The organism is Pseudomonas sp. SIMBA_041, from assembly GCF_046535095.1.
Taxonomy (GTDB): Bacteria; Pseudomonadota; Gammaproteobacteria; order Pseudomonadales; family Pseudomonadaceae; genus Aquipseudomonas; species Aquipseudomonas mucoides.
Window position 1 is genome coordinate 57,672 of sequence record NZ_JAWRXJ010000003.1, and the last position, 57,671, is coordinate 115,342.

The following is a 57,671-nucleotide window of genomic DNA, read 5'->3' on the forward strand; positions in this document are numbered from 1 at the left end:
TCTGATGAGGGGGATGTTACATTGATAGTGGAGCACGACCAACTTGAAGGTTGGCGGTTGCTTGGGCATAATGGTTTTATTAGCTTTGTGCCTGATTTGATTTACAATAACCCTTATCAAACGATATTTAAATTTCAGCACGATTATAATGGTCGTCAATTTGGTGGGTTTCTTAAAGATGGTGTAGAGCTTGCGGATAGACTTTATTTTGAGGTTAATCCATCTTGGGCTGCGTTCAGTAGTGATGGGATTGATCACGGAAAATTTATCCCGATCATGATGGAGAAGCATAAAGAGTATAAAATTTCAGTGCGTCCGCTCGATCCTGAAGAAAATGGCACGATGGGAAAATTTTATAGTATTCCCGAGTGGGTGGATGTGTATCCTGATCAAGCTAGTGAAAGTGATACCGATGCGCCTCAGATAATTGTAATTGGTGACTATGTAATTCAGGAAATTGGTGGGTTGGGTAAAAGTGAGAGATATATCAGGTTGAAAAATTCGGCTCCAAGAGGGGTTATTCCAGTCGTTTTTAAATTTGCTGACGGGAAAAAAACCGGCGGCATTGTTAACGTGGAAGCTGTCTAGCTATTTAACTGGTGGCGGCCCTATTATACTATGCTGGCATGTATTTATGTGTAAATAAAAAGTTAGGCCTTTGTATTAAGGCCTTTTTTTAGTGTGTGTTTTCAGGCTTTTCAGTTCTACTTGTGATATGCCTGATTGCTCGATCTGTCGCTGTCCCGTTTTATAGAATTTCCTTTCGGCTTCTGGTTTTTTCTATCCGCCCATAGGCCATCAGCGCAATCCATGCTTAACTTCTGCCTCGTCGAATTTTCCACATCAACGTTCAGAAGGACTCCGTTCATGGCTCAAGTCACCCTTAAAGGCAACCCGGTTCAAGTCAACGGCCAACTGCCACAAGCCGGTTCCAAGGCGCCAGCCTTTTCCCTGGTTGCCGGCAATCTGTCCGACGTGACCCTGGCGAGCTTCGCCGGCAAGCGCAAAGTGCTGAACATCTTCCCAAGCGTCGACACCCCGACCTGCGCTACTTCGGTTCGCAAGTTCAACGCCCAGGCCAACGATGTCGCCAACACTGTTGTACTGTGCATCTCCGCTGACCTGCCGTTCGCCCAGGCACGCTTCTGCGGCGCCGAAGGCCTGGAAAACGTGCAAAGCCTGTCGACCCTGCGCGGTGCCGAGTTCATCGAGAACTACGGTGTTGCCATCGCTGACGGTCCGCTCAAAGGCCTGACCGCTCGTGCGGTTGTGGTTCTGGATGAGAACGACAACGTGCTTCACAGCGAGTTGGTCAAGGAAATCGCTGAAGAACCGAACTACGAAGCGGCACTTTCCGTTCTGAAGTAAGCGGCGTCATTACAATTGTTAACGGCCTGGCCCTGTCCAGGCCGTTTTCATTTGTGCTTCAGTGCCTTAGATAAATCTCCTGTTACGTAAGCCGAAGGTAAATTGCCGGTAAAGCCGCTTTGCTTAATAGCCGCCAGTGCTTATCGTTCAGCCTCATGTAAAAGAAGCCCACGCGCCCAATGGTTGATTATTCAATGCGATCCTCCGCTTCCCGTAGTCCTCGTCGCTGGCTGTTCGGCCTGCTTGTCCTGTTGGTCATCGCTGGCGTGTGCTGGAAATTCTGGCCCACCGGTGCTGCTCAAAAGGAGGGCGCAGGGCAGAAAGCCGTGGCCGGTCATACCGGCAGGTCCGGAGGGATGCGCCCAGGGTTCGGCGGGGCGACTGGCCCGGTGCCCGTGCGCGTTGCGCCTGCGGTCAAGGGTGACTTCCCGCTGTATTACAAGGCGCTGGGCACCGTGACTGCGCTAAACACCATCAACGTGCGCAGCCGTGTGGGCGGCGAGTTGACCAAGGTGGCGTTCGAGGAAGGGCAAATGGTCAAGGCCGGCGATTTGCTGGCTGAAATCGACCCGCGTCCGTATCAGAACGCCTTGCTCCAGGCCGAAGGCACGTTGCTGCAGAACCAGGCGCAACTGAAAAACGCTCAGGTCGATGTCGAGCGTTATCGAGGGCTGTTCAAGGAAGACAGTATCGCCAAGCAAACCCTGGACACTGCCGAGGCGTTGGTTGGTCAGTATCTGGGCACCGTCAAGACCAATCAGGCGGCGGTCAACGACGCCAAGCTCAATCTCGAATTCACCAGGATCCGCGCGCCGATTACCGGGCGTGTCGGTTTGCGTCAGCTTGATGTCGGCAACCTGGTCGCCGCCAATGACACCACGGCGCTGGCGATCATCACCCAGACCCAACCGATCAGCGTCGCCTTCACCTTGCCGGAAAACAACCTTGACGTGGTATTGGCCCGCTATCGCACCGGCGCCAAACTGCCCGTCGAAGCCTGGGACCGCAGCGACACCAAACTGCAGGCCACTGGTGTCTTGCAAAGCCTGGACAACCAGATCGACACCACCACCGGCACCCTGAAATTCAAGGCGCGCTACGACAACCGCGATCAGACCCTGTTCCCTAATCAGTTCGTCAACGTCCACTTGCTGGCCGACACCCTCAAGGGGGTGGTGCTCGCACCGTCGGCGGCGATTCAGTTTGGCACCAACGGCACCTTCGCCTATGCGCTGGACGGCGACAAGAAGGTCACGATCCGTCAGTTGAAAGTCGGCGCCAGCGATGGCACGAACACTGTGATCACTGAAGGCCTGGCGCCCGGGGATCGTGTGGTCCTGGAAGGCACCGACCGCTTGAAGGAAGGCAGCGAAGTCGAAGTGGTCAATAGCCCCGAGGACGTGCCTGCTACCCCGACCGGTCACCTGCAAGGCAAATCGGCGGCGGACGCCAATGAGCCGGCCGCTGCCGACAAGGCGAAAAAGGGCGGCGCATGAACATCTCGCGGCTGTTCATCCTTCGTCCGGTCGCCACGACCCTGAGCATGCTGGCCATTGTACTGGCCGGTTTGATCGCCTATCGGTTGCTGCCGGTGTCGGCGTTGCCCCAGGTCGATTACCCGACCATCCGCGTCATGACGCTGTATCCCGGCGCCAGCCCGGATGTCATGACCAGCGCAGTCACTGCGCCACTGGAGCGTCAGTTCGGGCAAATGCCCGGCCTGACCCAGATGGCGTCGACCAGTTCGGGCGGCGCCTCGGTGCTGACCTTGCGGTTCAGCCTCGACATCAACATGGATGTCGCCGAACAGCAGGTGCAAGCCGCGATCAACGCCGCGACCAATTTGCTGCCCAAGGACCTGCCGGCACCGCCGGTGTACAACAAGGTCAACCCGGCGGACACCCCGGTGCTGACCCTGGCCATTACGTCCAAAACCATGCTGTTGCCCAAGCTCAATGACCTGGTCGACACGCGCATGGCCCAGAAAATCGCCCAGATCAGCGGTGTTGGCATGGTCAGCATTGCTGGCGGCCAGCGTCAGGCGGTGCGGATCAAGGTCAATCCCGAGGCCCTCGCGGCCAACGGTCTGAACCTGTCGGACGTGCGCACGCTGATCGGCGCTTCCAACGTCAACCAGCCCAAGGGCAACTTCGACGGCCCGACCCGGGTGTCGATGCTCGATGCCAACGATCAACTGACGTCGCCCAAGGACTACGCCAACCTGATCCTGGCTTATGCCAACGGCGCGCCGTTGCGGCTCAAGGACGTGGCGGAAATCGTCGACGGTGCGGAAAACGAACGCCTGGCGGCATGGGCCAATGAAAACCAGGCCGTGCTGCTGAACATTCAGCGCCAGCCGGGTGCCAACGTGATCGAGGTGGTCGACCGGATCAAGGCGTTACTGCCGAGCATCACTGACAACCTGCCGGCCGGTCTCGACGTCACGGTACTGACCGACCGCACCCAGACCATTCGGGCCTCGGTCAAAGACGTGCAGCACGAGTTGCTGATCGCCATTGCCTTGGTGGTGATGGTGACCTTTCTGTTTCTGCGCCGTGCCAGTGCGACGATCATTCCATCGATTGCCGTGCCGCTGTCGTTGGTCGGTACGTTCGGCGTGATGTACCTCGCCGGGTTTTCGGTCAATAACCTGACCCTGATGGCCCTGACCATCGCCACCGGTTTTGTGGTGGACGATGCGATCGTGATGCTGGAGAACATTTCCAGGTTTATCGAAGAAGGGGACACTCCGTTGAATGCGGCGCTCAAAGGCGCGAAGCAGATCGGTTTCACCCTGATTTCCCTGACCCTGTCGCTGATCGCGGTATTGATCCCGCTGCTGTTCATGGCCGACGTGGTAGGGCGCTTGTTCCGCGAGTTTGCGATCACGCTGGCGGTGGCGATCCTGATTTCGCTGGTCGTGTCCCTGACCCTGACGCCGATGATGTGCGCGCGATTGCTCAAGCGTGAACCGAAGGAAGAAGAGCAGGGGCGTTTCTACCGGGCCAGCGGCGCGGCGATTGACTGGATGATCGCGGCCTACGGGCGCAAATTGCAGTGGGTGCTCAAGCACCAGCCGCTGACATTGCTGGTGGCCATCGGCACGCTGGCGTTGACCGTATTCCTCTACATGGTGGTGCCCAAGGGCTTCTTCCCGGTGCAGGACACGGGGGTGATCCAGGGCATTTCCGAGGCGCCGCAGTCGATTTCCTTCGCGGCGATGAGCGAACGTCAACAGGCGCTGGCCAAGGTAGTCCTCGCCGATCCAGCGGTGGAAAGCCTGTCGTCCTACATCGGTGTCGACGGTGACAACTCGACGCTGAACAGCGGGCGCCTGCTGATCAATCTCAAGTCCCACAGCGACCGTGATCTGAGTGCGACCCAGGTGATTGCCCGCCTGCAACCGCAACTGGACAAGCTGGTCGGCATCCGCCTGTTCATGCAGCCGGTGCAGGACCTGACCATCGAAGACCGTGTCAGCCGCACGCAATATCAGTTCAGCATGTCGTCCCCGGATTCGGAATTGCTCGCCCTGTGGAGCGGTCGTCTTGTCGATGCATTGTCCCACCGGCCAGAACTGACCGACGTTGCCAGCGATTTGCAGGACAAGGGCTTGCAGGTCTATCTGGTGATTGACCGCGATGCCGCTTCACGGGTCGGGGTCTCGGTGTCGAACATTACCGATGCGCTCTACGATGCTTTCGGTCAGCGGCAGATTTCGACCATCTACACCCAGGCCAGCCAGTACCGCGTGGTTCTGCAATCGCAGTCCGGGGAGAAGATCGGTCCGGATGCGCTGAATCAGATTCACGTGAAAACCACGGACGGCGGGCAGGTTCGCCTGTCCAGCCTGGCGCACATCGAAGAGCGTCAGGCGCAACTGGCAATCACCCACATCGGCCAGTTCCCGGCGGTGATGATGTCGTTCAACCTGGCGCCGGGTGTGGCGCTGGGGCATGCGGTCGAGATCATCGACCAGGTGCAGAAAGACATCGGCATGCCGATTGGCGTGCAGACCCAGTTCCAAGGGGCGGCCGAGGCGTTCCAGGCGTCGCTGTCCAGCACCTTGCTGTTGATTCTGGCCGCGGTGGTGACCATGTACATCGTGCTCGGCGTGCTGTACGAGAGCTATATCCACCCGATCACCATTCTCTCGACCTTGCCGTCTGCGGCGGTCGGCGCCTTGCTGGCATTGATCCTGAGCGGCAATGACCTGGGCATGATCGCGATCATCGGCATTATTTTGCTGATCGGTATCGTGAAAAAGAACGCGATCATGATGATCGACTTCGCCCTCGATGCAGAGCGCAATCAGGGCATGGACCCGGAAACCGCGATCTATCAAGCCGCGTTGCTGCGCTTCCGGCCGATTCTGATGACGACGCTGGCAGCGTTGTTTGGCGCGGTGCCGCTGATGCTGGCCACCGGCTCCGGCGCAGAATTGCGTCAGCCGCTGGGTCTGGTGATGGTCGGTGGGTTGCTGGTGAGCCAGGTGCTGACCTTGTTCACCACGCCTGTCATCTATTTGTACTTCGACCGACTCGGCCGGCGCTGGGGCCACAAGTCTGACACCGTGGAAGCGGTAGAACAGCCATGAACCTGTCCGGACCGTTCATCAAGCGCCCGGTCGCAACGATGTTGCTGAGCCTGGCGATCATGCTGCTGGGCGGGGTGAGTTTCGGCCTGTTGCCGGTATCGCCGTTGCCGCAAATGGATTTCCCGGTGATCGTGGTGCAGGCCAGCCTTCCCGGCGCGAGCCCCGAGGTCATGGCCTCGACCGTGGCCACGCCGCTGGAACGATCCTTCGGCGCCATCGCCGGGGTCAACACCATGAGCAGCCGTTCCAGCCAGGGCTCGACCCGGGTGATCCTGCAATTTGACCTCGACCGCGACATCAACGGCGCGGCGCGGGAAGTGCAAGCGGCGATCAACGCCTCGCGCAACCTGCTGCCGAGCGGGATGCGCAGCATGCCGACCTACAAGAAGGTCAACCCCTCCCAGGCGCCGATCATGGTGCTGTCGCTGACGTCGGATGTGCTGGAAAAGGGCCAGCTCTACGATTTGGCCTCGACCATCCTGTCTCAGAGCCTGTCGCAGGTGCAGGGCGTGGGCGAAGTACAGATCGGCGGCAGTTCGTTGCCCGCGGTGCGTATCGAGCTCGAACCGCAAGCCCTCAACCAGTACGGCGTGGCCCTCGACGATGTGCGCAACACCATTGCCAACGCCAACGTGCGCCGGCCGAAGGGCTCGGTCGAAGATGGCGAGCGGTTATGGCAGGTCCAGGCCAACGATCAACTGGAAAAAGCCAAGGATTACGAGTCGCTGATCATCCATTACAACGGCGGTGCAGCCTTGCGCCTCAAGGATGTGGCGAAGGTCAGCGACGGCGTCGAGGACCGCTACAACAGCGGGTTCTTCAACGACGACGCGGCGGTGCTGCTGGTGATCAACCGCCAGGCCGGCGCCAACATCATCGAGACGGTCAATGAAATCAAGGCACAGCTGCCAGCGTTGCAGGCGGTACTGCCGGCCAGCGTCAAGCTGAACCTGGCGATGGACCGCTCGCCGGTGATCAAGGCGACCCTGCATGAAGCGGAAATGACCCTGCTGATCGCCGTGACGCTGGTGATTCTGGTGGTGTTCCTGTTCCTCGGTAATTTCCGTGCCTCGCTGATCCCGACGCTGGCGGTGCCAGTGTCGCTGGTCGGCACCTTTGCGGTGATGTACCTCTACGGATTCTCGCTCAACAACCTGTCGCTGATGGCGCTGATCCTCGCCACCGGGCTGGTGGTCGACGATGCCATCGTGGTGCTGGAGAACATCTCCCGGCACATCGACGAAGGCGTGCCGCCGATGAAGGCCGCGTACCTCGGTGCTCAGGAAGTCGGGTTTACCTTGCTGTCGATGAACGTCTCGCTGGTGGCGGTGTTCCTGTCGATCCTGTTCATGGGCGGGATCATCGAGAGCCTGTTCCGCGAGTTTTCCATCACTCTGGCCGCGTCCATCGTGGTGTCGCTGGTGGTCTCGCTGACCCTGACGCCAATGCTCTGTGCCCGTTGGCTGAAGCCACACACGCCAGGCCAGGAAAACCGATTGCAGCGCTGGAGCCAGCGCGCCAACGAATGGATGGTCGGCAAATACGCCACCAGCCTCGATTGGGTATTGCGTCACCGTCGACTGACCTTGCTCAGCCTGTTGGTGACGATTGGCGTGAACATTGCGCTGTATGTGGTTGTTCCTAAAACATTTCTTCCGCAACAAGACACCGGTCAACTGATTGGTTTTGTGCGCGGTGACGACGGCCTGTCGTTCAACGTAATGCAGCCGAAGATGGAAACCTTCCGCCGTGCCGTACTCAAGGACGACGCGGTGGAAAGCGTCGCCGGGTTCATCGGCGGCACGAACGGCACCAACAATGCCGTCATGATCGTGCGACTCAAACCGATCAAGGAACGCAGCATTTCCGCGCAGAAAGTCATCGAGCGCCTGCGCAAGGAAATGCCCAAGGTTCCCGGCGCACAGCTGATGTTGATGGCGGACCAGGACCTGCAGTTTGGCGGTGGCCGCGAACAAACCTCGTCGCAGTACTCCTACATCCTGCAAAGCGGTGATCTGGGGGCATTGCGCGAGTGGTACCCGAAAGTCGTCACCGCGCTCAAGACGTTGCCGGAATTGACGGCGATCGACGCTCGGGAAGGTCGCGGTGCGCGGCAGGTCACGCTGATCGTCGATCGCGATCAGGCCAAGCGCCTGGGTGTCGACATGAGCATGGTCACGGCTGTACTGAACAACGCCTACAGCCAGCGGCAGATTTCGACGATTTACGACAGCCTCAACCAGTATCAGGTGGTGATGGAGGTCGACCCGAAATACGCCCAGGACCCGGTGACGCTCAAGCAAGTGCAGGTGATCACCGCCGATGGCGCGCGGATTCCGTTGTCGACCATCGCTCACTACGAAAACAGCCTGGAAGACGATCGGGTCAGCCACGAAGGTCAGTTTGCCTCCGAAAGCCTGTCGTTCGACATGGCCGAAGGCGTGACGGTCGAGCAGGGCACCGCTGCCATCGAACGGGCGATTGCCAAAGTCGGTTTGCCTGAAGACGTGATCGCGAAAATGGCCGGCACCGCCGATGCGTTCGCCGCCACCCAGAAGAGCCAGCCCTGGATGATTCTCGGCGCACTGCTGGCGGTTTATCTGGTGTTGGGTGTGCTGTATGAAAGCTACATCCATCCGCTGACCATTCTGTCCACCTTGCCGTCAGCCGGGGTCGGCGCGTTGCTGTCGATCTACGCGCTGGGCGGCGAGTTCAGCCTGATCTCGTTGCTGGGGCTGTTTCTGCTGATCGGCGTGGTGAAGAAAAACGCCATTCTGATGATCGACCTCGCACTGCAACTTGAACGCCATCAAGGCCTGGCACCGTTGGAGTCGATTCGCAGTGCGTGCCTGCAACGTTTGCGTCCGATCCTGATGACCACCCTGGCGGCGATCCTCGGCGCCGTGCCGTTGCTGCTGAGCCGGGCCGAAGGGGCGGAAATGCGCCAGCCACTGGGCTTGACGATTATTGGCGGGCTGATCTTCAGCCAGGTGTTGACCCTTTACACCACCCCGGTGGTTTACCTCTATCTCGACAAACTGCGCCATCGCTTCAATAAATGGCGTGGGGTGCGTACCGATGCTGCTCTGGAAACTCCGCTATGACTGACCGTTCGCTTATCAATCTGGCTGTCCCGCTGGCTGCCGCCCGAGGCTCGCGTCTGCTGAGCCTGGCGCTGTGCGTGGCGATGCTCAGCGCTTGTGCTGTCGGCCCGGACTATCAGCGCCCACCAGCGGCTGCGCCGGTGCAATACAAGGAAGCGGCAGGCTGGCGTCAGGCCAGTCCGAGCGACTCCCTGGCGCGCGGTGCCTGGTGGGAGTTGTATGGCGATCAGCAGCTCAACGGCCTGATCGAGCAACTCAACCGCTCCAACCAGACAGTGGCCCAGTCCGAGGCCCAATACCGTCAGGCCCAGGCGTTGGTGCGCAGTGCGCGCGGGGCGTTTTTTCCGACAGTGGATTTGACCGTCGGCAAAAACCGCTCCAGCCAGGGCACCGGCAGCAGCAGTTCGAGCCTGACCAGCTCCTCCAGCGGTATTCGTGACACCTACACCGCCCAGGCTGGAGTCAGTTGGGAAGCAGACGTGTGGGGCAAACTGCGCCGAGGCCTTGAAGCCGACACCGCCAATGCCCAGGCAAGCTTTGCCGACCTGGCCGCGATGCGCCTGAGCCAACAGTCCGAGCTGGTGCAGAACTACCTGCAATTGCGGGTGATCGACGAACAGAAACGTTTGCTGGAAGCCACGGTCGAGGCCTATCAACGTTCGCTGACCATGACTGAAAACCAATACCGCGCTGGCGTTTCCGGCCGGGACTCCGTGGCGCAGGCGCAAACCCAGCTCAAAGGCACCCAGGCCGACATGGTTGACCTGATCTGGCAGCGTGCCCAGTTCGAGAACGCCATTGCCGTGTTGATCGGGTTGCCTCCCGCCGAGTTCAGCCTGGCAGAAACCACCACCATCCCGACCCTGCCCGAAGTGCCGGTAGGATTGCCTTCGCAATTGCTGGAGCGCCGTCCGGACATTGCCTCCGCCGAGCGCTCGGTGATGGCCGCCAACGCCAACATCGGCGTTGCCAAGGCCGCGTATTACCCGGATTTCACCTTGAGCCTGAACGGCGGGTATAGCAGCAGCACCTATTCCAACTGGATCAGCGTGCCGAACCGCTTCTGGTCGGTCGGGCCGCAACTGGCCATGACCTTGTTTGATGGCGGCCAGCGTTCGGCAGAAGTCGATCGCAGTGAGGCGGCCTACGACGAGACGGTGGCCAAGTACCGCCAGACCGTGCTCGACGGCTTCCGCGAAGTGGAAAACTACCTGGTGCAACTCAAGGTGCTGGAGCAGGAAGCCGGCGTGCGCCAGGAAGCGCTGGAGGCCGCGCGTATCTCGTTGCGCCTGACCCAGAATCAGTACAAGGCCGGTCTGATTGCTTATCTGGATGTGGTGGTGGTTCAAGCCACGGCGTTGAACAACGAACGCAACGTGCTGGATCTTTTGCAGAGCCGGTTGATTGCCAGTGTGCAATTGATCGCTGCGCTGGGCGGCGGTTGGGACGGGGCGTTGCAGGTCAGCGAAAACAAATAACCCCGTAGGGTTGCTGGGCATCAAACAAGCGTTTCATCGGGTTGATGGCCAATTGCTTATTTTGTCAGTGCGTTCTTTTGCGCAATCAGTACAATCGCCCGCATTTGCCCCCCGAGTAAGGACGCTCTACGGCGGGCGCTCGCGAGAAGTCTCATGCTGATCGGTAGCTATTCACCCACCCTGGTTATCATTTCGCTCTGTGTGGCGATTCTTGCGTCCTATACCGCGCTCGACCTGACCGGGCGCATCGCCACGGCCAAAGGTCGGGCGGTGCATCTGTGGACGGCGGGTGGTGCCTTTGCCATGGGCATTGGCGTGTGGTCGATGCACTTCATCGGGATGCTCGCGTTCAATTTGCCGATTGACCTGGGCTACGACCTCACGATCACCGTCCTGTCGCTGCTGACCGCCATTCTCTCTTGCGGATTTGCCCTTTGGCTTGTCAGTCAGCCGAAGTTGCCAGCCTGGCAACTGGCGTTTGGCGCGCTAGCGATGGGCGCCGGGATCAGTGCGATGCACTACACCGGCATGGCTGCCATGCGCATGCAACCGGGCATCGATTACGATCCGACATTGTTTGGCACCTCGTTGCTGATCGCCGTTGGCGCGTCCGGCGCGGCACTCTGGATCGCTTTCCGTCTGCGCCAGTACACGCCTTACGTCGGCCTGATCCGCGCGGGCGCGGCGGTGATCATGGGCATCGCCATCGTCGGCATGCACTACACCGGCATGGCGGCAGCGCGTTTCCCGGACGGCAGTTTCTGTGGGGCGGCCGTCAGCGGCTTGAACGGCAAGGGCCTGGACAATCTGGTGCTGATCACCACGCTGGCGGTGCTGAGCATCGCCTTGCTGACATCGGTGCTGGATGCACGTCTGGAAGCGCGCACCGCGGACTTGGCGCGTTCGCTCACCGAAGCCAACCGCGAACTGACGCAACTGGCTTTGCACGACCCTCTGACCGGTTTGCCCAATCGCGTCTTGCTGGCCGATCGCATCGAACAGGCGATGTCGAAGGTAAAGGAGCAGGGCGGTTGTTTCGCGTTGATGTTCATCGACCTCGACGGCTTCAAGCCGGTCAATGACGCCTTTGGCCACCACATGGGCGATCAGTTGTTGCGCGAAGTCAGCCTGCGTTTGCGCGAAGATTTGCGCAGTCAGGACACGTTGGCGCGCATTGGCGGCGATGAGTTTGTGCTACTGGTGCGGCTTGCCGAGCCGGATGATGCGCTGAGCCTGGCGGCGCGTCAGGTCGGTTTGATTGCTCGCGCGTTCCGGGTGGCTGAACATGACTTGCAGATTTCCGCCAGCGTCGGCATCGCGCTGTACCCGGGCAATGGACAGACCGCCCAAGACCTCCTGATGAACGCTGACGCTGCGATGTATCACGCCAAGGGTGCCGGGAAAAACGGCTACAGCTTTTTCGACGCCTCAATGAACAGCAATGCGCGCAAGCAGCTGCAATTGCTGCAGGATTTGCGCAATGCGCTCGAACAGAAACAGTTCAGTCTCTATTACCAGCCCAAGTTCGACGCGATGGATGGTCGGCCAGTGGGCGCCGAAGCACTGCTGCGTTGGGCGCATCCGACGCGTGGCATGATCCTGCCGGACACGTTTATCGACCTGGCGGAAAAAACCGGATTGATCATTCCGATCGGCGAGTGGGTGCTCAACGAAGCCTGCCGTCAGATGCGCGAATGGTATGTGCTGGGCTACACCGACTGGCGGATCGCGGTGAACCTCTCGGCGTTGCAGTTCTGCCATGCCGGGCTGGTTCAAAGCGTCGCCAGGGCCCTGAGCGCCCATCAACTGCCGGCCAATAGACTGACCCTGGAAATCACCGAAACCACCGCCATGAGCGACGCCGATGCGAGCATGACGGTGTTGCAGGAACTCTCGGCCATGGGCGTCGACCTGTCCATCGATGACTTCGGGACGGGCTATTCGAGCCTGATGTACCTCAAGCGCCTGCCGGCCAATGAGTTGAAGATCGACCGCGGTTTCGTCCGCGACCTCGAACACGACAGCGACGACGCGGCGATTGTCTCCGCGATCGTCGCACTCGGGCAGGCGCTGGGCTTGCGGATCGTTGCCGAAGGCGTCGAAACCGGCGTGCAGCAAGACTTCCTGACCAAGCTGGGATGTGATTCGTTGCAGGGCTATCTGCTGGGGCACCCGCTGCCGGCGGACCGCTTCATGGTCGACATCCTGCGCGCAGAACAACTGACCACCGCCTGAACCCGTGCGGCCTGTAGCGGCTGACGAGCAGCGTCCGGCAGCGAAGCTGTCGTGAATTCAGGCGGCGCGGTGTTTCAGACAGATCGCGTGCGTAGGGTTCACGACTGCTGCGCAGCCGGACGCAGCCTCGCGTTGCTCGTCAGCTGCTACGGTCGGGTGGTCGGTCGGGGCGGGCAGTCGGCGGTGTGGAGGTGTTGGTCGTATCTGTTGATGTGAGCCCATGCAAAAGCCGGCAATGGCGGTTATTCTTGATCCCGACTGCTTATGTTGGATTGGGGGAACGCTTACATGGACAAAGTCATCGTCGTCACCGGTGGCGGCCGCGGCATTGGTGCCGCCACTGCCTTGCTGGCCGCCGAACAGGGCTATCGGATTTGTATCAACTACCAGTCTGACGAGTCCGCCGCGCAAAGTGTGCTGGAGCAAGTCCGCGCACTGGGCGCCCAGGCCATTGCGGTGCGCGCTGATGTCAGCATCGAAGATGAAGTGATCGCCATGTTCCGCCGCGTGGACGCCGAACTGGGCCGGGTCACGGCACTGGTGAACAACGCCGGCACCGTCGGGCACAAGTCCCGGGTCGACGAAATGTCCGAGTTCCGCATTCTCAAAATTCTCAAGACCAACGTCCTGGCGCCGATCCTCTGCGCCAAGCACGCGATCCTGCGCATGTCGCCAAAACACGGCGGGCAGGGTGGCAGCATCGTCAACGTGTCGTCGGTGGCCTCGCGTTTGGGCTCGCCCAACGAGTACGTGGATTACGCCGCGTCAAAAGGTGCGCTGGACAGCTTCACCATTGGTCTGTCCAAGGAAGTGGCGGGTGAGGGCATTCGCGTCAACGCCGTGCGGCCGGGGTTAATCTTCACCGACTTCCATGCGCTGAGCGGGGATCCGGACCGGGTCAGCAAGCTTGAGTCGGCGATTCCGATGGCTCGCGGTGGTAGGCCGGATGAAGTGGCGGAGGCGATTGTGTGGTTGCTGTCCGATAAAGCTTCTTATGCGACCGGGACTTTTGTTGATCTTGGCGGTGGGCGTTAATCCATAGCTTTTGTATTGCCTTTACTGGCCTCATCGCGAGCAAGCTGGCTCCCACAGGTTTTGTGGACACTGAAAATCCACTGTGGGAGCGAGCGAGCTTGCTCGCGACAGTCAAGACAACGTCAAAACGTCAGAACGACCGCACAATCCTTCCCAGTGTTTCCATCGCCTTCTCCGAATCCTCGGTCCACGGACTGCCATAGTTCAGCCGAATACAATTCCTGAACCGCTGCGTCGGCGAAAAGATCGGCCCCGGCGCGATGCTGATGCCTTGTGCCAAGGCCATCTGGAACAATTTCAGCGAATCCATCTGCGGCGGCAATTCCAGCCACAAGAAGTAGCCGCCGGCCGGCTGACTGACGCGGGTCTGGGCCGGGAAGTAGCGGGCGATGGCGGCGAGCATGGCGCTTTGCTGTTCTTCCAGTGCATAACGCAATTTACGCAAATGCCGGTCGTAACCGCCGTGTTGCAGGTAATCGGCGATGGCGGCCTGCGCCGGCATCGAAGCGCAGAGTGAGGTCATGAGTTTCAGACGTTCAATCTTCTGCGCAAAACGCCCGGCCGCGACCCAACCGATGCGGTAGCCGGGGGCCAGACTTTTGGCGAACGAGCCGCAGTGCATCACCCACCCTTCGGTATCAAACGCCTTGGCCGGTTTCGGCGCCTGTTGCCCGTAATACAGCTCGGCGTAGACGTCGTCTTCGATCAGCGGCACTTGATGGCGGCGCAGCAATTCCACCAACTCCTGCTTTTTCGCCTCGGGCATGGTCGCGCCCATCGGGTTCTGGAAACTGGTCATGCACCAGCAGACCTTGATTGGATGACGCTCCAGTGTCTGCGCCAGTACCCCGAGGTCGATGCCGTCCCGAGGATGCACCGGGATTTCCACGGCCTTGAGTTTCAGTCGTTCGAGTATTTGCAGGCAGGCGTAGAACGCGGGCGCTTCAATGGCCACCAGGTCGCCGGGTTCCGTGACCGCTTGCAGGCACAGGTTCAAGGCTTCGAGGGCGCCGTTGGTGATCAGCAACTCTTCCATCGGCAGCATCAGCCCGCCGACCATGTAGCGCAGGGCGATTTGCCGACGCAATTGCGGGTTGCCGGGCGACATGTCGGTGACCACCATGCGCGGGTCCATCTCCCGGGAAGCACTGGCCAGCGAGCGCGACAGGCGCTGCAAAGGGAACAGGGTCGGGCTGGGAAAGGCAGAACCGAACGGGACGGTGTTCGGGTCCTTGATCGAATCGAGCACCGAAAACACCAGTTCGCTGACGTCGACTTCGGTGGACTCGCTGACCTGGCTGCTGATCACCGGCTCCGAGAACGGGCTCGGTGCGTGGACGTTGACGAAGTAGCCGGAGCGCGGGCGGGCGCGGATCAGGCCTCGGCGTTCGAGCAGGTAGTAGGCCTGGAATACCGTGGACGGGCTCACGCCGTAGGTCTGGCTGGCGTAGCGCACCGATGGCACGCGCTGGCCGGGCCCAAGGACGCCGGAGCGGATCAGTTCAGCGATGTCGTCGGCGAATTTTTCGTAGCGTTTCATCGAGTGCCCGAGTTGGAGTGATTCATGTGGTGCACCGTTGTGGCGAGGGGGATTGCCCCCTCGCCACAGGGCACCGCAGTCTAAGGGATCAACGGTTCATCGGCGCAACAAACCGGCTCTTGGCTTCGCTATAAACATCCGGCTCATCGCTGTCTTCAATCTTGAATATGATCGTCTGCGAACTGCTGCTCGGCCGTTCTGTGGTCATCGCCACCGACACAGGCACATCGACAATCTCGCCCGGCGCCAGGCTCAGTTGCGTCTTGCCTTGCAGCTGGAAGCCGTCGCCATCGACCAGACTCAAATGATAGTCCTGACGCAGCTGGGTTTTATTGATGACCTTGAGGCTGTAGATGTTTTCGATCTGCCCCTGACTGTTTTCACGGAACAACCCACGGTCTTTGCTTACGTCCAGCGACACCATCGGCCGTTCCACCAAGGCAAAAGCGAGGGCGCCGATCATCACCAACAGCACCGCCGTGTAACCGATCAGCCGTGGCCGCAGCAGGTGGGTCTTGCCTCCCTGCAATTCATGCTCGGAGGTGTAGCTGATCAGCCCACGGGCATAGCCCATTTTGTCCATGATCGAATCACAGGCGTCGATACACGCGGCACAACCGATGCACTCCATCTGCAAGCCATCACGGATGTCGATGCCGGTCGGGCAGACCTGCACGCACAACTGACAGTCGATGCAATCGCCCAGCCCGACCTCGGCCGGTTTCACTTCACGTTTGCGCGCACCACGGTTTTCGCCACGGGCCGCGTCATAGGAAATGGTCAGGGTGTCCTTGTCGAACATCACACTCTGGAACCGCGCATACGGGCACATGTGCATGCACACCGCTTCGCGCAGCCAGCCGGCGTTGATGTACGTGGCGCCGGTAAAGAACAGCACCCAGAACAGACTGACGCCGCCCATTTGCCAGGTCAGCAGCTCTTCGGCCAACGGCCGGATCGGGGTGAAATAGCCGACGAAGGTCAGGCCGGTGAGCAGGCTGATCGCCAGCCACAGTGTGTGCTTGGCGGAACGCCGCAGCAGTTTGTTCAGGCCCCATGGCGCGGCTTGCAGCTTGATGCGCTGGTTGCGCTCGCCTTCGGTGATTTTCTCGCACCACATGAAGATCCAGGTCCAGGAACTCTGCGGGCAGGTGTAGCCGCACCAGACCCGACCGGCGAACACGGTGATCGCAAACAGGCCGAACGCGGCGATGATCAACAGCGCCGACAGCAGAATGAAATCCTGCGGCCAGAAGGTCGCGCCGAAGATGTGAAATTTGCTCTCGGAAAGGTCCCAGAGCACCGCTTGGCGGTCACCCCAGTTCAACCACACCGTGCCGAAAAACAGCAGAAACAGACAGCCTGCACCGCTCAATCGCAAGGTGCGGAACAGGCCGGTGAAGCTACGGGTGTGGATCAGGTTGTCGCTGGACTTGGCCTTTATCTTCGGTCTCGAAGGCTCAAACGTCTGGACCGCAGGGGGGCTTTCAACTAATCGGACGGGGATTCTATCGCTCATGGTCTGTCGCTCATCAGCCTCCATCAGGCCAGTGCACTATGAGCGTCGATCTGTTTGCATAACAGACTCAGGTGTTGCCATAAAAAGCGGATCAGATGAGCGCTGATCCGCCCTGTGCGACAACTTGAAGCACCTGCCCTGACAGGACGCAGACCTCTATCCCAAGCCTGCGCCGGGGTTGTTGATCGGTGTCAGTCAAATCACCGAATCACTGTCCGTGGCCTTCAAATGCCGGCGACCGTCCACCGCGCCTGCTACGGTCAATGCATCGGCTTCTGCTTCGGTGATGTAAATACGCTGGTCGTTGAGGTCCACCGCTGACATGGATTTTTCCGAGTCAGTGATGATGGTGACGTCGGGACCCAAACGAATTTCCTCGCCGTTTTCGGTGGTAAAGAAGCAGGTCTTGTTTTCGATGCGTACGGTCATGGTGTTGTCCTTTTTTCTGCGGGTACTTAAACGTTAGGGCGCATTCGCCGGCCATCGTTCGGTGCAACTGATTAATGGTCGGCGCGGTCCATCCTCAAACAACCCGCACAAGGACCACAGCATGAACGCCTGGTGGCATGAAGTTTGGGTGACGCTGCAAGGGGAGTTCGCCGACATCGGTGACGCGTCCCAATTGACGCGTATTACTGTGCGCCTGCTGATAGCGGCGGTGCTGGGTGGAATTCTCGGTTTCGAGCGCGAGCACAAAGGCAAGGCCGCCGGGGTGCGCACCCACATGCTGGTAGCGCTGGGGGCGGCGCTGTTTGTGCTGGTGCCGCAGATGTCCGGCGCTCAGGCCGACGCCATGAGCCGTGTGGTGCAGGGCGTCATCGCCGGGATCGGCTTTCTCGGCGCCGGGACTATCCTGAAAAACAACGAGGGTGATGAAGGTCATGTCAAAGGCCTGACCACCGCCGCCGGGTTGTGGATGACCGCCGCCATCGGAGTGTCGGCCGGGCTGGGGCGCGAGGCGACGGCGGTGTTCAGTACGTTTTTGGCATTGACCATTTTTAGCGTGATGCCAAGGATCGTGCGCCTGATCGACAAGGACCGCACCCCGTAAATTGTCATGATCAGGGCTTCACAATCACCGGCGGCAGGGTGCTCGGTGGTTCTTCCCGAGGTGGCGGTTGAGTGCCGGGCGGGTCTTGCTCGGGCACGGGTTGCGGCTCGGTCGGCGGAATCACCGGGCTGTCGATGTTCGGATCAGGTGTTTCGGCAGGGATTGGAATACTCATTGTTCAAGCCTCCAGTGGCACATGGCGTAAGTCGTGCTTAAGTGGATTGACCTCCCGACGCGGGATTTGATTCCCCTTAAATGCCGAGGCAAATCCCTCTGAACTTTTAGTGAAGCCGGTGGCTCCCAACCTAAGTGAATCTATTCAGGGACCATCCGGTACAAGAGCGTCCATGGGGCGTAAAGGAGAGATGCTCGATGACTGCTGAAAAACCGACAGAGCTGAACTACAACCCTCACATGCCGCTGTCGCAGGCGTTGCTGCTACCGCGAATCGCGATTGAAAACACCCACCCGACCCTCGATGGCGGACAGTTCGCCGTCAAGGCCGTGATCGGTCAGGACGTGGTGGTGACCAGCAAAGTGTTTGCCGACGGTCACGACAAACTGGCCGTGCGGGTGCGCTGGCGTGCCGAAGGCGACGAGGTCTGGCAAAGCGCAGTCATGGCGGAGCTGGGCAATAACGGCTGGCAAGGCCAGTTCCGTGTCGTGCGTGAGGGGCGCTACCTGTTTTGCATCGAAGCCTGGATCGATCAGTTCGCCAGCTTCTGTTATGAGCTTGGGAAGAAGCACGCGGCGCGAGTCCCGGTCAGTCTCGAGTTGCAGGAAGGGCGCACGCAGGTCCACCTGGCGGCCGAACGTAGCGACGGCGAGTTGAGCGAACAACTGGCGGCGCTGCACCACGAATTGTCCGGCCTGCTCGAAAACGAGCAGGTGGCGCTGTTTCTGCACCAACGTAGCGCCGACCTGATGGCCCAGGCCGACCATCGTGCTTATCTCAGCCTCAGCCCCGAGTTCCCGCTGGATGTCGAACGGGAACTGGCGCAGTTCGCCAGTTGGTATGAGTTGTTTCCGCGCTCGATCACCGACGATCCGGCCCGTCATGGCACCTTCAATGATGTGCACTCGCGGTTGCCGATGATTCAGGACATGGGCTTCGACGTCCTGTACTTTCCGCCGATCCACCCGATCGGCCGCAGTTATCGCAAAGGCCCGAACAATTCCCTGACCGCCGGCCCCGACGACCCCGGCAGCCCCTATGCGATTGGTGGCGAAGAGGGCGGGCACGAGGCGATTCATTCAGAACTGGGGACCCGCGAAGACTTCCGTCGACTGGTAGCCACGGCGGCGGACTACGGACTGGAAATCGCCCTCGATTTTGCCATTCAGTGCTCACAGGACCACCCCTGGCTGCAGCAGCACCCGGGCTGGTTCAACTGGCGGCCGGACGGCACCATCAAATACGCCGAAAACCCGCCGAAGAAATACCAGGACATCGTCAACGTCGATTTCTATGCGGCCGAGGCGATTCCCAGTCTGTGGGTCGAATTGCGCGACATCGTGGTCGGCTGGGTCGAGGAGGGCGTTAAGATCTTTCGCGTCGACAACCCGCACACCAAGCCGCTGCCGTTCTGGCAATGGCTGATCGCCGATGTACGCGCGTTGTACCCCGAGGTGATTTTTCTCGCGGAAGCCTTTACCACCCCGGCGATGATGGCGCGGCTGGGCAAGGTCGGTTACTCGCAGAGCTACACCTATTTCACCTGGCGCAACACCAAGCATGAGCTGGCGACGTATTTCACCGAGCTCAATGAATCGCCGTGGCGCGAATGCTACCGGCCGAATTTCTTCGTCAACACGCCGGACATCAACCCGTTCTTTTTGCACGAGTCCGGGCGTGCCGGTTTTCTGATCCGTGCGGCGCTGGCGACCATGGGCTCTGGCCTGTGGGGCATGTACTCGGGTTTTGAACTGTGTGAATCGGCGCCGATCCCGGGCAAAGAGGAATACCTGGACTCCGAGAAGTACGAAATTCGCCCAAGGGACTTCAATGCGCCGGGCAACATCATTGCCGAGATCGCGCAGCTCAACCGCATCCGCCGGCAGAACCCGGCATTGCATACGCACCTGGGCCTGAAGGTCTACAACGCGTGGAACGACAACATTCTGTATTTCGGCAAGCGCAGCGCGGACGGCAGCAACTTCATTCTGGTGGCGGTCAGTCTCGATCCGCATAACGTCCAGGAAGCGAATTTCGAATTGCCGCTGTGGGAAATGGGTTTGCCTGACGACGCCATCACCCAGGGCGAAGACTTGATGAACGGGCATCGCTGGACCTGGTATGGCAAGTACCAGTTCATGCGTATCGACCCGGCGTATCAGCCGTTCGGCATTTGGCGAATAACCGTCTAGAACGCAGAACCTGTGGGAGCGAGCCTGCTCGCGAAAGCGGTGATCCAATCGCCAAAGATGGATCGGATGTACCGGCCTCTTCGCGAGCAGGCTCGCTCCCGCAGGTAATCATTGTGTTTGGGCTCAGCGGCTTTTTCGATTTCAACAGGAGTTTCAAATGGCGAAGAAACCCAAGGCAGCCACCTTCATCAAGGACCCGCTCTGGTACAAGGACGCGGTGATCTACCAGGTTCACGTCAAATCATTTTTCGACTCCAACAATGACGGGATCGGCGACTTTCCCGGCCTGATCGCCAAACTCGACTACATTGCCGACCTCGGCGTCAACACCATCTGGCTATTGCCGTTCTACCCCTCGCCACGCCGCGATGATGGCTACGACATCGCCGAGTACCGAGGTGTCCACGCCGACTACGGCACGATGGCCGATGCCAAGCGCTTCATCTCTGAAGCCCATGAACGCGGCCTGCGTGTGATTACCGAACTGGTCATCAACCACACCTCGGACCAGCACGCCTGGTTCCAGCGTGCGCGCAAGGCCAAACCCGGCTCGGCGGCGCGGGACTTTTACGTCTGGTCCGATGACGACCACAAGTACGACGGCACCCGGATCATCTTTCTCGACACCGAGAAATCCAACTGGACCTGGGACCCGGTGGCCGGCCAATACTTCTGGCACCGTTTCTACTCCCACCAGCCGGACCTGAATTTCGATAACCCGCAGGTCATGAAAGCCGTGCTCTCGGTGATGCGCTACTGGCTCGACATGGGCATCGACGGCCTGCGGCTGGACGCCATTCCATACCTGATCGAACGGGACGGCACTAACAACGAAAACCTCCCCGAGACCCACGACGTCCTGAAGCAGATCCGCGCCGAGATCGACGCCAATTACCCGGACCGCATGCTGCTGGCCGAAGCCAATCAATGGCCGGAAGACACGCAACTGTATTTCGGTGAAACCGACGCCCAGGGCTTGAATGGCGACGAATGCCACATGGCCTTTCACTTCCCGTTGATGCCGCGCATGTACATGGCGCTGGCCCAGGAAGATCGCTTCCCGATCACCGACATCCTGCGCCAGACCCCGGAGATCCCGGCCAATTGTCAGTGGGCGATTTTCCTGCGCAACCACGATGAGCTGACCCTGGAAATGGTCACCGACAAGGAGCGCGATTACCTGTGGAATTACTACGCGGCCGACCGTCGGGCGCGAATCAACCTGGGGATTCGCCGTCGACTGGCGCCGCTGGTGGAGCGAGATCGCCGTCGCGTTGAGCTGCTCAATAGCCTGCTACTGTCGATGCCCGGCACGCCAACCCTGTATTACGGCGATGAAATCGGCATGGGCGACAACATCTACCTCGGCGACCGCGATGGCGTGCGCACGCCGATGCAGTGGTCGATTGACCGCAACGGCGGGTTCTCCCGCGCCGACCCGGCGAGCCTGGTGTTGCCACCGATCATGGACCCGCAATACGGCTACCTGTCGGTCAACGTCGAAACCCAGGCTGGCGATCCGCATTCGCTGCTCAACTGGACCCGACGCATGCTCGCGGTGCGCAAACAGTCCAAGGCGTTCGGGCGCGGTACGTTGAAAATGCTTTCGCCGAGCAACCGCCGGATTCTGGCCTACACCCGTGAATTCACTGGCGAGGATGGCAAGCACGAAATCATCCTCTGTGTAGCCAACGTCTCGCGCAGTGCCCAGGCGGCGGAACTCGACCTGTCGGCGTACGTCGGCATGGTGCCGGTGGAGATGCTCGGTGGTAATGCGTTCCCTCCGATTGGACAGTTGAATTTCCTCCTGACCCTGGCGCCATACGGCTTCTATTGGTTCGGGCTCGCGGCGGAAAACCAGATGCCGAGCTGGCACGTGGAACCGGCACAAAGCCTGCCGGACTTCACCACGCTGGTGTTGAAGAAACGCATGGAAGAACTGCTCGAAACGCCGTCTCGCGGCACGCTGGAACAAGGCATTCTGCCGAATTGGCTACAGAACCGCCGCTGGTTTGCCGGCAAGGACGCGGCCATCGAACAGGTCAACCTGGCCTATGGCGTACGCTTCGGCGATCCGCTGCACCCGGTGCTGTTGAGCGAAATCGAAGTCACCAGCGCCGGCCAGACCCACCGCTACCAGTTGCCATTCGGCTTTATTCCCGAAGATCAGGTCGGCGCCGCACTGCCTCAGCAGCTGGCGTTGTCGCGGGTGCGTCGGGGCCGTCAGGTGGGTTTGATTACTGATGCCTTCAGCCTCGAACCCTTTATCCATGCCGTGCTGGCTGGTATGCAGAACGAGACGGTGTTGCCGTCGAGCGCGGGTGACATCCGCTTCGAGCCGACCGTGGAGCTGGCGAAACTCGGACTGACGCAAGAGTCGCCTGTTCGCTATCTGTCGGCCGAGCAATCCAACAGTTCGGTGGTGATCGGCAACAGCCTGGTGCTCAAACTGATCCGCAAACTCGCCTCGGGCGTGCACCCGGAACTGGAAATGAGCGCCTACCTGACCAACGCCGGGTTCCAGAACATCTCGCCACTGCTGGGCTCGGTGGTGCGCCGTGACGAACACGGCGAAGACACCTTGTTGATGATCGCCCAGGGTTATTTGAGCAATCAGGGTGATGCCTGGGAATGGACCCAGAACAACCTTGAACGCGCGCTGCGTGACGAGTTGGCTGATGCGATCTCCGAGCAGGAACAGCACTACAACGCCCTCGGTGAGCTGAGGGATTTTGCCGGCATGCTCGGCCAGCGCCTGGGGGAAATGCACCAGGTGCTGGCAGCGCCGACCCAAGACAAGGACTTCGCGCCGCAGGTGACGACGGCGAAAGAGGCACTGGCCTCGGCCAAGGACGTGGCGGCGCAGCTGGAGCACGCGCTCAAGTTGCTCAAGCAGCATCAAAATCAACTGAACCCGGCGGACCAAGCCTTGGTCAGTCGTTTACTGGACGAGAAAAAAGCCATCCTCAGCCACGTTCAGGAACTGGGCAGGAAAGCCGTCGGTGGCTTGCGCATCCGCGTCCACGGCGACTTGCACCTGGGCCAGGTGTTGGTGATCAAGGGCGATGCCTACCTGATCGATTTCGAGGGTGAGCCGGCGCGGCCGCTGCGTGAACGACGGGGCAAGCACAGCCCGTACAAAGACGTCAGCGGCGTGTTGCGTTCATTCGATTACGCCGCCGCGATGACGATCAATGTGCACAACGTCGACAACACGGCTGAGGCTCAGGGGGCGCGCCATCGGGTCGCCGAGCGTTACCTGATTGAAGCAAAACAGGCATTTGTCGACGCTTATCGGCTGGCGGCAGCTAGTCTTGCTCATGCGTGGCAAGATCCGGAAGGCGAGGACGCCGCGCTGGCGTTGTTCGGTCTGGAGAAGGCGGCCTATGAAGTGGCGTATGAGGCCGAAAATCGACCCACTTGGCTGCCGGTGCCGTTGCACGGTTTGTATGGATTATTAAGTGGGCTTAAACCCTTTTCCGATCTTGGTGGAGAGTAGTCATGAGTTTCTCGAACAAGGAACAGGGTCACGCTAAAGAGGCGTTACTGCCCAGATCGCGGGACATCGACGCGCTGGTGCGCGCCGAGCATCACGACCCCTTTGCAATTCTCGGCCCCCATGGCGATGGCGCCGGTGGGCAATTCATTCGTGCCTATCTGCCGGACGCCTTGAGCGTGCAAGTGTTGGCCAGGGACTCCGGGGAAGAGCTCGGCCACCTTGAAGCCACCCAGACACCGGGGCTGTTTGTCGGGCATTTCGACCGCGCCCAGGCGTACCTGTTGCGCACCCGTTGGGCCGGTGGCGAACAAGTCAGCGAAGACCCTTACAGCTTTGGCCCGCTGCTCGGCGAGATGGATTTGTACCTGTTTGCCGAAGGCAATCACCGCGACCTGAGCAGTTGCCTCGGCGCGCAGTTGAAGACGGTCGACGGCGTCGACGGCGTGCGTTTCGCCGTGTGGGCGCCCAACGCCAAGCGCGTGTCGGTGGTCGGTGATTTCAACAACTGGGACGGTCGTCGCCATCCCATGCGTCTGCGCCATCCGACCGGGGTCTGGGAGCTGTTCATCCCGCGTCTGCGAGCCGGTGAGGCGTACAAATACGAAATCCTCGGCAGCCACGGCATATTGCCGCTCAAGGCTGACCCGATGGCGTTGGCCACTACCTTGCCGCCAGACACGGCCTCGAAAGTCGCTTCGCCGCTGAACATCGACTGGCAGGATCAGGCGTGGATGGCGTCGCGTGGCGAACGTCAGCGACCTACGGCGCCGCTGTCGATCTACGAACTGCATGCCGGTTCCTGGCAATGTGAGCTGGACGATCTGGGCGAGGTCGCCCGCCAGTACACCTGGCACGAGTTGGGTGAGCGGCTGATTCCGTATGTGAAGGACTTGGGCTTCACTCACATCGAACTGATGCCGATCATGGAGCACCCGTTTGGCGGCTCGTGGGGTTATCAACTGCTGTCGCAATTCGCCCCCAGCGCCCGTTACGGTTCGCCGGATGACTTTGCCGCGTTCGTCAACGCCTGCCACCAGGCGGAAATCGGCGTGATTCTCGATTGGGTGCCGGCGCATTTTCCGACCGACACCCACGGCCTGGCGCAATTCGACGGCACGGCGTTGTATGAATACGGCAACCCGCAGGAAGGTTTTCATCAGGACTGGGACACGCTGATCTACAACCTCGGCCGCACCGAAGTGCACGGTTACATGCTGGCTTCAGGGTTGCACTGGCTCAAGCATTTCCACGTCGATGGGCTGCGTGTCGATGCGGTGGCGTCGATGCTCTATCGCGATTACTCGCGCAAGGCTGGAGAATGGGTGCCGAACCGCCACGGCGGTCGTGAAAACCTCGAAGCCATCGACTTCTTGCGTCACCTCAACGACGTGGTGGCGCTCGAGGCGCCGGGTGCGCTGGTCATCGCCGAAGAGTCCACCGCATGGCCGGGTGTCAGCCAAAGCACGCAACAGGGCGGTCTGGGCTTTGCCTACAAATGGAACATGGGCTGGATGCACGATTCGCTGCATTACATCCAGCAGGACCCGGTGTACCGCGCCCATCATCACAACGAATTGAGTTTTGGCCTGGTGTACGCCTGGTCCGAGCGTTTCATCCTGCCGATTTCCCACGATGAAGTGGTCCACGGCAAGCACTCGCTGATCGACAAGATGCCCGGCGACCGCTGGCAGAAGTTTGCCAATTTGCGCGCCTACTTGAGCTTCATGTGGACGCACCCGGGCAAGAAGCTGTTGTTCATGGGCTGCGAATTTGGCCAATGGCGCGAGTGGAACCACGATCAGCAACTCGACTGGTACCTGCTGCAATACCCCGAGCACAAAGGGGTGCAGAAGCTGGTCGGCGACCTCAATCGGCTGTACCGCGAAGAGCCGGCGCTGCATGAGCAGGACGATGCCCCGCAAGGCTTCCAGTGGCTGATCGGAGACGATGCGATCAACAGCGTCTACGCGTGGTTGCGCTGGAGCAAGGAGGGGCGGCCGGTGCTGGTCGTGGCCAACTTTACGCCGGTGCCGCGTGAGGGCTATCGCGTCGGCGTACCGTTTGCCGGGCGCTGGACCGAATTGATCAACAGCGATGCGGCGATGTATGCCGGTTCCAATTATGGCAACAGTGGCGGGGCGTTTACGGAGGAGGAACCGAGCCATGGGCAGGCACTGTCGCTGGTATTGAATCTGCCGCCGCTGGCGGTATTGATCTTGCGGCCTGAGGGCTGATCTGAGACCGAGTCGCTCCCATCGCGGGCAAGCCACGCTCCCACAGGGGTACGCATTCCAACTGTGGGGGCGAGGCTTGCTCGCGAAGGCGTCAGCCCTGACAAAGCCTCTTTTGATGTCTGGCGCTCACCACCGCATCCGCACCCCCAGACTCCCGATCAACCCATTCAAATCATTGTCATCCACATCACTGCTGTAATCCGCACTGACGTAGAAACTCACCGCTGGCGTGACCTTGGCCACCAATCCCAGCCCCACCTCAACCGTGGATGAATTGCGGCTGCTGCTGATCTTGTCGACCTGATCGAGGGTCACGGTATTGCCGGTGTACACGGTGTGCCACAAGTTGGTCCGCACGTAGGGTTCGACGCCCAGGCCATTGATGTCGTAACTCCCTTTCAATCGCGCACCGACCCGGCCGCTCCAGGACGTCAGGTCGCTGGATGACGCGTTCCCTGAGCCGGCATACGGCGTATCCAGTGTGATGCGTTGATTGATCAACTGAGCCTGGGGTTCGACGACCCAGTTCTCACTCAGGCCAATCGGGAAACCGCCTTCCACCGACAACGTCATCGCACTGCCTTCGGTGGCTTGCCGCGCGCCCTGGTCATTTCGGCTGAAGCCGTTGACCCGGCCACCGCTGGCGGTCAAATCCACGTGCCAGCCTTGAGGGCCGGTCAGGCTCCAGTAAGCACCGAGACTCTGGCCTTGAAGGTTGAGGGTATCGTTGTTGGGGTCGGCCAGGGCTGGACTGGTCAGCAAGCCGTTGCTGTTGCCTTGTAATCGGGTGGTGCCGCCGACCAGTCCGACCTGCTGGGTATGACCGCTACCACTCTGTAAGGTGAGGATCGCCGGCCCTTTGAATTCAGTGCTGCCCGTGATCGAAGAGCCCTGTGACAGAAAATCGGTTTGCGCCTGCCGCGACGGCTTGCCGTAGACCTGGTCCCAGGTCGAAGGCGCTTCGTCTTCGATGGTCAGGTGTGAACTTCGACTATCGGACGCGGCGCCGAAGTGACCGGGGTACAGCGAGGTGAAATGCGTGGTTGGCAAGGTGAGGACGGGAACATCCTGGCGATACCATGGAAGGGTTTCTTCCTCCGCGGGTGCCGCCTGGGCCTCGAGGGTCGAGCACAGCAGGATAGAGCTCGAGACAGTGCAAAAAGTGACTTTTATCTCTTGTTGGGTGAATGAAGTCTTCATGGGGGTCTACCTTGCAATCGCATGCGGTATCTCGCTGTGGCGTCTCTCCTACCCCGAATGAGGGGCGGCCGAATGGAGTGAGGGCAAGCCGCTGGGCGCCCGGATTGGCGGGTGTCTGGGGGGATGCCCCCTGATGGTACTTCGGGGGTAGTAAGGTGTAGCTAAGAAGACCGTTGACGGTGCGTCAAGAAAATGCCCGATAAATGGTATGGGTATTTTAGGCGCTGCAAGTGACTGATTTTCGACGCAGATCTAAGCGCTTGTTTGTTCGACAAAACGTCAAGAAAGCCGCTAATCAGAGCTTTTACTCAATTGCTAGAGGTGTACCTCCACCGCCAGCGGCAGGTGATCCGACAGGTGCGTCCAGGGTTTATTGCCGAGGATTCGTGGTTCATGGCTACTGGCATTGCGCAGGTAAATCCGGTCCAGGCGCAGCAACGGAAAACGCGCGGGGTAGGTTTTGGCCGGTCGCCCGTTATGGCGTTCGAACGCTTCGTGCAGGTAGTCGCGACGGGCGAGGGCGGCATTGCCGTGCAACTGCCAGTCGTTGAAATCGCCGGCAATAATCACCGGGGCATCGTCGGGCAGGGAGTCCAGCAGTTGGCAGAGGAGCTGCAACTGCAACTGACGATGACTTTCGAGCAGGCTCAGGTGTACGCAAATCGCATGCACTTCAGCGTGCCCAGGCACCTCCAGCACGCAATGTAACAACCCGCGTCGTTCGGGACCGGTGATTGACACGTCAAGGTTACGGAACTCGCGGATCGGGTATTTCGACAGCAAGGCATTGCCGTGGTGGCCATCCGGGTAGACGGCATTGCGCCCATAGGCGAAATCGCTCCACATGCTGTCGGCGAGGAATTCGTATTGCGAGGTCTGCGGCCAGTTGTAATAACGCGAAGAGTGCCGATCGTGTTCGCCGACCACTTCTTGCAGGAACACAAGATCTGCCGACGTACTGCGCACCGCCTCGCGCAGCTCCGGGAGGATGAAACGCCGGTTGAAGGCGGTGAAGCCCTTGTGCGTATTGACCGTCAGCACCCTCAGGCGATGAATCGCCGGGGACGGCTTGAGGGTGGCCCGCTGCTCGGAATCGCTGGTCACGATGGCTCCTCTGAAATTTGGCTGCTTATGCATGCGACTGATGCAGTGCCGTGCAGTTCAGCGGGATCCTCGCATTACCGCGATTTTGGGTTTTGCGGTGTGTCAGACGAAGACGATTTCATAGGGCAAGCGCATGCGGTCCAGGATCACCCGGGGCAGCAGCGGTGCGATGCCCAAGGCCGGTTCGCCGTCGAGCTGGCTGGCGTAGGCATGGGTGGCGTGGCTTTTGCGCGCGACCGTCCAGGTGTCGAGGCGGACTTTGCGGGCCCGATGCCAGGGCATCAGCCCCTGGTCACGAGCCGGCCAGTGCCAGGCCCACACCGGTATTTCATGGAATGTCGCACCGACCATGCTCGCCGCAGCGGCGCTGGCACGGCCGACGGCGTCGTGGTCGGGCGTGCCGTCTTCGCGCCAGGTGCTGAACACCACGTCGCCGGGACGCAGGTAGCGGGCGATGAAACGGGTCAGTTGCGTCTCGTATTCCGCCAGGACGAAATCAGTGAAGCCCCCCCGAATCCATTTCAGGCTGTGCATCGGCAAGCCGAGCCGGCGCAAGGCCTCGACGCTTTCCTGACCGCGAAACACGCTTAGGCGCTTTTCCGACCATTGTTGTGAGCCCGGTTGAGTGGCACTGCCATCGGTGACCGAGATCAATTGAAGGGGATGACCGAGGGTCGAGAGCAACTGCAACAGGCCGCCGCAGGTGACCACTTCATCGCCGGGATGCGGCGCGATCACCACGGCGCGAGCGCCGGCGGGGACCAGGGTCTGGGTGTTGATGACGGGGATGTTGTCCAGTTGCAGCGCGCTGTTCCAGATTTGTGCTGGCTGGCTGCTGTCGATGATGGAGACGGATTTCATCGGGCTACGTCCTTGTTCTGTTTGATAGCAATGTGCGACTTCTCCGTACCCTGGATCGTCGCGTGCTGAGTATTGCTCAAGTAATCCTATTCGTCGCGTAACGGTTCCACCTAAGCCGGTTTTTTTTAGTCGATCTTTGCCAGATCGTGTAAATAGTCGCCGAAACCACCCCGAGCGCGACTGTCCAGGCGGGCGCTGGTGAGCACTTGCGGGCGATGACTCCAGGCAATTTTCGCGCCGCAGCGCTCCAGTTGTCGCACCAGTTGCACATCTTCATGGCAGGCCAGCGGTTCGAACCCGCCGGCGCGCCGATAGGCGTCGGCACTGATGCCCAGGTTGGCGCCGTGAATGTGCCGATGGCCGTCGCGGGCGTGGTAATGCTGGTGGTAGCGAATCTGTGCCGATTCGTCGAATGACTCGTGCCACGCATCGACCGTGACCGTGCCGCACACCGCGTCCGCATCCAGGGACAACTGCGCCACCAGCCAATCCTGCGCGACTCGACTGTCGGCGTCTGAGCAGGAAATCCAGCGCACCCCCAATGCCAGCAGAAAGCTTGCCCCGACCGCGCGTGCCTGGCCGACGTTGCGGGCCTCGATGCTCAGACTGTGGACCGGGTAGCGCTGGACAATCTCGCCCGATCGATCGGTGCAACTGTCGAGCACCACCAGCACCGCGACGCTTTCACCGCGCAGCAACTCATGTTGCGACGCACACAGGGCGGCTTGCAGGCAGTCGGCGAGCAAGTCTTCTTCGTTATGCGCGGGGATCAGAATGCCAATCATCGCAGGCCCTCAAGTGTCGCCACGGAGCGCGGTTCGCGGCTCCAGAGCTCCAGCAGGAAATCCGCTTCCTGATGCAAGACCAGACGCGGCAACGGCAAGTGTTCGTGGAGCAAGTCGTGCACTTGTCGTGCGTTCAACGGGCAGCCGTCGATGGGCGGGCGCCAGTGGCAGGCCAGCAGTTGGCCGTCGGCGGTGAGTGACTGTTCGGCTTGTTGGATCAGGCGTTTCAAGTCCTCGGCATCGAGGTAGTAACCGATTTCACTGAGCACGATCAGGTCGAATTTTTCCTCCGGCCAATCGACTGGCAAGCGCGCGTGGCGCACTTCGGCGTGATCGAACGGGCCGAGGCGGGTGCGCGCCAACGCAACGGCTGCGGCGGCGGTGTCGCAGCACAGCAGGCGATCGCAACGGCTGGCCAGTTCAAAACTCAGTTCGCCATTGGCGCAGCCGGGTTCAAAGATCGCGCGGTAATGCGCACGGGGCAGGGCGGCGAGGGTGATGGCGCGTTTGCGTTGCTCGTACCAGCGCTGACGAAACGCCCACGGATCATCGTTACCGGCAAACAAGCCGTCGAAATAACGATCGTCGACACTCATAGGAACACCACCTCGAACGGCTGCAACAGGCGGTCCAGCACGTAGGGCGCCAGTACGGGCGGCAGGCCGATGTGCGGGTCACCTTCCAATTGGCTGGCGAAGGCGTGAATCGCATGGCGTTTGCGCGCGATCAGCGGCGGTGTCAGGAGGATTTTTCGTGCGCGGTGCCACGGTACAAACGCGTCTTCCGGCGTTGCCCAGTGCCAGGTCCACACCGGCAGTTCATGCAGGGTTGCACCGACGCGTCTGGCGGCGGTGGCACTGGCTCGCCCCACGGCTTCATGATCGCAATGGCCGTCTTCGCGCCAGGTCGTGAACACCACGTCGTTGGGGCGCAGATGCTGTTCGATGAACGCGCTCAACTCGATTTCGCGCGCGGCGACCTGGCTATCGCTAAAACCGCCGCGCAGCCATTTCAGCTGGTGCAGCGGCAAACCGAGACGGCGCAGCGCTTCAGCCGATTCTTGCGGACGCACGGCGCTCAGACGTTCCACGGGCCAGCGTGTCGAACCGGGATGACTGGCGCTGCCATCGGTGACCGAAATCAGTTGCAACGCCCGACCCGCCGCCGCAAGCACTTGCAGGAAACCACCGCAGCCCAGCACTTCATCGTCCGGGTGCGGAGCGATGATCACCGCGCGGGCGCCTTCTGGCACCAGGCTGAGGATGTCAATCACCGGTAATTGCGCCAGATGAAGGGAGGTTTGCCACAAGTGCAGGGGCGTGCCCTGGCCGACGATGGGGTTGGTTTTCATAACGTCCATGTTCCGTTGATGGTGTGTTTGCCCAGTGCGGCAAGGTCCCGCTCGGCATGGCTTTGTCGCAGGAACACCGGCAGGTCGGCAATCAGCCGGGCGAATTGCCGGTCCTTGCAGTAAGGCCCGGCGCCGAGGGCGTGGCCGACGTGCAGGATCACCTGTTCGGCGGCCTGTTCGACCACCGCCCGGGCGCGGCGAGCCAGCAACTCGGCGTTATCCAGCGGCGAAGCGTCGATGCTCATGGCGCTGGCGCGCAACACCTGCGCGGCGGCGAAAAGAGCACGGTCGACCGCGCCGAGGTGGGCGAGGGCGTGGGGTTCTTCACGTTGCGCACAGTGCGTGCGCAGGCGTTCGGCGAGGCTGCGTGCGGCGCCGTACCAGCAGGCGGCAATGCCGATCCCGCCCTGCCAGAAACCGGGCCGTTGCAAGTAATCACCGGGTTGGCCAATGAGGTGCGTGTCAGCATCGTCGAACAGCACGTCGACGCTGCCGGTGGCGGCCATGCCGACGGCTTGCCAGCCTTGATCCGTCACGCTGACGCCGGGTTGATCCAGTGCCACCGCGACCAATTGCTGACAGTCGTTTTCATCCCACGCGGTGAGCAAGGCATGGCTCAACACCGCCGCGCCCGAGCACCAGGCTTTGCGCCCGTTCAGCAAACCTTGGGGGCTGACCCGCACCCGCGCATTCGGCGGTTCAGCGGCCCACATGCCCCACGTGCTACCGGGTGTGGGCTCGCCACCCCGTTGCGCGATGATTGCGAGCGCATCGGTGTGACCTTCGTACAGTTTGCACAACCCCAGATCATGCCCGCCTACCTCGGCCAAACGCTGAAAGCGCTGCAGCGTCCGACCACTGCCCGGCAGCGGAAGCTGATCCAGTCCAGCTTCCACCAGCGCCCGCAGGCAACGACCTAACGCCTGAGTGTCAGCGTAATCCGCGGGTTGGCGAGCGAGAAACGCCTGAAGGTCCATTTCACTCTTCTTCCTCATGCTGCAATTCGAACAGCAGCAGCGAACGCCCGGTCACTGAATATTCGTGGCCGATTTCAAAGCGTTCCTGCCCGCGAATCGACGGTTGATTGGTGTCGATCATGCAGGTCCAGAACCCGCCGTCTGGCACTTCCGGCAAGGTGAAGTTGACGATGTCGTGGTGCGCATTGACCACCAGCAACAGGGTCGCGTCAGCACCTTTGCGGCGGATGCCGGTTTCCTGAGCGCGGCCATCAAGCAAGATCCCGAGACAACGGCCGTGGGCCTCGCCCCATTGGTCCTGGGACATTTCACTGCCGTCCGGCGCGAGCCAGGTGATGTCCTTGACCCCGATGTCCTCGTTGTAATTGCCCACCAGGAAGCGCCCGCGACGCAGGATCGGGTAGGCCAGGCGCAACTTGATCAGACGTTTGACGAACTTGAGCAGCGCCTTGCCGTCCTCGCTGAAGTCCCAGTTGACCCAGCCGATCTCGCTGTCTTGGCAGTAGGCGTTGTTGTTGCCTTCCTGAGTACGGGCGAATTCGTCGCCGGCCACCAGCATCGGCGTACCCTGGGACAGCAACAGCGTGGCAAAGAAGTTGCGCATTTGCCGTTGGCGCAACTCGTTGATCTCGGGATCGTCGGTCGGGCCTTCGACACCATGGTTCCAGGACAGGTTGTTGTTGCTGCCGTCCTGATTGTTCTCGTCGTTGGCTTCGTTGTGCTTGTCGTTGTACGACACCAGGTCGTTGAGGGTGAAGCCGTCGTGGGCGGTGATGAAATTCAACGAGGCATAAGGCCGGCGGCCGCGCTGGTTGAACATCTCGCCCGAGGCGGTCATGCGGCTGGCGAAATCGGCGAGTTGGCCGTCATCACCTTTCCAGAACGCGCGCACGGTGTCGCGGAACTTGTCGTTCCATTCCACCCAGCCCGGCGGGAAGTTGCCGACCTGATAGCCGCCGGGGCCGCAATCCCACGGTTCGGCAATCATCTTCACCTGGCGCAGCACCGGGTCCTGACGACAGGCCACGAGGAAGCTGTGACGTTCATCGAAACCGTCGTGGTAGCGCCCGAGAATGGTCGCCAGGTCGAAGCGGAAACCGTCGACGTGCATTTCCGTCGCCCAGTAGCGCAAGGAGTCAGTGACCATTTGCAAGACGCACGGATGGCTCAGGTCCAGGGTGTTACCGGTCCCGGAATCGTTGATGTAGAAGCGTTTGTCGTCGGGCATCAAGCGGTAGTATGAGGCGTTGTCGATGCCGCGCATGGACAGGGTCGGCCCTTGTTCATTGCCCTCGGCGGTGTGGTTGTAGACCACGTCGAGAATCACTTCCAGGTTGGCTTCGTGCAGGTGCGCAACCATCTCCTTGAACTCGGCTATCTTGCCGCTGGCCAGATAGCGCGGGTCCGGGGCAAAGAAGGCGATGCTGTTGTAACCCCAATAATTGGTCATGCCTTTGTGCAGCAAGTGCTGGTCATTGACGAACGCATGGATCGGCAGCAACTCAACCGACGACACCCCGAGTTTGCGGATATGTTCCAGCACGTCATCGACCATCAACCCGGCAAAGGTGCCACGCACGTTCTCGGGGACGGAAGGGTGACGCATGCTGATGCCGCGCACGTGGGTTTCGTAAATGATGGTTTTGTCCCACGGCACGCTGACGCGATGGTCGTGGCCCCAGGTGTGCGCCGGGTCGATGACTTTGCATTTGGGCACGAAGGGCGCGCTGTCGCGTTCATCAAAACTGAGGTCGGCGTCGGGGTGGCCGATGGTGTAGCCGAACAGCGCTTCGGACCATTTCAACTGACCGACCAGTTGCTTGGCGTAAGGGTCGATCAGCAATTTGTTGGGGTTGAAACGATGACCATTGGCCGGGTCGTAAGGGCCGTAGACTCGATAACCGTAAATCAGCCCCGGATGGGCGTCAGGCAAGTAGCCGTGGTAGATCTCGTCGGTGTATTCGGGCAGTTCGATCCGTTCAAGTTCCACTTCGCCGGCGTCGTCGAAGATGCACAATTCGACGCGGGTGGCGTTGGCGGAAAACAAGGCAAAGTTGACCCCCAGACCATCCCAGGTTGCGCCCAGCGGGAAGGGCAAGCCTTCACGGATTCGCGAAGCCTCGGCGTGAGGTTCTGGCGCGGATTTTTTTGGCGTGGTCATACGTGCTCCTGCAAGAAAGAATCGGGTGTTTTTCGAGGGCGAGCGCGCCCTCAGTGGCGAGCGAACTCGCCACGTTTGCGATCAGGACAATTCGGTTGGCGCGTCAGGTTATCGGTGGTTTTTTCGCCACGCGAGGCTTCTTCTCGACGGCTTTTTCACCCGGCGGGATCACTTTCGACGCCGCTGCGGGTTTGGCCTTGGCCTTCGGTTTGGCGACGCTGGCTTTACCGTCCAGTGCGCCATTGCCTTTGGCTGCCGCAGGCTTGGCAGCGGTTTTACTGCCACTGGCCTTCGGTGATTTTTTCGGTGCCAGGGCTTCCGCTTCGGCCAGTTTGCGCGCCATCTCCCAGTGGCGGGCTTCCTGACCCTCGGGTTTTCCTTCCGATTCCCAGATCTGATAGGCAAATTCGCGAACGCGTTTATCGTCGGTACTCATCGCAATGCTCCTGAACTGAACTCAAGCTTGGGTAAAGAGTTGGATAAAGAGATTGACCGGGACAACCCCCAGCGCGGCGCTGATGTTCAGCTCCCTGTTTTTTGTGACTGCGACGCTGGAAAAAAGTCCCTTCAGATTTTCATCGGAGGAGGCGAACGGCAATTTGACCCGTGTATCGCCCCACAGCGGCGCATCAATCTGTGGTTGGGCACTGTTTTTCAGCAGTTCGGCGCAGCGTATCGGGACGATCACGATGGCGCGTTTTCCCTCCAGCACGCGGGCAAATGCCAGCACCCGATGGGCCTGACTGCCGATCACTTCAAGGGCCTGATAGCGCCCTCGGGAAAACAGTTCGGCATGCTCGGCGCGCAGGTGCAGCACCTCGGCGATCAGCGTCTGCTTGATGCGCCCGTCACGCCAGCTCGACAACAGTTCGGGCCCCTCCGGTGTCGCTTGAAGGGCTCGTTCACGACTGGCGTAATCCACCGGCCGACGGTTGTCCGGATCGACCAGGCTGAAGTCCCAGAAGTCGTTGCCCTGATAGAGGTCCGGCACCCCCGGCACGGTCATGCGCAGCAAGGTTTGCGCCAAGCCGTTGATGGCGCCGGAAGGCGCAATGGCCTGAACGGCTTTGCCGAGGGCGGCACGTAACAGCTCACCTTCAGGCGCCAGAAACAGTCGCTCGATAAACCCCTGCATCGACTGTTCATACGATTCGTTCGGCGCGCTCCAGCTGCTTTGCAGTTTGGCTTCGCGCAGGGCTTTTTGTTGCCACTGCCAGAGGCGTTTGGCGTAATCCGCCAGCGCTGGTTGATCGTCAATGTGCAGGGTCAACGGCCAACTGCCGAGGATCGCCTGATACAGGATCAACTCATCGCCCGTAGACGGCATGTGGTCGTCGTCGCGCAGCGGTCGGGCGAGCGTGCGCCAGAGCGGGACTTGCTCGGCGTACCAGGCGCTGCGTTCGCTCAACACCGCCAGGCGTGCGCGGGTGTCTTCGCCGCGTTTGTGGTCGTGGGTGGCGGTGGCCAGCAGGTTGTCCGGGAATTCGGCCAGGCGATTGGCGCAGGCCCCATGAAAGTCCGACACCGGGGCGCTGAACTGTTCGGTGCTGAACCCCACGTCATTGCGTGACAGCAATACCGCCGAGCGATAGAACGCGGTGTCTTCTACCGCCTTGGCGGCAGCCGGCGATGTCAGTTGCTGAAAGCGTACGCAGGCATGCTTGAGCATCTTGCGCTGGCGACCCACCGGACGTTTGCGCCACGGTTCGCCGCCGAGCCAACCGGCCAGGCAATCGAGCACTGGCCAATCGGCTTCGCTGAGGGTGTGGCGTGCACCGTCCATGGCCTGCTGGAAAAACACATCGTCTTCAGCGGAGCGGCCACGGGGGCTGATGTAGGTGCGGTACACCGGGAAGTGCACGATCAATTCCTGTGCCGCCCGGCGGATCGCACCGAGGGTCAGGTCGCGGGTCATCAGGTCGTCCCGGGCCACCTGCAGCAAGGCCTGGGCGACACTTTCGAAATCACCGGCCAGCGAGCCATTGAGGATCTGCTGCCGCGCCAGTTGCGCTTCCTGCTGGAAGTCGGCCGGCCGTTCGCTGTAGCGCTGCCAGAGTTCGCCGAGGGTGTGTGCGCCTTGCGGATCGTGTTGCAGCAGCGACAACTGGTTCATGAACTCGTAACCGGTGGTGCCGTCCACCGACCAGTCGCGGTGCAAGGTTTCGCCTTCGCCGAGGATCTTCTCGACGTAGATTGGCAAGTGCCGCCCCGGTGACAGGCGATCGACCCGGCGGCGCAATTTGCGGCAGTAGCCACGGGGATCGGCGAGGCCGTCGATATGGTCGATGCGCAGACCGTCCACCAGCCCCTCAGCCACCAGTTCGAAGATTTTTGCGTGGGTGGCTTCGAACACGGCGGGGCGTTCGACGCGCAGGCCGCCCAGTTCGTTGACATCGAAAAAACGACGCCAGTTGATGTCATCTGCTGCGGTGCGCCAACTGGCCAGACGATAGCTCTGGCGTTCGAGCACGTTGTGCAGGCGTTGGAAACCGTCGGGTGTGAGCGAGTCGTAAGCGCCGAGGTGCTGTTCGATGGACTTGAGCAGCGAAGGAGCGCTGGCCAGTTCGCGCAATTCGGCTTTCAGTGGCACCGCCAGGCTGTGTGCGTCGGTCTGGTAACTCAGGGTGGTGAAGCGTTCCGCCAGTGACTTCAGCGGTTCGACCTCGGTGGGCAGCAACTCGCCGTAGTTCATCGGGCAGATCGGGAAACGGTGGTCGTAATGCTGCACATAAAAGCTGCCGTCCTGCGCATCGAAGCGCAAGGGTAGGGTGCCGTCCTGCAAGGCGATGCCGTAGTCGCTGCCGAGGAACGGCAGCAACAGCTGACCTTCCATCAAGGGGTCTGGCGAGTGCCATTGGATGTCGAAAAACTCGCCGAACGGACTCAGGCGCCCCCATTCCAGCAAGTCGAGCCACCACGGATTATCCGCGCCACCGACGGCCATGTGGTTGGAGACGATGTCGAGGATCAGCCCCATCCGCTGTTCGCGCAGGGCACTGACCAGACGTCGCAGTGCGGGTTCGCCACCCAGTTCGGGGTTGACGGTGGTCGGGTCTACCACGTCGTAGCCATGCATCGAGCCGGCGCGCGCGGCCAGCAGCGGCGAAGCGTAGACGTGGCTGATGCCCAGTCGGGCGAAGTACGGCACCAGCGGCACTGCTTGATCGAGGGTGAAGCCTTTATGAAACTGCAGCCGCAAGGTCGCCCGCAGCGGTTGGATATTCGACGCGGTCATTGGTCACGCTCGCCCGCCTGAAGCCGCGCGCAGGCGAGCAATTCGAGGCGTCGGGCCGCGTCCGGGTCATCGAGCAGGGCTTCGCTGTCGCCGGGCAGGCGTCGTGACCAGTTGGGATGGGCGTCGATGGTGCCGGGCAAGTTGGCCTGCTGTTCAATGCCCAAGGCATCTTCAAGCGGCAGCAACACCAACGGCGCGCGGGTATGCCCGAGGAAACGGACACTGGCGTCGAGCACCTGATCGGTTTCGTGGGACTCTTCGCGAAAGTTCTGTGGGTCCTGGCTCAACACGCGGCGCAGGCCTTCGCGTTCGCGTTCGCGGTGTTGGCGCCACTCGATTTCACTGCTGGCGTCGGTCAGGCCGAGCCGGGCGTTCCAGTCGATGTCACGGCCGTGCCACCAGCCATTGAGCGTCGGCAAGTCATGAGTGCTGGTGGTCGCCAGTGCGTTGTCCGGCCAGTCGAGGATCGGTTTGAAGTGGGCGTTGTCCTGTTCAAACAACAGCACGCGCATGCCGAGGATCGAGCGTGCAATGAGCTTTTCTCGCAGGCCATCCGGCACGGTGCCAAGGTCTTCGCCCAGCACAATCGCTTGATGACGGTGGGACTCGAGCGTGAGCAAACGCAGCAAGTCGTCAACCGGGTAGTACAGGTAGGCGCCATCGCGGGGCAGTGCGCCGTTCGGGATCACCCACAAGCGTTGCAGGCCCATGATGTGGTCGATCCGCAAACCGCCGGCGTGGGCGAAATTGGCGCGGAGCATTTCGATAAACGCACGGAATCCATTGCGCACCAGACCTTCTGGCGAAAACGCAGAGATGCCCCAGCCTTGGCCGGTCCGGTTGAGGATGTCTGGCGGCGCACCCACTGTCAGCGAGGCGAGCAATTCGTCCTGGCGGCTCCAGGCCTGACTGCCACCGCCGTCAGCGCCCACCGCGAGGTCGGCGATCAGGCCAATGCTCATCCCGGCACCGCGGGCCGCGGTTTGCGCGCGCTCCAGGCAGCGGGTGATCAGCCACTGGCAGAAGGCGAAGAAACCGATGCGTGCGGCGTTCTCTTCAGCGAATTCGGCCAAGGCAGCGCTGCGCGGGTCGCGCCATTGCTCGGGCCATTCGCGCCAGTCGAGGCTCTCGCCTTTGGCGGCGCGGGCCTCTTGCAGGGCTTCGAAGCGGCAATGATTTTCCAGTGCTTCGCCCGAGGCATGGCGGAAGCTGCTGAAGTCTTCGTGCAAGGGATGTTCACCGTGGACGAAGCCTTCGTACAACGCCTGCAGAATGCGGTGTTTGGCTCGTGCGGCTACGGGCCAGTCAATCAGCGGCCGTTCTTCAAGCGCTTGCAGTTCGGCGGCAAGCCCCGTGGCGTCAATCGCCGCGCGCATGGCGCGCTCGCCGAGGATCGCACCGGGCGCGGCATACAGGCTGTTGAGAAACAAACGGCTGGAAGGGGAATAGGGGCTGTACCGCTGGGTGTCGCTGCCGAACATGGCGTGCAACGGACTGATCGCCAACGCCTCGGCGCCGCGTTCACCGGCCACCCGTGCAAGGTCTTCCAGCGCCTGGGTGTCGCCGAAACCGCCATCGCCGGCCCGTCGTAGGGAGTACAGCTGCACGCTCAGGCCCCAGGTGCGCGGTATCGGATTGTCGACTGCGTCGCCGACGCTGTAGCAGCGCTCTGGCGCCACCGCCAGGGTGAAGGACTGTCCGTCGATGCTGACGTGTTGGTAGCCGACCGGAATCAGCCCCGGCAGCACTGCTTTTGCATCGAGTTTCAGGTAGATCTTCGAACCGTCTTCGAGGTGGATGTCGCACGGGGTTTCGGGCTCGAAGTAACGCGCCAGATCGAGACCGGCACCGACATCGACCGTCAACAGCGGCGGCAGGCGGTGGGTCTGCTGGACGGCTTGCAGTTCCAGCAGGCTCGCGTCGATTTCCTGGGCACTGCCGGCCGGGTGGCCGAGGCCGGTGAGCACGGCGCGCAGCACCGACGGGCCGACTTTTTGCGGGCGGCCATTGGCGTCGATCCAGTCGACGGCCAGGCCAGCGCGGCTGGCCAGTATTTCAAGTTGCGCATCGCTCATAGGCGCTCTCCATCCGGGGGTAGCAAAGGGGCTGCGGCCGTGAGACTGACTAGCGCGCAATACGGGGCAAGTTTGCCCTCGTGCAACAGGCCGGCCGAGTGGGGCGGGTGTTCGAACAGCAAGATCGTGTCGGCCTGTGGGGTGTGGACCACTGGCGTGTCGCTGAGGTTCAGGTCAATGCGCAGCTCACTGCCATCGCCCAGTCGCCAGCGAGCGCTCACCGCCCCGTGGCCGAGCACGTCGGCGCCCAATGCCTGGGCACCGGGCAGGCGAGGGATGAGGTGCTGATGGCGCAGCTGTAACAGGCGGCGATAGAGGTCGTGAATGGACGGCAGTGCGCTGGCCCCCAGCTTCGGTCGCGACACGTCGAAGGTCCGGGGCGCATTCGGGTCCGGAATCTGTTCACGTTTGTGCGGATCGGCAAAGGCGCTGAATGCCGCAAACTCATTGCGTCGACCTTCGCGCACCAGTTCTGCGAGTTCACCGTGGTGGCTGGTGAAAAACAGAAACGGCGCCTGCGCGGCGAATTCGTCCCCCATGAACATCAGCGGGATCATCGGCGACAACAGCAGCAGTACGGTGGCCGCGTAGAGCGCATCGGGATGAGTCAGTTGATGCAACCGTTCACCTAACGCACGGTTGCCGATCTGGTCATGGTTCTGCAGAAACAGCACGAAGGCGGTCGGCGGCAAGTGACCACTGGGCTCACCTCGCGGCGTGCCGTGGCGATTGAGGTGGCCCTGAAACACAAAGCCCTGGCTCAGGCAGCGGGCCAGTTGTTCGGTGGGCTGCTCGGCATAATCGGCGTAGTAGGCGTCGGTTTCACCGGTCAGCAACACATGCAGGGCGTTGTGGCCGTCATCGTTCCACTGCGCGTCGAAGCCTTTTTCCAGCAGGCTCGCCTCATTGTGCTCGTTTTCCACCATCAGCCACACATGGCGCGAGGGTTCGGTTTGCTGGCGAACGCGCTGCGCCAACTCTTCAAGGAAATCCGGGCTTTCAATGGCGTGCACCGCATCCAGGCGCAAGCCGTCGAAGCGGTACTCCAGCAACCACATCAACGCATTGTCGATGAAGAAATCCCGCACCTCGCGCTGCCGGAAGTCGATGGCCGCACCCCACGGCGTGTGTTTGTCTTCGCGGAAAAAGGCCTTGGCGTAGCGATGCAGGTAATTGCCATCCGGGCCGAAGTGGTTGTAGACCACGTCGAGAATCACCGCCAGGCCAAGGCCATGGGCGGTGTCGATCAGGTGCTTGAGTTGTTCCGGCGAGCCATAGGACGCCTGCGGCGCGTAGGGCAAGACGCCGTCGTAGCCCCAATTGCGATCACCGGGGAATTGCGCCAGCGGCATCAGCTCGATGGCGGTGATGCCCAGTTCGACGAGGCGCGACAAGTGTTGCTCGACCGCACTGAAACCACCGAGCACACCGACGTGCAGCTCGTAGATGATCGCCTCGTTCCATGGCCGGCCCTGCCAGGTATTGTGTTGCCAGCGATAAGCCAGCGGATCGACCACCACGCTGTGGCTGCCAATATCGCCGGCCTGCGCGCGAGAGGCCGGGTCCGGCACCTCCAGCTCGCCATCGATGTTGTAACGGTAGCGGGTGCCCGCGGGGCAGCGGGTCTTGATCACGAACCAGCCGTCAACCTGAGGCAACAGCGGCAAGGATTGTCCATTTTCCAGTTCGACACTGACGTAAAACGCATCCGGCGCCCACAAGGCAAAACGCGTGTGCTCTGCGTCCAGCATGATTGCGCCGTGGGGCCAGGTCTCAAGGGTCCGTAACGGCATCGTTGAAAACCTCTTACTGTCGGCCTGATTTACCCAAGGCCTTGGCCACAAGTTGTTCGTAGAGTTCGGCGTAGGGTTCCACTGCCTTGCACCAGTTGAACGGCGCAGCCATGGCCCGGCACCGCATGGCATGCAGCAGGTCGGGGAAGGCGAACACCTTGAACGCACGGCTCAGGGCTTCCTGATAACTCTCGACGGTGGATTCATCGAAGAGGAAGCCGGTCACGCCATTTTCAATGGTGTCAGCCAGGCCGCCGGTGTTGCGCGCGACCGGCAACGAGCCGAAGCGCTGGGCGTACATCTGGCTCAGGCCGCAGGGTTCGTAGCGCGAAGGCATCAGCAGGAAATCGCTGCCGGCGAACATGCGTCGGGCATCGGTCTCGTTGAAGCCAATGCGCACGCCGATCTGTCCTGGAAAACGCAGGGCCAGTTCACGCATCGCTTGTTCTTCTTCCGGTTCGCCACGGCCGATGATTGCAATCTGCCCGCCGGATTTAACGATGTACTCGGAGACCGCTTCGGTCAGGTCCAGGCCTTTTTGATAGACCAGGCGCGAAACCACGGCAAACAGCGGACCTTCGGAATCGGCCAGGCCGAACAATTCGCGTACGTGCGCGGCGTTCACCGCTTTGCCGTCCCAATCACCAATGCTGAACGGGCGGAACAGGTGCGAATCCGTGGCCGCGTCCCAGCTTTCATCAATACCGTTGGGAATACCGCTGAGCAGGCCTTGCTGGGTCTTGGCAGCGAGAAAACCGTCCAGACCACAGCCGAAGGCCGGTGTGGTGATTTCCTGGGCGTAGGTGGCGCTGACGGTGGTGATGTGGCTCGAGTAGGCCATGCCGGCCTTGAGGAACGACATCTTGCCGTAGAACTCCATACCCTCCTGTTGCAGGGCGTGCGCGGGAATTCCCAGTTCAGGGCAGGAGCCGAGGCTGGTGACGCCTTGATAGGCCAGGTTATGAATGGTGAACAACGTTGGGGTGCGCTGCCCACGCCAGTGCATGTAGGCCGGCGCCAGGCCAGCAGGCCAGTCATGGGCGTGCACCAGATCCGGGCACCAATGAATTTGTGCGAGATTGGCGGCGATATCGGCGGCGGCGAGGCCCAGGCGGGCGAAGCGAATGTGGTTGTCTGGCCAGTCGCGGCCATTGTTGGCGCCGTAGGGCGAACCTTCACGCTCGTAGAGTTCGGGGCAGATCAACACGTAGATGACCAGACCGTCCGGCATGTCCATGCGCCCGATCTTGCAGGGCGGCAGTGCGGCGTGCCCACCCAGTTCACCAATGATGTGGATCGGGTTTTCGCTGTGCAGCACTTGCGGGTAACCGGGAATCAGCACCCGCACATCGTGCAACTGCGCCATGGCCCGTGGCAGGGCGGCGGAGACGTCGCCCAGGCCGCCGGTCTTGACCAGGTCGGCAATTTCGGAGGTGACGAACAACACTTTCTTTCTATTTGGATTCTGACTGGCAGCCGGTGCCAGCGTCTTGGTTCCCGGGACGCTGATGGGGTGCGCGCTCGGTGCATTGACGGCGCTCGATTCGCCGACCTGCTGATGAGCACGCTCTCCCTGAATATCTAAAGCCGCACTAATCATATGAATCTCCCGTGGTGTTGATCTAAAGCTTAGGTCTGGCACAAACGGTGTGGCCAATTCCTGTGGCCGGGCGCAAACGCGCACGCATCGTGGCAAATGCTGCCCAATGCGGTGAAGCAGATGGGTTGGAGGGGCCGTTGCAAGGAATGCACCAGTCGCGTTAGCCCTACCTTTAACCTGACCCCTGGCCAGGACTGAAAGTTTCGAGTTTTTTACAACCAGATGACCGACCGGTTTTACCTCGCGAAATTGAGTCTAGGCCAGATCCTAGAGCGGGGCGGGTCATCTGGTGAAATTGTTCGACAATCAGTTTCAAGAGGGTAAAAGAACCGCGCGCGCAGGGGGAAACGCACCGACGAAGGGCAGGTTTATTTTTGGGAGTGGGTCAAAATGGGACTGGTGAGTCACGAAAATGGGCGAATTGGGAGGGGGTGGTGCACTGTTGCGGTGCGTTTGGTTCGGGTTGATGGGGGTATTTGATGGCCTCATCGCGAGCAGGCTCACGCCTACAGGGGTATGCGGTCCCTTGTAGGCGTGAGCCTGCTCGCGAAGAACGAAAACTCGGTATCAGGTGAACAACCGAATGGGTTTACCCGCCGACCACGCCTGAATGTCTTCGATCATCTGGGAAAAGAACAGCTGGTAGTTCTGCCGGCTCACATACCCCACATGCGGCGTCGCCAGCACATTTTCCAGCGTCCTGAACGGATGATGTTCAGGCAGAGGCTCCACTTCAAACACATCCAGCGCCGCACCGGCCAGGCGATTCTTCTGCAACGCCTTGATCAGCGCTGCTTCATCCACAATCGGTCCACGGGCGGTATTGACCAGCAGTGCCGTGGGTTTCATCCAGTCCAGCGCCTGGGCGTCGACCAGGCCACGGCTGCGGTCGCTGAGCACCAGATGCACCGACAGCACGTCGGCCTGCTCGAACAGTTCCTGCTTGCTGACATAGGTCACGCCGACTTCGGCAGCCGCCTCGCTGGTCAGGTTCTCGCTCCAGGCAATCACCCGCATGCCGAACACTTGCCCGAACTGGGCGACGCGCTTGCCGATGCTGCCGAGCCCGAGGATGGCCAGGGTTTTGCCGTGCAGGTCACCGCCCAGGCCCTGCTGCCAAAAACCCGCGCGCAAGGCGTTGGCTTCGGCCACGAGGTTGCGGGTCGCTGCCATGATCAGCGCCCAGGTCAGTTCCGGTGCAGCATGTTTGTAGCTGTCGGTGCCGCAGACCTGAATCCCCAACGCAGCGGCTGCTTTGAAGTCCAGCGCCGCATTACGCATACCGCCAGTCACCAGCAGCTTGAGTTTTGGCAACCGACGCAGCAGGTCCTCATCGAACCGGGTGCGTTCGCGCATCACGCAAATCACCTCGAAGGCACCCAGACGCTCGGCCAGGGTTTCGTTGTCGGTGGGGTAGTCATGGACGAAACTCACCTCGCCAACGCTGTCCAGCACCGACCAGTCCACCACGTCGCGTGCGACGTCCTGCCAGTCATCGATCACCGCAATCTGCACCGCCATCAGCCTTACCTCATCAATGAACGGGGTTGGTTTTGTTCAGCCAGTCGAGCAAGGCCTTGTGGAATTGCGCCGGTTCTTCCATTTGCGGCGCGTGGCCCATGCCGGGGAATTCAATCAGGGTCGACTGTGGAATCAGTTTTGCCACTTGTTTGCCCAGCACGTCGTAGTGACCGAGCTTCGCCTTGACCTCAGGCGTGGCGATGTCACTGCCGATGGCCGTGGTGTCGGAAGTCCCGATCAGCAACAGCGTCGGCATCTTCAGGTCTTTGAATTCGTAATACACCGGTTGAGTGAAGATCATGTCGTAGATCAGCGCCGAGTTCCACGCGACCTGCGTATGCCCCGGGCCTTTGTTCAGGCCGGCGAGCATGTCGACCCAACGATCGAATTCCGGCTTCCAGCGGCCACCGTAATAGGTGTTGCGCTCATAGGTGCGGATGCCGTCGGCGTTGAGTTTGAGCTCACGCGAGTACCATTGATCGACGGTGCGGTAGGGCACACCGAGGGCTTTCCAGTCTTCCAGGCCGATGGGATTGACCAACGCCAATTGCTCGACCTGCTCGGGGTATTGCAGCGCATAGCGGGTAGCGAGCATGCCTCCGGTGGAGTGGCCGAGAAGGCTGGCTTTCTGGATGCCAAGGGCTTTGAGCAGTTGCTGGGTGTTGGTTGCCAGTTGCTGGAAACTGTACTGGTAGTGCTCGGGTTTGCTCGAGGTGCAGAAACCGATCTGGTCCGGGGCGATGACCCGATAGCCCGCCTCGCTGAGGGCTTTGATCGAACTGTCCCAGGTCGCACCGCAAAAGTTCTTGCCATGCATCAGCACCACGCTGCGGCCATTGGCCTTGCCATGGGCGGCGACGTCCATGTAACCCATTTGCAAGGATTTGCCTTGGGACTCAAAGGCGAAATGCTTGACGGTGTAGGGGTAGTCGAAGCCCTGCAATTGAGGGCCGTATTCCGGCCCGTCGGCGTGGGCGACGAGGGGCAGTGCGGCGGTCAGCAGCAGGCTGGGCAGCCAGCGGGAGAGGGCGAGGGGCATGGGTGAACTCCAAAGAAAACCTGCCGATGCTGGAACGGCCTGATTAGGGCGACATTAAACACAGGCAATCGCCGCGCTCGATCGTTCAACCCATCCAGCCCAGCGTGGCCAGGGCCAGCACGCCATAACGGGCGGCCTTGGCCAGGGTCACCATCAGCAGAAATCGTCCCAAAGGTTCGCGCATGACGCCGGCCACCAGCGTCAGCGGGTCACCGATAATCGGCACCCAGCTCAGCAGCAAAGACCAATGGCCGTAGCGCTGATAGTGCTGTCGAGCCTGTTCCAGGTGACGAGGGCTGACCGGAAACCAGCGTCGGTCGCGAAACCGTTCGATACCGCGTCCCAACCACCAGTTCACCAACGAACCGAGTACGTTGCCCAACGTGGCGATCGCCAATAGCGACCAAAGCCAATACCGGTCGCTGAGCAACAACCCCACCAGCACCGCTTCGGACTGTAGCGGCAGCAGCGTCGCGGCACCGAACGCTGCGAGAAACAGCCCGAGGTACGCACCGGACATCAATGGGCGGGGTAGTCCGCCACCACCACATCACTGCCGTCCTTTTTCAGGCCGATCACTTGATAGGCATCGCTCATGCCATCCATTTCCATCCCGGGCGAACCCATGGGCATACCGGGTGCGGCAACGCCCAGCAGGTCGTCACGCTTGCTCAGCGCCACCACCTGGTCCGCCGGGACATGGCCTTCGACGAACTTGCCATTGATCAGCGCGGTATGGCACGACGCCAGACGCGGTGGCACACCGTGCTGCTGCTTGAATTCGCTCATGTTGGTTTCGACGTGGTCTTCAACCTTGAAACCGTTAGCTTCGAGGTGGCTGATCCATTTTTTGCAGCAGCCGCAATTGGCGTCGCGGTGCACTTCGATGGGGATCAGGTCGGCGGCCTGAGCCAGGGAGGATATAAAAAGGACGCTCAGGGCGGCCAGACGCAGAGGGGTTCGCATGGGAAGGTCTCGACTCGGTGGCGGTCAAAAAAAGAGGCATTTTGACCAGTTTAGCCACGGATGAGGGGCGAGATTGTTTCCAAGTAATGCAAAGACAATGCAGCCAATGCAAAACCCTGAGGGAGCGAGCTTGCTCGCGATGGCGGTGTGTCAGTCAACAATGATGCTGACTGGAGGGCTGCTATCGCGAGCAAGCTCGCTCCCACAGGTTTGCTCCAGGCTTTTCAGGTACTCAACGAACCTTGAACCGCCCCATGATCGAACTGACGCGCGCATTGGCGTCCACCAGTTGCCGGGTATTCAACTCGCTGGCCTGACCGCTTTTCACCAGTTCATCCACCATGTGCCGGATCTGCACCATGCTGCGGTTGATCTCTTCGGTCACCGCACTTTGCTGCGAGGCCGCGGTGGCGATCTGCGTGCTCAGGCCGTTGATGTGGCTGACGGAACCGGCCATTTCATCCAGGCCCGAGTTGACCCGCGCTGTCGCGTCGGCGGCGGACTGGCAACTGGCCTGGGTGTTTTCCATTGCGGCGACCGACGAACTGACGCCTTGGGTCAGGCGCGTGAGCATTTCATTGATTTCCGAGGTGCTGGCCTGGGTGCGGCCGGCGAGGGCACGGACTTCATCGGCGACCACCGCAAAGCCTCGGCCTTGTTCACCGGCCCGGGCCGCTTCGATGGCTGCGTTCAATGCAAGCAAGTTGGTTTGCCCGGCGATGGCACCAATCACCCCGAGAATCTCGGTGATGCGTTGCGCGTCCTGCTGCATGCTTTCGACTTTGTGGGTGGCACTCGCCACTTCCTCGATCAACGCAACCACGCTGCTCGACGCTTCGCCCACCACCACCCGCGAACGGTCGGCGTTTTCGTTGGCGCGCTTGGTGAAGGCCGCTGTCTCGGCGGCATTTTGTGCGACGCTTTCAGCGGTCGAACTCATCTCGGTAATGGCGGTGACGGTCTGATCGGTTTCCGAGGCATGGCGCACCAGAATCTGACTGGTGTGGGCCGAGGTGCGTTGCAGGTTGTCCAGGCTCGAGGCCATGGCGCCGGTGGCCTGGGTCACTTCGCCGATCATGTTCTGCAAGTAGACGATAAAGGCGTTGACCGAGTGGCCGATGGCGCCCAGTTCGTCTTCGGCGCGGATGGTGATGCGTTTGGTCAGGTCGGCGTCGCCGGCAGACAGCGCATCGATATTGGTCTTGAGGATTTTCAGGCGCTGGACCAGTTGGCGAATCGCGTAGATCTGCAACAGCGCCAGCAGAATGACCATCGGGATTTGCAACAGGCTCAGGGTGCTGAGCACGTCATCACGCTGGGCGGTGATCAGTTTGCTCGGCAGGGCGGTGGCGAGGAACCACGGTGAGCCTTCGATGGGGCGCATGAAGAAGGTGCTGTCTTCGCCGTTGTTGTCGAATTCGACGCGCTGCGATTGGTCACGGTTTTGCAGGCCGGCTTTCACTTGGCTGGCGAACGGTGAGTTGCCCGCCAGTTCACTGATGTTTTTCAGAACGATGGGGCCGCTGATGCGCGAACTGTTGCTGATGATCTTGCCGTCGGCTTCGACGATCAGCATCTCGGCGCCAAGGTCTTTTTCCTTTTGCGCGATCAAGTCATTGAAGAAGCCCAGCGTCACGTCGATGGTCGACACGCCGTACGCCACGCCATTTTTCTGAATGGCCATGGCGCAGTTGGTGCGCGGCTCGGCACTGGCGTCATCTTTATAGGCCGCCGCCCAGGCACATTGGCCACGTGGCGTTTGCATGCCGCCCTTGTACCAGGCCTGGTCGTAGTAGTTCGGTGCGGCGTCACTGTTCCAGAACGTATTGACCGCCAGTTTGCCCGAGGCGTCACGGTGCCAGAAGGTGCTGAATTTATTGCGCCCGGCTTCACGTTGGCCCGGCAACGGCCAGATCCCGCCGCCAAAGACTTTCAATTCACCGTACTGATCCACCAGGCCTGGCAATACCGTGTCAATGCCAGCGCTGTCGAGTAAGGGAATGGTTTGGGTGATGCTGCGCTGTTGTGCCTGAACCTTGTTCAGTTCGCCCTGGATTTGTCGGGCGACGTCGGCGATGCGGTTGAGGGCCACCTGTTCTTCGGTATGGCGCAGTTTAGGCGCGACCAACTGGCTGATTCCGACCACCGTCAGCGCGAACAGCAACAGGATAAACAGGACCAGAAACAGCGTGTAGCGAGCCTGGATCGAACGGAATGTGGGCATGGGACCGGTCCTTGTGTGCAGCATTTTTATTATTAGGTTTGGAGGGGGCATCGCTGCTTCATCGGGCTATCGGCTTGGGCAGGGATAGCTTTAGGCACGATCGTCCAGGAACGGGCATCAGCGGAAAGCGCGGTAGGTATCGAAACGGATACAAACAAACTAACCGAGACGTACAAATCGCTGGGTTAGTTGTCTAGACCCCTCCAGGAAAGTTCGTCTAGGGCAATAAAGCCGGGCACTTGCCAGTTTGTATCTGAAATGTACGGAAATTGTAAAAATGAGCAAATAGGGGTTGGAGTGGCCAGTTGCCAGACCCGATACTCGCCCGCTCCAAACCCACTCAAGAAGGATCTGAATATGGTCACGCAGTCGGAAGCTCAGTCATGACAATCGGCAATACTGGGGGATGGACGGCCAAGGCGGGTCTACTGGTGCAGAACACTGGCGGCGGCAAGCCCGTGACGCACAGCGCCAGGGTCAAGCAAATGCTCGCGCTGGTGGGCACCAATCCAAATGCGCTGAACGCGGCGAGGATGGATGAGCAGAAAATATTCAGGAACGTAAAAGGCTTCGACCCGGAAAATGTATCGTCCAAACAATTGGGCAATCTCAGTGCATTTTTACGTGGCAGAGGCCTGATCTCCGATATTACGTCGATGACCTTGATGAACGCCGGGGACAAGTTTGACCGGTTCGGGGTACAGAATGATCCGGATGCGAAGTTCAATGCGCTGGAATACTTCGCCACGCAACTGGACACCATCCAGAACAACAGCATCAAGGGCGATAAATACGCGGTTGGCCTGATCCCGGAATACAAGACCGCCATCTACGTCCTGCAAAACCTGGCCACTTATGGCAAGGGCAATGGCACGACCGCTCCTACGGACAAGGGTGTCAGCTCCAAGGCGTGAAAGGTTGCCGGCCCGCTCAGGGTGGAGCGGGCCAGGCACTGTTGCTAGCGGTCCAGCAACTTCATGACTTCCTCGGGGTAACGCAAGCCTGCGGTGGCATTGGCGGGGAATATCGACTCCAGCGCTTTCAATTCATCTGCGCTGAGTTTGACCTCCAGTGCCGCAACGTTTTCCTCCAGGTATTTGCGCTGTTTGGTTCCAGGGATCGGGATCAGGTAGTCACCCTGCGCCAGCACCCAGGCCAACGCCAATTGGCCTGCTGTCACGCCTTTTTCTGCGGCCAATGCCTGCACTTGCTGTACCAACAGCAAGTTCTTCGCAAAGTTTTCCCCTTGAAAACGTGGGCTGAAACGACGGTAATCATCCGCCGCAAAGTCATCCGGGCTTTTCAGTGCGCCCGTCAGAAAGCCTCGCCCCAATGGGCTGTAAGGCACAAACGCCACGCCCAGACGCTGACACGCCGCCAGGCAACCGTTCTCTTCCTGGTCACGGCTCCACAACGAATACTCACTTTGCAGCGCGCTGATGGGGTGAACCTTGTGCGCGCGTTCCAGGGTAGCGACCGACGCCTCGCTCAAGCCCAGGTAACGCACCTTGCCGGCCTTCACCAGTTCGGCCATGGCGCCGACGGTTTCTTCGATGGCCACCTGCGGATCGATCCGGTGCTGGTAATACAAGTCCAGGGTTTCAACGCCGAGACGCTTGAGTGTGCCGTCGATGGAGGCGCGAATGTAGTCCGGTCGGCCATTGACACCCCGTGCGGTGGGATTGGAAGGGTCACGGACAATGCCGAACTTGCTCGCCAGAAATACCTGGTCGCGTTTGCCGGCAATCGCTTTGCCGATCAATTCTTCGTTGGTGTGAGGGCCGTACATGTCGGCGGTGTCGAGCAGGTTGATCCCGAGTTCGAGTGCGCGATGCAGGGTCGCAGTGGCCTCTTGGGTGTCTACGCCGGTGGTGTAGAAATCGGTCATGCCCATGCAGCCCAGGCCGATGGCGGAAACCTGCGGGCCGTTTTTGCCCAATTGACGTGTTTGCATGAAATCAACTCCCTGTGGTGTGAGCGCACAGTGTCGACCTCGACAGAAACAAGATAAACCGGCTAAAACTGCTATCACTGTTCGTCTTTTCTAAATAATCATCAGGAACGCCAGAGTAATGGACCGTTTCAACGCCATGCGCGTGTTTACCCGAATCGTCGAGCTGGGCGGGTTTGCCAAAGCAGCCGACAGCCTGCAATTGCCCCGAGCCTCGGTCACTGTATTGATCAAGCAGCTTGAAGCGCATCTGGGGATCCAATTGCTGCAACGGACTACGCGCCAGATCAGCCTGACCCTCGACGGCGCGGCCTATTACCCCCGTTGTGTGCGGCTATTGGCGGACCTGGAAGAAACTGAAGCGGTGTTTTCCGCCGCTCGACACAATCCCAAAGGGTTGCTGCGGGTGGACATGCCGGCAGGAATTGGGCGCTTGATCGTGATTCCGGCATTGCCGGCGTTCACCCGACGTTATCCCTTGATCGAGCTGGAAATCGGTTTGAATGATCGCCCCATCGATCTGATCCGCGAAGGGGTCGATTGCGTGTTGCGTGGTGGCTGCGCGCTGGATGATTCATTGGTGGCGCGGCCATTGGTCATGCTGGACCAGGTCACCTGTGCCAGCCCTGACTACTTGCAACGCCATGGAATCCCTCAATGTCTGGCAGACCTGGAAGGGCACCGGATGGTGGAGTATTTCTCCGGCACGACCGGTAAGCGTTTTGGACTGGAATTCCAGGTTGATGACGAAGTGCAACTCATGGATTTGCCCAAACAGGTGGCAGTCAACAGCGCCGACGGTTACCTGGCGGCGTGTGAGGCGGGGTATGGGCTGATTCAGACCCCGTATTACCACGTTGCTCGCCAACTCGATGAAGGCCGATTGTGTGAAGTGCTCGGGAACGTGCCGCCACCGGTGATGCCGTTGACGGCGCTGTATCCGCCTCACCGCCAGTTGTCCCGGCGGGTGAGGGTGTTTGTCGATTGGCTGGTGGAGCTTTGCGCGCAGCCGGGCCTTAACGTTTACCGGAAGGGTTCAAGCGGCTGAACAGGTGTTGGCCTGTGCGCTGGCGTCGCGCTGCAAGTTATCGTGCAACTGTTGCATGTCAGGGCAATGCAGGGAGAGATGACGCGGCTGCGCCCCTCGGTGAAACAGCGCAAACCACCCGTTGCTGCGCAGGGCGGGCATCAATCCGCTGAAGGTGAAACCCAGCAGGGTCAAACGGTGCAGGTCCTCGGCAAAGTGGCGTGACAGCTCGATTTTGGCCGAGATGAGCCAATGGCTGGGCAACCTCCGGAGTTGGTCCAGCAATGCGTCGCTCAAACGCTGAATGACGACGACGTAGCGTTGGTGATTTTGCCTGATTTGCAACGGCATCGACGCTGGCGACAGCGTGGCCCGATAAGTCCCGAACACATCACACAAGCGTTGCATAAGCGTGCGACAACTTTCAGGCCACTGAACTTCGGGTAACGGACGTGTGTGCCCCTCGGCCAGATAACAGCCGAGCACCATGGTTTCCGGCAGCGGCCTGGTGAGCGGGGACGGCGCGTAGTCGGGAAGCAATCCCGTGCTGTGAAACCCGATGCTGTGGGCCATGCGTTGCGTGTGGGGATGGTGCGTGACTTGTTTGATCAAGACGTTCTTGACCTGTTGCGCCTGCGACTGCAACAACAATTCCCGACCCAGGTGTGTCGCGATACGCTGACCTCGCGCAGCGGGATGGACCACGCTCAGTGCCAGCTCGGGGATGTCCGACAGTGAGTCACGGCATAACGCGGCGTGCCCCAACACGCATTCGCCGTCGACCGCCAGCATCGAGAACCATTGGCCGCAGGCGTTGTGCTGACTGATCATGTTCGGCAGATAAACGTCCGGTCGAGGGTAATGATCCCCATAGATCTGGCGAAACAACTGACTTACGGCGCGTGCATCACCTGGCTGGAAGCGACGATAAACGAGGGTCGACATTACTGACGCTCCGTTGACGGCGAGTCATACGCGCGCACGTCCAGAACCCGCATCTGTTTGCCAGAGCGCGGGTGAAGGTTCAAATCGGTGGTTGCACAGGGCACCACGCGCAGTTCCATCAACCCTTGGCGATTCAGTTGCTCAATGCCGGGATAATGGGCGATCAGCGCTTCATGCAGCGCGCTGCAGATGGGGAGGGTGTCGGTGGATGGCATGGTGGGCACCCACTTCACCGTCACAAGGTCTATGACGCCCTCTTGCTCGATCACCAACTGCCATTGATCGCTGCCAGCGATGTGCTGCACGATCAACAGGATTTCGTCGATCAGCAACGACAATGTCCCGACCCGAACCCGTTGACTGTGGGCACTGCGTCCCTTGAGCGCGAATTTGCGCATCGGCGTGGCGCTTGGCTCGCGCCAGCAAGCGCGGTCACCCACGGGATACCGCAGCAGGGGCATGAGCCGGCGCGTAAGGTTGGTGACCACCAGCAAACCGGTACGGTCACACTCTTCGATGACTTCGCCGGTGTGTTCGTCGACAATTTCCAGCAGTGTGTGGGGTTCAAACGTCCGATGCTCTCCCAAGGCACAGTCACGGCTACTGGCCCCTATCAGGCCGGCATCGACGCTGGCGTAGCCGGCGGAGGCGATGCGCGCATTGGGAAGCGCTGTCTTGAGCATGGCGATTTGCGCGGGGAACAGGCTTTCGCCGCCGTACAGCAATGTATCGACGCCGCACAACACCCGTTGATGCCGACTCAGGTAGGCGGCAAATCGCAACAACTGGGCTGGAACGCCGGCAAGCACGTTGATCCGATGCTGATCTACAGCATCAGCCAGCACGTCCAGGTCGACATTGCCCGTGAAGGGAAACTCGCAAATGGAGTGTGTGACGTGCGCCAGTGAGTCGTGGAAGAACACGAAGCTGGCGTAAAGATCACCGGAAAAAAACAGATTGGCGACCCGGTCGCCGTTCTTCAGTTGAGAGGAAATGCTGTGTGCAAATGTGGTTACCAATGTCCGCCATTCATTGGGGGTATAAACGCTAAGTTTGCCTTGACTGGTCGAGCCCCCGGTTTTAAATACCAGGCCATCGTCGATACGTCCTGTCAGCACGGCCCAGTTATTCAAGTCGTGACTGTCTGCCCAATACTCATCCACGTTTATTAATGGCAGCGCGTTCAAGGTAACTTCGCACATGGGCAAGTCTTGCAGATGATTGCGGTAAAAGTTCGAGTGTTGCCTTATGAAAGGCACGAGTTGTTCAAGCGAATACATGGAATTCACGGGGCTCTCTTTATATCAGGCATGTCTACGGTTAAGAGACAGGATGTTGCTGATCAGCGGTCTATTTGTATTCGGTTATCAATAACCAAGGGTGTTTTGCCGCTGTGTTTGTTTCTTGTGAAGGCCGATTCCGCACATTCGTGAACTTCTACCATTAAAAAGCAGTTGTTTACCGCGCTCGACAAGGCTTCATCGGTCAATAGGGACTGGCGAACGCTACCACTGTCTGAATCGATGAAAACCCGCAGCCGTTCCATGCCGTTCGGTGCATGATCCAGCTGAATTTGAATCGGTCTGCCGACACGCTCTTGCAGCGCCGATGGCGAGATGAACTCTGTGCCTATCCGCAGCAGCTTGCCGTGGCGCTGAAGCAATTCGAACCGCGGCGATTCAAGTCCGCAAGGACAGGGGCCGGGTACCCAGCGACCGGTATCGCCCACGTCATACCGGCGTACGTCCTGACCTTGCCGCGCCCGGGAGGTAAACAGCAATCGTCCGATTTCATCAGCCTGGACGGGCACATCCTGTTCGATCTCGACGATTTCCAGATGCTGGGTATCGCCCATCAAATGAAACACCCCATTGGCCGTCGATGCGCAGGCATGCCCCAGGGGGCCTGCATCGACCGAGCCATAAATCGCCGAGCGAATCTGCAACACCCCACAACTTTCCATCAGGCGCAGGCTGGCCTCTGCCGGGTGTTCACCGCCGAGGAACACTTTATGGATGCCGCCGTAAACGCGCAGGCGTTCCTGCTCGTTGAAGAACAGGCGGTGCAAGGTGCTTGGCATGCCGATCAGCACGGTGACACGCTGGTCCGCGATCATTTGCGCAATTTCGCTGAAGTCGTCATTCGGCGGTGCCCCCATCGGGAAATGGGTCACCTCCATCAGCTCAAGCACCTTGGTAAAACTGGAAAACCCGCCGTACAAGCCGCCGCCGTAAAACAGGTTCATCACCCGGTCCGTAGAAGGGTCGAGGCCGGCGGCGAACATACCATCGGCTGCCGCGCGCATTTGCCGCTCGAAGTCGCGATAGCTGTACCCGGCCACCGCCGGCGTGCCACTGCTGCCCCCCGAACGAAAATACAGTTGGGCTGAGCCGCTGATGGGCTGGGCCATGAACGCGTTTTTATCCATGATTGGCGTTTGGCTTGAAGGGGGAGCCGGTGGCGGCATGTCGAGTGTTGCCCGGCCAGTCGCTGTTTCTGCCGGCAGGCTCACCGAGAGGCGACGACTCAGACGCGACAGCGCGTAGACACCGTCGTGCGGTTCACCGGCGTAACCATCATGAATAGAGCCGCAAGGCGCAATGCGCGTGACCCCCGCGTTGACCAACGTGCGTACCAGCTGTGGCGCTTGTGCGGGTGAACAGATCAGCGCGCAACTCTGCAGCACGGTACGCCACGGCAGCAGCGTCTCGGCGATCAAGTGTTGCGGCACGGGTTTGAGCATCAGCGTGCGGAACAGTGGCGAGGGGGCCAGTGTTTGATCATGCTCCCAGATGATCCGCCATCCTGAGCCGTTCCAGACCTGGCCGGTCTGGTTTGCAAAGCAGAGATCCAGTCGAGCCATGGCGCAACGGGTGGTGATTTCCGAGGCTTCCTGATCGGTCGGGGTCAGCGCCGGCCACTGCAGGGCACGGCGTTCAAACGCTTCGACCAGTTGTTCACCCAGCCCCTGCAACACCACGGGATCGTCACTGTCGACCAACAGCCATTGCGGGCTGGAGCAGGCCTGTTGATCCAGACTGCAGACTTCATCCACCAAGGCGTCCAGCGTAGATGCAGTGGCCGCGTCTGGCGACAGGTAAGCGAAACTGATTCTGTGCCCCCAGTCGATCCAGCGACATCCGGCCGGGATGTGCTGACGAATGGCTTTAAGGGACGCTTCGCCGCCCCAGGCTGACACGCCATCGGCGCGAGTGCAGAGTTCAGGGATCTGTGCCGTACTGACAGGCAGCACCGCAACGAAATCTGCCAACCTGTCGCTGGTGTCACACTTAACCAGTGCCGCGAGTAACCGAGCGGTCACGCCTTCGTCGCTGGAACTGGGGCGCAGCCAATTGATGTTACCGGCCAGCAGGCTTTCGACGATCGCGCAGAACGCCAATAGCGGTGCATTGCCTGGCGTCACATGCACCACCAGCCCCAGCGGGTGCCAGCTTTCAAAACTTGTTTGGCGGTAGTCGATACGTCGCAGCGAACGGGGTTGGTCGCCCAGTTCTCGTTCAAGCTTGGTGCTGAGGTTGCTGCGCTGACAGAAGTCGACAAGCCCTTGGCGTTGTTCATCGTTGAGGGGCAATTCAACTGTTCGAGTCTGCAATTGCAGGGCAAAACGAGTGACGGTTTCGATCACGGTACCGCTGTCGATCGGTGCACTCAGTAGCCGTGGCAGTTGTTGGTGCAGGCGCTCAAGGGTTGCCTCAAGGGTGACATCGTCACGCAGTTGGCCATTGATCAAGTACATGTCATGCCTCTCCCATCAGTTCGGACGCGGCCATTGCGCAGCTTCGGCTAGCGGTTGTTCCGGCGCGTCCATGCAGTTCAAACCAGTCGGTCGTCAAGCCGCACCCGCAGCTTGCGCCGGGGTGTAATGTCGCCAGATCACTCATCACCACGGCATGCGCCGGGCTTGAAGAAATGTAGGGCGATACGAACTCCAACAAGCCGCGTTTGCCGTAGGGCTGGACGCTGAAGTCGGCGGGATTGCGCACGAAAACCTTCGAATAAACCGGCACATGAAAATGCTGGTGAGCACACTGAACGTAAGGCACGGCATGCTCGACGGCGCCGTAACCATCCCGGCAGCGCGCCAGCTCGATACCCAGTTGGCGGTTGATCCGTTGGTACAACCGCGACAGAGGCATTTCCTGCGCCGCCTGGGTTTTCCAGCCGCCCCCGAGAATCACCAATGACTCGGCCGGTAGCTTGAGGTCCGTCAGGCCGGTGTCTTCCATATGTTGCAACGCATGGGACAGGAACGCTGGAAATCCGAGAATGCGCACGGGCAAGCCTTCTTCAGCAAATTGCTGCAAGGCGTGGACAACCCCGAACGGGTCGAACGCGTGCCCATTTCCAGTGCGGCGCAATCCATAGGCGACTCGATTGACGGGGGCATAGCGGCATAAAAACTGATCGGTGAAAGCGGTTCCAAGGCTGATGACTGCGTCGGGTTCATAGCTCAGCAGCAAGTAGTTGCAGGGGCTGTCTGGAGTGTCCCAGCCGTAGTGCCGGAAAATGTGGTTCACCATGCCTTGGGCGGCAGCCATGCTGCGAGTGTCATAGCGCATGCGACTTTTTTGGCCGCTGGTGCCAGACGATGTCAGCTCAAGCGCGTCCTTTCCCGAGGAACCCAGTAATAAATGGCGTTTGAAATAGTTGGCAAAAATCGGCGGCAGTCTTGACCAGTCATCCATCGATGCCAGCGCGTTGGCATCAAGGCCATTGGCGTGCAGCCAGCGTTCATAGCCCGGCGTGTGCTGACAATGGAACAGACTGATTTCACTCATCGCCCGATCAAACAGGCCGTCTGGTACCGA

The 57,671-nt window shown here is 60.4% G+C and carries 41 protein-coding genes (2 of these 41 cut by a window edge); 14 read left to right on the forward strand and 27 right to left on the reverse strand.

Going from position 1 to position 57,671, the window contains the following annotated elements:
* The 8 genes from SB725_RS07480 to SB725_RS07515 all read left to right on the forward strand — a co-directional run.
* A protein-coding gene (locus tag SB725_RS07480; RefSeq protein WP_410921493.1) for a hypothetical protein crosses the window boundary here: on the forward strand, positions 1 to 588 show its 3' portion. It extends 426 nt beyond the left edge of the window; the window shows 588 of its 1,014 coding nt (coding positions 427–1,014); its start codon lies beyond the left edge, outside the window; the stop codon is at positions 586 to 588.
* Between the two features lie 279 nt (positions 589 to 867).
* Complete coding sequence (gene tpx, locus SB725_RS07485; RefSeq protein ID WP_410921494.1) at positions 868 to 1,368, forward strand: thiol peroxidase; 501 nt, start codon at positions 868 to 870, stop codon at positions 1,366 to 1,368.
* 179 nt (positions 1,369 to 1,547) lie between these two features.
* Complete coding sequence (locus tag SB725_RS07490; protein WP_059180933.1) at positions 1,548 to 2,864, forward strand: MdtA/MuxA family multidrug efflux RND transporter periplasmic adaptor subunit; 1,317 nt, start codon at positions 1,548 to 1,550, stop codon at positions 2,862 to 2,864.
* Positions 2,861 to 5,965 (forward strand): MdtB/MuxB family multidrug efflux RND transporter permease subunit, encoded by a 3,105-nt coding sequence (locus tag SB725_RS07495; protein ID WP_410921495.1) that lies wholly within the window; start codon positions 2,861 to 2,863, stop codon positions 5,963 to 5,965. Before SB725_RS07490 ends, SB725_RS07495 begins: the two co-directional genes overlap by 4 nt.
* A complete protein-coding gene (locus SB725_RS07500) occupies positions 5,962 to 9,069 on the forward strand; it encodes an efflux RND transporter permease subunit (protein WP_410921496.1) in 3,108 nt (1,035 codons plus the stop codon). The genes SB725_RS07495 and SB725_RS07500 overlap by 4 nt, the downstream gene beginning before the upstream one ends.
* Positions 9,066 to 10,547, forward strand: a complete 1,482-nt coding sequence (locus SB725_RS07505; protein ID WP_027923453.1) for an efflux transporter outer membrane subunit — start codon at positions 9,066 to 9,068, stop codon at positions 10,545 to 10,547. The genes SB725_RS07500 and SB725_RS07505 overlap by 4 nt, the downstream gene beginning before the upstream one ends.
* A gap of 153 nt (positions 10,548 to 10,700) precedes the next feature.
* Positions 10,701 to 12,782 (forward strand): putative bifunctional diguanylate cyclase/phosphodiesterase, encoded by a 2,082-nt coding sequence (locus SB725_RS07510; RefSeq protein ID WP_410921497.1) that lies wholly within the window; start codon positions 10,701 to 10,703, stop codon positions 12,780 to 12,782.
* A 288-nt stretch (positions 12,783 to 13,070) separates the two neighbouring features.
* A complete protein-coding gene (locus SB725_RS07515; RefSeq protein WP_410921498.1) occupies positions 13,071 to 13,817 on the forward strand; it encodes an SDR family oxidoreductase in 747 nt (248 codons plus the stop codon).
* Positions 13,818 to 13,947: 130 nt separating this feature from the next.
* Here the strand turns inward: SB725_RS07515 and mapR are convergent, their stop codons facing one another.
* The 3 genes from mapR to SB725_RS07530 all read right to left on the reverse strand — a co-directional run bounded on the left by mapR (position 13,948) and on the right by SB725_RS07530 (position 17,305).
* Positions 13,948 to 15,357 carry a GntR family transcriptional regulator MpaR gene (gene mapR, locus SB725_RS07520; RefSeq protein WP_027923456.1) on the reverse strand — a complete coding sequence of 470 codons (1,410 nt, stop codon included), beginning with the start codon at positions 15,355 to 15,357 and terminating at the stop codon, positions 13,948 to 13,950.
* A gap of 88 nt (positions 15,358 to 15,445) precedes the next feature.
* Positions 15,446 to 16,876, reverse strand: coding sequence for a cytochrome c oxidase accessory protein CcoG (ccoG, locus tag SB725_RS07525; protein ID WP_059180929.1), 1,431 nt, complete (start codon positions 16,874 to 16,876; stop codon positions 15,446 to 15,448).
* A 195-nt stretch (positions 16,877 to 17,071) separates the two neighbouring features.
* Positions 17,072 to 17,305 carry a DUF3203 family protein gene (locus SB725_RS07530; protein WP_027923458.1) on the reverse strand — a complete coding sequence of 78 codons (234 nt, stop codon included), beginning with the start codon at positions 17,303 to 17,305 and terminating at the stop codon, positions 17,072 to 17,074.
* A 121-nt stretch (positions 17,306 to 17,426) separates the two neighbouring features.
* On the opposite strand from SB725_RS07530, the gene SB725_RS07535 reads away from it, so the two are divergent.
* Positions 17,427 to 17,927: an MgtC/SapB family protein gene (locus SB725_RS07535; protein ID WP_410921499.1), complete on the forward strand. Its 501-nt coding sequence runs from the start codon at positions 17,427 to 17,429 to the stop codon at positions 17,925 to 17,927.
* Positions 17,928 to 17,937: 10 nt separating this feature from the next.
* On the opposite strand, the gene SB725_RS07540 is transcribed toward SB725_RS07535, so the two are convergent.
* Complete coding sequence (locus SB725_RS07540; protein ID WP_172825905.1) at positions 17,938 to 18,102, reverse strand: hypothetical protein; 165 nt, start codon at positions 18,100 to 18,102, stop codon at positions 17,938 to 17,940.
* 197 nt (positions 18,103 to 18,299) lie between these two features.
* Here SB725_RS07540 and SB725_RS07545 point away from each other — a divergent pair, with 197 nt between their 5' ends.
* The 3 genes from SB725_RS07545 (at position 18,300) to glgB (ending at position 26,027) form a co-directional block, all read left to right on the forward strand.
* Positions 18,300 to 20,294: an alpha-1,4-glucan--maltose-1-phosphate maltosyltransferase gene (locus tag SB725_RS07545; protein ID WP_027923460.1), complete on the forward strand. Its 1,995-nt coding sequence runs from the start codon at positions 18,300 to 18,302 to the stop codon at positions 20,292 to 20,294.
* 157 nt (positions 20,295 to 20,451) lie between these two features.
* The gene (gene treS, locus SB725_RS07550) at positions 20,452 to 23,793 is read left to right on the forward strand and encodes a maltose alpha-D-glucosyltransferase (RefSeq protein WP_027923461.1); all 3,342 of its coding nucleotides are present in this window, start codon (positions 20,452 to 20,454) and stop codon (positions 23,791 to 23,793) included.
* Positions 23,794 to 23,795: 2 nt separating this feature from the next.
* Complete coding sequence (gene glgB / locus SB725_RS07555) at positions 23,796 to 26,027, forward strand: 1,4-alpha-glucan branching protein GlgB (RefSeq protein ID WP_027923462.1); 2,232 nt, start codon at positions 23,796 to 23,798, stop codon at positions 26,025 to 26,027.
* A 126-nt stretch (positions 26,028 to 26,153) separates the two neighbouring features.
* On the opposite strand, the gene SB725_RS07560 is transcribed toward glgB, so the two are convergent.
* The 18 genes from SB725_RS07560 to SB725_RS07645 form a co-directional block, all read right to left on the reverse strand.
* Complete coding sequence (locus SB725_RS07560; RefSeq protein ID WP_027923463.1) at positions 26,154 to 27,227, reverse strand: autotransporter outer membrane beta-barrel domain-containing protein; 1,074 nt, start codon at positions 27,225 to 27,227, stop codon at positions 26,154 to 26,156.
* Positions 27,228 to 27,542: 315 nt separating this feature from the next.
* Positions 27,543 to 28,331: an endonuclease/exonuclease/phosphatase family protein gene (locus SB725_RS07565; RefSeq protein WP_027923464.1), complete on the reverse strand. Its 789-nt coding sequence runs from the start codon at positions 28,329 to 28,331 to the stop codon at positions 27,543 to 27,545.
* A 102-nt stretch (positions 28,332 to 28,433) separates the two neighbouring features.
* On the reverse strand, positions 28,434 to 29,192 hold the full coding sequence (locus SB725_RS07570) for a PIG-L deacetylase family protein (protein ID WP_059180926.1): 759 nt from the start codon (positions 29,190 to 29,192) through the stop codon (positions 28,434 to 28,436).
* 125 nt (positions 29,193 to 29,317) lie between these two features.
* Positions 29,318 to 29,977, reverse strand: a complete 660-nt coding sequence (locus SB725_RS07575; RefSeq protein WP_027923466.1) for a glycosyltransferase — start codon at positions 29,975 to 29,977, stop codon at positions 29,318 to 29,320.
* Positions 29,974 to 30,573, reverse strand: a complete 600-nt coding sequence (locus SB725_RS07580) for an SAM-dependent methyltransferase (protein WP_027923467.1) — start codon at positions 30,571 to 30,573, stop codon at positions 29,974 to 29,976. The genes SB725_RS07575 and SB725_RS07580 overlap by 4 nt, the downstream gene beginning before the upstream one ends.
* Positions 30,570 to 31,328, reverse strand: a complete 759-nt coding sequence (locus SB725_RS07585) for a PIG-L deacetylase family protein (RefSeq protein WP_059180925.1) — start codon at positions 31,326 to 31,328, stop codon at positions 30,570 to 30,572. Before SB725_RS07585 ends, SB725_RS07580 begins: the two co-directional genes overlap by 4 nt.
* Positions 31,325 to 32,305, reverse strand: coding sequence for an acyl-CoA dehydrogenase (locus SB725_RS07590; protein ID WP_410921713.1), 981 nt, complete (start codon positions 32,303 to 32,305; stop codon positions 31,325 to 31,327). The genes SB725_RS07585 and SB725_RS07590 overlap by 4 nt, the downstream gene beginning before the upstream one ends.
* A 1-nt stretch (position 32,306) precedes the next feature.
* Complete coding sequence (gene glgX / locus SB725_RS07595; RefSeq protein ID WP_410921500.1) at positions 32,307 to 34,466, reverse strand: glycogen debranching protein GlgX; 2,160 nt, start codon at positions 34,464 to 34,466, stop codon at positions 32,307 to 32,309.
* 103 nt (positions 34,467 to 34,569) lie between these two features.
* Positions 34,570 to 34,902 carry a DUF2934 domain-containing protein gene (locus SB725_RS07600; protein ID WP_059180923.1) on the reverse strand — a complete coding sequence of 111 codons (333 nt, stop codon included), beginning with the start codon at positions 34,900 to 34,902 and terminating at the stop codon, positions 34,570 to 34,572.
* Positions 34,903 to 34,923: 21 nt separating this feature from the next.
* Positions 34,924 to 37,701 (reverse strand): malto-oligosyltrehalose synthase, encoded by a 2,778-nt coding sequence (locus tag SB725_RS07605; protein WP_410921501.1) that lies wholly within the window; start codon positions 37,699 to 37,701, stop codon positions 34,924 to 34,926.
* Positions 37,698 to 39,776, reverse strand: a complete 2,079-nt coding sequence (malQ, locus tag SB725_RS07610; RefSeq protein WP_027923473.1) for a 4-alpha-glucanotransferase — start codon at positions 39,774 to 39,776, stop codon at positions 37,698 to 37,700. Before malQ ends, SB725_RS07605 begins: the two co-directional genes overlap by 4 nt.
* Positions 39,773 to 41,569 carry a malto-oligosyltrehalose trehalohydrolase gene (gene treZ, locus SB725_RS07615; protein ID WP_027923474.1) on the reverse strand — a complete coding sequence of 599 codons (1,797 nt, stop codon included), beginning with the start codon at positions 41,567 to 41,569 and terminating at the stop codon, positions 39,773 to 39,775. The genes malQ and treZ overlap by 4 nt, the downstream gene beginning before the upstream one ends.
* A gap of 13 nt (positions 41,570 to 41,582) precedes the next feature.
* Complete coding sequence (gene glgA, locus SB725_RS07620) at positions 41,583 to 43,169, reverse strand: glycogen synthase GlgA (RefSeq protein WP_027923475.1); 1,587 nt, start codon at positions 43,167 to 43,169, stop codon at positions 41,583 to 41,585.
* A 567-nt stretch (positions 43,170 to 43,736) separates the two neighbouring features.
* On the reverse strand, positions 43,737 to 44,690 hold the full coding sequence (locus SB725_RS07625; RefSeq protein ID WP_410921502.1) for a D-2-hydroxyacid dehydrogenase family protein: 954 nt from the start codon (positions 44,688 to 44,690) through the stop codon (positions 43,737 to 43,739).
* Positions 44,691 to 44,703: 13 nt separating this feature from the next.
* Positions 44,704 to 45,729: an alpha/beta fold hydrolase gene (locus tag SB725_RS07630; RefSeq protein WP_027923477.1), complete on the reverse strand. Its 1,026-nt coding sequence runs from the start codon at positions 45,727 to 45,729 to the stop codon at positions 44,704 to 44,706.
* A gap of 85 nt (positions 45,730 to 45,814) precedes the next feature.
* Positions 45,815 to 46,249 carry a YqaA family protein gene (locus tag SB725_RS07635; RefSeq protein ID WP_027923478.1) on the reverse strand — a complete coding sequence of 145 codons (435 nt, stop codon included), beginning with the start codon at positions 46,247 to 46,249 and terminating at the stop codon, positions 45,815 to 45,817.
* A complete protein-coding gene (locus tag SB725_RS07640) occupies positions 46,249 to 46,695 on the reverse strand; it encodes a DUF411 domain-containing protein (protein ID WP_027923479.1) in 447 nt (148 codons plus the stop codon). The genes SB725_RS07635 and SB725_RS07640 overlap by 1 nt, the downstream gene beginning before the upstream one ends.
* Before the next feature lie 232 nt (positions 46,696 to 46,927).
* A complete protein-coding gene (locus tag SB725_RS07645; RefSeq protein WP_027923480.1) occupies positions 46,928 to 48,919 on the reverse strand; it encodes a methyl-accepting chemotaxis protein in 1,992 nt (663 codons plus the stop codon).
* 383 nt (positions 48,920 to 49,302) lie between these two features.
* Here SB725_RS07645 and SB725_RS07650 point away from each other — a divergent pair, with 383 nt between their 5' ends.
* Positions 49,303 to 49,833, forward strand: coding sequence for a hypothetical protein (locus tag SB725_RS07650; RefSeq protein ID WP_027923481.1), 531 nt, complete (start codon positions 49,303 to 49,305; stop codon positions 49,831 to 49,833).
* Between the two features lie 44 nt (positions 49,834 to 49,877).
* Here SB725_RS07650 and SB725_RS07655 read toward each other — a convergent pair whose 3' ends face one another.
* Positions 49,878 to 50,873, reverse strand: coding sequence for an aldo/keto reductase (locus tag SB725_RS07655; protein WP_027923482.1), 996 nt, complete (start codon positions 50,871 to 50,873; stop codon positions 49,878 to 49,880).
* Between the two features lie 118 nt (positions 50,874 to 50,991).
* On the opposite strand from SB725_RS07655, the gene SB725_RS07660 reads away from it, so the two are divergent.
* Entirely contained in the window at positions 50,992 to 51,918 is a 927-nt protein-coding gene (locus SB725_RS07660; protein ID WP_059180919.1) for a LysR family transcriptional regulator, read from the forward strand.
* Here the strand turns inward: SB725_RS07660 and SB725_RS07665 are convergent.
* The 4 genes in view from SB725_RS07665 to SB725_RS07680 are tightly spaced (at most 53 nt apart) and all read right to left on the reverse strand, a layout consistent with a single transcriptional unit that may run on beyond the window.
* Positions 51,907 to 52,842, reverse strand: a complete 936-nt coding sequence (locus SB725_RS07665; RefSeq protein WP_027923484.1) for a GNAT family N-acetyltransferase — start codon at positions 52,840 to 52,842, stop codon at positions 51,907 to 51,909. The two genes, SB725_RS07660 and SB725_RS07665, sit on opposite strands and share 12 nt — an antisense overlap.
* Positions 52,842 to 54,131, reverse strand: a complete 1,290-nt coding sequence (locus SB725_RS07670) for an AMP-binding protein (RefSeq protein WP_059180918.1) — start codon at positions 54,129 to 54,131, stop codon at positions 52,842 to 52,844. Before SB725_RS07670 ends, SB725_RS07665 begins: the two co-directional genes overlap by 1 nt.
* A gap of 53 nt (positions 54,132 to 54,184) precedes the next feature.
* Positions 54,185 to 56,599 (reverse strand): aldehyde dehydrogenase family protein, encoded by a 2,415-nt coding sequence (locus tag SB725_RS07675; RefSeq protein WP_410921503.1) that lies wholly within the window; start codon positions 56,597 to 56,599, stop codon positions 54,185 to 54,187.
* Between the two features lies 1 nt (position 56,600).
* Positions 56,601 to 57,671, reverse strand: partial view of an acyl-protein synthase gene (locus SB725_RS07680; RefSeq protein WP_194939995.1) — the 3' portion only. It continues 60 nt past the right edge of the window; the window shows 1,071 of its 1,131 coding nt (coding positions 61–1,131); its start codon lies beyond the right edge, outside the window — the gene reads right to left on this strand; the stop codon is at positions 56,601 to 56,603.

Bases quoted from the DNA above. Each gene is read 5' to 3' on its own strand.
- treZ (WP_027923474.1), bottom strand. From the start codon at position 41,569: ATGCCGTTACGGACCCTTGAGACCTGGCCCCACGGCGCAATCATGCTG.
- SB725_RS07640 (WP_027923479.1), bottom strand. From the start codon at position 46,695: ATGCGAACCCCTCTGCGTCTGGCCGCCCTGAGCGTCCTTTTTATATCC.
- SB725_RS07575 (WP_027923466.1), bottom strand. From the start codon at position 29,977: ATGATTGGCATTCTGATCCCCGCGCATAACGAAGAAGACTTGCTCGCC.
- SB725_RS07665 (WP_027923484.1), bottom strand. From the start codon at position 52,842: ATGTCGACCCTCGTTTATCGTCGCTTCCAGCCAGGTGATGCACGCGCC.
- SB725_RS07580 (WP_027923467.1), bottom strand. From the start codon at position 30,573: ATGAGTGTCGACGATCGTTATTTCGACGGCTTGTTTGCCGGTAACGAT.
- SB725_RS07535 (WP_410921499.1), top strand. From the start codon at position 17,427: ATGAACGCCTGGTGGCATGAAGTTTGGGTGACGCTGCAAGGGGAGTTC.
- glgA (WP_027923475.1), bottom strand. From the start codon at position 43,169: ATGATTAGTGCGGCTTTAGATATTCAGGGAGAGCGTGCTCATCAGCAG.
- SB725_RS07500 (WP_410921496.1), top strand. From the start codon at position 5,962: ATGAACCTGTCCGGACCGTTCATCAAGCGCCCGGTCGCAACGATGTTG.
- SB725_RS07495 (WP_410921495.1), top strand. From the start codon at position 2,861: ATGAACATCTCGCGGCTGTTCATCCTTCGTCCGGTCGCCACGACCCTG.
- SB725_RS07540 (WP_172825905.1), bottom strand. From the start codon at position 18,102: ATGAGTATTCCAATCCCTGCCGAAACACCTGATCCGAACATCGACAGC.
- SB725_RS07570 (WP_059180926.1), bottom strand. From the start codon at position 29,192: ATGAAATCCGTCTCCATCATCGACAGCAGCCAGCCAGCACAAATCTGG.
- SB725_RS07675 (WP_410921503.1), bottom strand. From the start codon at position 56,599: ATGTACTTGATCAATGGCCAACTGCGTGACGATGTCACCCTTGAGGCA.
- SB725_RS07505 (WP_027923453.1), top strand. From the start codon at position 9,066: ATGACTGACCGTTCGCTTATCAATCTGGCTGTCCCGCTGGCTGCCGCC.
- SB725_RS07600 (WP_059180923.1), bottom strand. From the start codon at position 34,902: ATGAGTACCGACGATAAACGCGTTCGCGAATTTGCCTATCAGATCTGG.
- tpx (WP_410921494.1), top strand. From the start codon at position 868: ATGGCTCAAGTCACCCTTAAAGGCAACCCGGTTCAAGTCAACGGCCAA.
- treS (WP_027923461.1), top strand. From the start codon at position 20,452: ATGGCGAAGAAACCCAAGGCAGCCACCTTCATCAAGGACCCGCTCTGG.
- SB725_RS07635 (WP_027923478.1), bottom strand. From the start codon at position 46,249: ATGTCCGGTGCGTACCTCGGGCTGTTTCTCGCAGCGTTCGGTGCCGCG.
- SB725_RS07645 (WP_027923480.1), bottom strand. From the start codon at position 48,919: ATGCCCACATTCCGTTCGATCCAGGCTCGCTACACGCTGTTTCTGGTC.
- SB725_RS07560 (WP_027923463.1), bottom strand. From the start codon at position 27,227: ATGAAGACTTCATTCACCCAACAAGAGATAAAAGTCACTTTTTGCACT.
- SB725_RS07660 (WP_059180919.1), top strand. From the start codon at position 50,992: ATGGACCGTTTCAACGCCATGCGCGTGTTTACCCGAATCGTCGAGCTG.
- SB725_RS07625 (WP_410921502.1), bottom strand. From the start codon at position 44,690: ATGGCGGTGCAGATTGCGGTGATCGATGACTGGCAGGACGTCGCACGC.
- SB725_RS07530 (WP_027923458.1), bottom strand. From the start codon at position 17,305: ATGACCGTACGCATCGAAAACAAGACCTGCTTCTTTACCACCGAAAAC.
- SB725_RS07545 (WP_027923460.1), top strand. From the start codon at position 18,300: ATGACTGCTGAAAAACCGACAGAGCTGAACTACAACCCTCACATGCCG.
- ccoG (WP_059180929.1), bottom strand. From the start codon at position 16,876: ATGAGCGATAGAATCCCCGTCCGATTAGTTGAAAGCCCCCCTGCGGTC.
- SB725_RS07590 (WP_410921713.1), bottom strand. From the start codon at position 32,305: ATGGACCTTCAGGCGTTTCTCGCTCGCCAACCCGCGGATTACGCTGAC.
- SB725_RS07510 (WP_410921497.1), top strand. From the start codon at position 10,701: ATGCTGATCGGTAGCTATTCACCCACCCTGGTTATCATTTCGCTCTGT.
- glgB (WP_027923462.1), top strand. From the start codon at position 23,796: ATGAGTTTCTCGAACAAGGAACAGGGTCACGCTAAAGAGGCGTTACTG.
- glgX (WP_410921500.1), bottom strand. From the start codon at position 34,466: ATGACCACGCCAAAAAAATCCGCGCCAGAACCTCACGCCGAGGCTTCG.
- SB725_RS07605 (WP_410921501.1), bottom strand. From the start codon at position 37,701: ATGACCGCGTCGAATATCCAACCGCTGCGGGCGACCTTGCGGCTGCAG.
- SB725_RS07650 (WP_027923481.1), top strand. From the start codon at position 49,303: ATGACAATCGGCAATACTGGGGGATGGACGGCCAAGGCGGGTCTACTG.
- malQ (WP_027923473.1), bottom strand. From the start codon at position 39,776: ATGAGCGATGCGCAACTTGAAATACTGGCCAGCCGCGCTGGCCTGGCC.
- SB725_RS07490 (WP_059180933.1), top strand. From the start codon at position 1,548: ATGGTTGATTATTCAATGCGATCCTCCGCTTCCCGTAGTCCTCGTCGC.
- SB725_RS07655 (WP_027923482.1), bottom strand. From the start codon at position 50,873: ATGCAAACACGTCAATTGGGCAAAAACGGCCCGCAGGTTTCCGCCATC.
- SB725_RS07585 (WP_059180925.1), bottom strand. From the start codon at position 31,328: ATGAAAACCAACCCCATCGTCGGCCAGGGCACGCCCCTGCACTTGTGG.
- SB725_RS07515 (WP_410921498.1), top strand. From the start codon at position 13,071: ATGGACAAAGTCATCGTCGTCACCGGTGGCGGCCGCGGCATTGGTGCC.
- mapR (WP_027923456.1), bottom strand. From the start codon at position 15,357: ATGAAACGCTACGAAAAATTCGCCGACGACATCGCTGAACTGATCCGC.
- SB725_RS07630 (WP_027923477.1), bottom strand. From the start codon at position 45,729: ATGCCCCTCGCCCTCTCCCGCTGGCTGCCCAGCCTGCTGCTGACCGCC.